Annotated in this window: 49 protein-coding genes and 1 tRNA gene (1 of these 50 only partly in view); 25 read left to right on the top strand and 25 right to left on the bottom strand. The window is 60.7% G+C overall.

Features of this window, described 5'->3' with window-relative positions; genetic code table 11:
- Positions 1–452, bottom strand: the 5' portion of a protein-coding gene (locus ASG47_RS02305) for a LacI family DNA-binding transcriptional regulator (protein ID WP_061907104.1). 571 nt of this gene lie to the left of the window's left edge; the window shows 452 of its 1023 coding nt (coding positions 1–452); its start codon is at positions 450–452; its stop codon lies off the left edge, out of view.
- Between the two features lie 632 nt (positions 453–1084).
- Here ASG47_RS02305 and chvE point away from each other — a divergent pair.
- Positions 1085–2155, top strand: coding sequence for a multiple monosaccharide ABC transporter substrate-binding protein (chvE, locus tag ASG47_RS02315; protein WP_061907106.1), 1071 nt, complete (start codon positions 1085–1087; stop codon positions 2153–2155).
- 86 nt (positions 2156–2241) lie between these two features.
- On the opposite strand, the gene ASG47_RS02320 is transcribed toward chvE, so the two are convergent.
- Positions 2242–3273: a LacI family DNA-binding transcriptional regulator gene (locus tag ASG47_RS02320; RefSeq protein ID WP_061907107.1), complete on the bottom strand. Its 1032-nt coding sequence runs from the start codon at positions 3271–3273 to the stop codon at positions 2242–2244.
- A 234-nt stretch (positions 3274–3507) separates the two neighbouring features.
- Between ASG47_RS02320 and ASG47_RS02325 the strand changes: the two genes are divergently transcribed.
- The 10 genes from ASG47_RS02325 (at position 3508) to ASG47_RS02370 (ending at position 14116) form a co-directional block, all read left to right on the top strand.
- Complete coding sequence (locus ASG47_RS02325) at positions 3508–5823, top strand: alpha-L-rhamnosidase (protein ID WP_061907108.1); 2316 nt, start codon at positions 3508–3510, stop codon at positions 5821–5823.
- 58 nt (positions 5824–5881) lie between these two features.
- Entirely contained in the window at positions 5882–7171 is a 1290-nt protein-coding gene (locus tag ASG47_RS02330; protein WP_061907109.1) for an ABC transporter substrate-binding protein, read from the top strand.
- Between the two features lie 69 nt (positions 7172–7240).
- A complete protein-coding gene (locus ASG47_RS02335; protein WP_061907110.1) occupies positions 7241–8131 on the top strand; it encodes a carbohydrate ABC transporter permease in 891 nt (296 codons plus the stop codon).
- Positions 8128–8958: a carbohydrate ABC transporter permease gene (locus tag ASG47_RS02340; RefSeq protein ID WP_061907111.1), complete on the top strand. Its 831-nt coding sequence runs from the start codon at positions 8128–8130 to the stop codon at positions 8956–8958. Before ASG47_RS02335 ends, ASG47_RS02340 begins: the two co-directional genes overlap by 4 nt.
- A 44-nt stretch (positions 8959–9002) precedes the next feature.
- Positions 9003–10082 (top strand): ABC transporter ATP-binding protein, encoded by a 1080-nt coding sequence (locus ASG47_RS02345; RefSeq protein WP_061907112.1) that lies wholly within the window; start codon positions 9003–9005, stop codon positions 10080–10082.
- An 83-nt stretch (positions 10083–10165) separates the two neighbouring features.
- Positions 10166–10453: a PRC-barrel domain-containing protein gene (locus ASG47_RS02350; protein WP_061907282.1), complete on the top strand. Its 288-nt coding sequence runs from the start codon at positions 10166–10168 to the stop codon at positions 10451–10453.
- A 227-nt stretch (positions 10454–10680) separates the two neighbouring features.
- Positions 10681–11448, top strand: coding sequence for an amino acid ABC transporter substrate-binding protein (locus ASG47_RS02355; RefSeq protein WP_061907283.1), 768 nt, complete (start codon positions 10681–10683; stop codon positions 11446–11448).
- 73 nt (positions 11449–11521) lie between these two features.
- Positions 11522–12202, top strand: coding sequence for an amino acid ABC transporter permease (locus ASG47_RS02360; RefSeq protein WP_061907113.1), 681 nt, complete (start codon positions 11522–11524; stop codon positions 12200–12202).
- Positions 12199–12957, top strand: a complete 759-nt coding sequence (locus tag ASG47_RS02365) for an amino acid ABC transporter ATP-binding protein (RefSeq protein WP_061907114.1) — start codon at positions 12199–12201, stop codon at positions 12955–12957. Before ASG47_RS02360 ends, ASG47_RS02365 begins: the two co-directional genes overlap by 4 nt.
- Complete coding sequence (locus ASG47_RS02370) at positions 12935–14116, top strand: M20 aminoacylase family protein (protein WP_061907115.1); 1182 nt, start codon at positions 12935–12937, stop codon at positions 14114–14116. The genes ASG47_RS02365 and ASG47_RS02370 overlap by 23 nt, the downstream gene beginning before the upstream one ends.
- A 1-nt stretch (position 14117) precedes the next feature.
- On the opposite strand, the gene ASG47_RS02375 is transcribed toward ASG47_RS02370, so the two are convergent.
- The 10 genes from ASG47_RS02375 to ASG47_RS02420 all read right to left on the bottom strand — a co-directional run bounded on the left by ASG47_RS02375 (position 14118) and on the right by ASG47_RS02420 (position 25425).
- Positions 14118–14873 carry an amino acid ABC transporter ATP-binding protein gene (locus ASG47_RS02375; RefSeq protein ID WP_061907116.1) on the bottom strand — a complete coding sequence of 252 codons (756 nt, stop codon included), beginning with the start codon at positions 14871–14873 and terminating at the stop codon, positions 14118–14120.
- Between the two features lie 66 nt (positions 14874–14939).
- Positions 14940–15776: an amino acid ABC transporter permease gene (locus ASG47_RS02380; RefSeq protein ID WP_061907117.1), complete on the bottom strand. Its 837-nt coding sequence runs from the start codon at positions 15774–15776 to the stop codon at positions 14940–14942.
- Complete coding sequence (locus tag ASG47_RS02385; RefSeq protein ID WP_061907118.1) at positions 15773–16597, bottom strand: ABC transporter substrate-binding protein; 825 nt, start codon at positions 16595–16597, stop codon at positions 15773–15775. Before ASG47_RS02385 ends, ASG47_RS02380 begins: the two co-directional genes overlap by 4 nt.
- Before the next feature lie 219 nt (positions 16598–16816).
- Positions 16817–18616, bottom strand: coding sequence for an adenine deaminase (locus ASG47_RS02390; RefSeq protein ID WP_061907119.1), 1800 nt, complete (start codon positions 18614–18616; stop codon positions 16817–16819).
- Positions 18617–18619: 3 nt separating this feature from the next.
- Positions 18620–20005 (bottom strand): M20/M25/M40 family metallo-hydrolase, encoded by a 1386-nt coding sequence (locus ASG47_RS02395; protein WP_061907120.1) that lies wholly within the window; start codon positions 20003–20005, stop codon positions 18620–18622.
- 96 nt (positions 20006–20101) lie between these two features.
- Positions 20102–20482, bottom strand: a complete 381-nt coding sequence (locus ASG47_RS02400; protein ID WP_061907121.1) for a response regulator — start codon at positions 20480–20482, stop codon at positions 20102–20104.
- Between the two features lie 180 nt (positions 20483–20662).
- Positions 20663–23350, bottom strand: coding sequence for a DUF4344 domain-containing metallopeptidase (locus tag ASG47_RS02405; RefSeq protein ID WP_061907122.1), 2688 nt, complete (start codon positions 23348–23350; stop codon positions 20663–20665).
- Between the two features lie 233 nt (positions 23351–23583).
- Positions 23584–23949 (bottom strand): YciI family protein, encoded by a 366-nt coding sequence (locus tag ASG47_RS02410; protein ID WP_061907123.1) that lies wholly within the window; start codon positions 23947–23949, stop codon positions 23584–23586.
- A 135-nt stretch (positions 23950–24084) separates the two neighbouring features.
- Positions 24085–25065: an SDR family oxidoreductase gene (locus ASG47_RS02415; RefSeq protein WP_061907124.1), complete on the bottom strand. Its 981-nt coding sequence runs from the start codon at positions 25063–25065 to the stop codon at positions 24085–24087.
- Between the two features lie 99 nt (positions 25066–25164).
- Positions 25165–25425: a DUF6894 family protein gene (locus tag ASG47_RS02420; protein WP_061907125.1), complete on the bottom strand. Its 261-nt coding sequence runs from the start codon at positions 25423–25425 to the stop codon at positions 25165–25167.
- Positions 25426–25661: 236 nt separating this feature from the next.
- On the opposite strand from ASG47_RS02420, the gene ASG47_RS02425 reads away from it, so the two are divergent.
- Positions 25662–27986 carry a glucose/quinate/shikimate family membrane-bound PQQ-dependent dehydrogenase gene (locus ASG47_RS02425; RefSeq protein ID WP_061907284.1) on the top strand — a complete coding sequence of 775 codons (2325 nt, stop codon included), beginning with the start codon at positions 25662–25664 and terminating at the stop codon, positions 27984–27986.
- A gap of 73 nt (positions 27987–28059) precedes the next feature.
- Here ASG47_RS02425 and ASG47_RS02430 read toward each other — a convergent pair whose 3' ends face one another.
- The 3 genes from ASG47_RS02430 to ASG47_RS02440 all read right to left on the bottom strand — a co-directional run bounded on the left by ASG47_RS02430 (position 28060) and on the right by ASG47_RS02440 (position 31755).
- A complete protein-coding gene (locus ASG47_RS02430) occupies positions 28060–30354 on the bottom strand; it encodes an EAL domain-containing protein (RefSeq protein ID WP_061907126.1) in 2295 nt (764 codons plus the stop codon).
- Positions 30355–30386: 32 nt separating this feature from the next.
- Positions 30387–31502: a FecR family protein gene (locus tag ASG47_RS02435; RefSeq protein WP_061907127.1), complete on the bottom strand. Its 1116-nt coding sequence runs from the start codon at positions 31500–31502 to the stop codon at positions 30387–30389.
- A 163-nt stretch (positions 31503–31665) separates the two neighbouring features.
- Positions 31666–31755, bottom strand: a tRNA-Ser gene (locus ASG47_RS02440).
- Positions 31756–32011: 256 nt separating this feature from the next.
- Between ASG47_RS02440 and ASG47_RS02445 the strand changes: the two genes are divergently transcribed.
- Positions 32012–32452, top strand: a complete 441-nt coding sequence (locus tag ASG47_RS02445; RefSeq protein ID WP_162243201.1) for a DUF2147 domain-containing protein — start codon at positions 32012–32014, stop codon at positions 32450–32452.
- Positions 32453–32504: 52 nt separating this feature from the next.
- Here ASG47_RS02445 and ASG47_RS02450 read toward each other — a convergent pair whose 3' ends face one another.
- Both ASG47_RS02450 and ASG47_RS02455 read right to left on the bottom strand, forming a co-directional pair.
- Entirely contained in the window at positions 32505–33209 is a 705-nt protein-coding gene (locus ASG47_RS02450; protein WP_061907129.1) for a glutathione S-transferase family protein, read from the bottom strand.
- Between the two features lie 107 nt (positions 33210–33316).
- The gene (locus tag ASG47_RS02455; RefSeq protein ID WP_061907130.1) at positions 33317–33757 is read right to left on the bottom strand and encodes a glyoxalase superfamily protein; all 441 of its coding nucleotides are present in this window, start codon (positions 33755–33757) and stop codon (positions 33317–33319) included.
- A 281-nt stretch (positions 33758–34038) separates the two neighbouring features.
- Here ASG47_RS02455 and ASG47_RS02460 point away from each other — a divergent pair, with 281 nt between their 5' ends.
- Positions 34039–34809 carry a sulfite exporter TauE/SafE family protein gene (locus ASG47_RS02460; protein WP_061907131.1) on the top strand — a complete coding sequence of 257 codons (771 nt, stop codon included), beginning with the start codon at positions 34039–34041 and terminating at the stop codon, positions 34807–34809.
- A gap of 469 nt (positions 34810–35278) precedes the next feature.
- Here the strand turns inward: ASG47_RS02460 and ASG47_RS02465 are convergent, their stop codons facing one another.
- The 3 genes from ASG47_RS02465 to ASG47_RS02475 all read right to left on the bottom strand — a co-directional run bounded on the left by ASG47_RS02465 (position 35279) and on the right by ASG47_RS02475 (position 40019).
- Positions 35279–37372 (bottom strand): molybdopterin-dependent oxidoreductase, encoded by a 2094-nt coding sequence (locus ASG47_RS02465; RefSeq protein ID WP_061907132.1) that lies wholly within the window; start codon positions 37370–37372, stop codon positions 35279–35281.
- Positions 37373–37555: 183 nt separating this feature from the next.
- On the bottom strand, positions 37556–38173 hold the full coding sequence (locus tag ASG47_RS02470) for a hypothetical protein (protein ID WP_061907133.1): 618 nt from the start codon (positions 38171–38173) through the stop codon (positions 37556–37558).
- 271 nt (positions 38174–38444) lie between these two features.
- Positions 38445–40019 (bottom strand): MDR family MFS transporter, encoded by a 1575-nt coding sequence (locus ASG47_RS02475; RefSeq protein WP_061907134.1) that lies wholly within the window; start codon positions 40017–40019, stop codon positions 38445–38447.
- A 139-nt stretch (positions 40020–40158) separates the two neighbouring features.
- On the opposite strand from ASG47_RS02475, the gene ASG47_RS02480 reads away from it, so the two are divergent.
- Both ASG47_RS02480 and ASG47_RS02485 read left to right on the top strand, forming a co-directional pair.
- The gene (locus tag ASG47_RS02480) at positions 40159–40773 is read left to right on the top strand and encodes a MarR family winged helix-turn-helix transcriptional regulator (protein ID WP_162243202.1); all 615 of its coding nucleotides are present in this window, start codon (positions 40159–40161) and stop codon (positions 40771–40773) included.
- 76 nt (positions 40774–40849) lie between these two features.
- Entirely contained in the window at positions 40850–42064 is a 1215-nt protein-coding gene (locus tag ASG47_RS02485; RefSeq protein ID WP_061907136.1) for an MFS transporter, read from the top strand.
- A 67-nt stretch (positions 42065–42131) separates the two neighbouring features.
- Here ASG47_RS02485 and ASG47_RS02490 read toward each other — a convergent pair whose 3' ends face one another.
- From ASG47_RS02490 to ASG47_RS02500, 3 genes are all read right to left on the bottom strand, one after another.
- Positions 42132–44036 carry a DEAD/DEAH box helicase gene (locus tag ASG47_RS02490; protein ID WP_061907137.1) on the bottom strand — a complete coding sequence of 635 codons (1905 nt, stop codon included), beginning with the start codon at positions 44034–44036 and terminating at the stop codon, positions 42132–42134.
- Positions 44037–44368: 332 nt separating this feature from the next.
- Entirely contained in the window at positions 44369–44791 is a 423-nt protein-coding gene (ndk, locus tag ASG47_RS02495; RefSeq protein ID WP_061907138.1) for a nucleoside-diphosphate kinase, read from the bottom strand.
- 208 nt (positions 44792–44999) lie between these two features.
- Entirely contained in the window at positions 45000–45380 is a 381-nt protein-coding gene (locus tag ASG47_RS02500) for a hypothetical protein (protein WP_061907139.1), read from the bottom strand.
- Between the two features lie 214 nt (positions 45381–45594).
- Between ASG47_RS02500 and ASG47_RS02505 the strand changes: the two genes are divergently transcribed.
- The 3 genes from ASG47_RS02505 (at position 45595) to ASG47_RS02515 (ending at position 48823) form a co-directional block, all read left to right on the top strand.
- Positions 45595–47466, top strand: a complete 1872-nt coding sequence (locus ASG47_RS02505) for an ABC-F family ATP-binding cassette domain-containing protein (protein ID WP_061907140.1) — start codon at positions 45595–45597, stop codon at positions 47464–47466.
- Positions 47463–47891 carry a cupin domain-containing protein gene (locus ASG47_RS02510; RefSeq protein ID WP_061907141.1) on the top strand — a complete coding sequence of 143 codons (429 nt, stop codon included), beginning with the start codon at positions 47463–47465 and terminating at the stop codon, positions 47889–47891. The genes ASG47_RS02505 and ASG47_RS02510 overlap by 4 nt, the downstream gene beginning before the upstream one ends.
- Positions 47892–47971: 80 nt before the next feature.
- Positions 47972–48823, top strand: coding sequence for a DUF4344 domain-containing metallopeptidase (locus ASG47_RS02515; RefSeq protein WP_061907142.1), 852 nt, complete (start codon positions 47972–47974; stop codon positions 48821–48823).
- Positions 48824–48957: 134 nt separating this feature from the next.
- Here the strand turns inward: ASG47_RS02515 and ASG47_RS02520 are convergent, their stop codons facing one another.
- Together ASG47_RS02520 and ASG47_RS02525 are read right to left on the bottom strand one after the other, a co-directional pair.
- On the bottom strand, positions 48958–49575 hold the full coding sequence (locus ASG47_RS02520) for a YitT family protein (protein WP_061907143.1): 618 nt from the start codon (positions 49573–49575) through the stop codon (positions 48958–48960).
- Positions 49572–50021 (bottom strand): DNA polymerase III subunit chi, encoded by a 450-nt coding sequence (locus ASG47_RS02525; protein WP_061907144.1) that lies wholly within the window; start codon positions 50019–50021, stop codon positions 49572–49574. Before ASG47_RS02525 ends, ASG47_RS02520 begins: the two co-directional genes overlap by 4 nt.
- Positions 50022–50258: 237 nt before the next feature.
- On the opposite strand from ASG47_RS02525, the gene ASG47_RS02530 reads away from it, so the two are divergent.
- The 6 genes from ASG47_RS02530 to rsmA all read left to right on the top strand — a co-directional run bounded on the left by ASG47_RS02530 (position 50259) and on the right by rsmA (position 57604).
- A complete protein-coding gene (locus ASG47_RS02530; RefSeq protein ID WP_061907145.1) occupies positions 50259–51329 on the top strand; it encodes an LptF/LptG family permease in 1071 nt (356 codons plus the stop codon).
- Positions 51326–52393, top strand: coding sequence for an LptF/LptG family permease (locus tag ASG47_RS02535; protein WP_061907146.1), 1068 nt, complete (start codon positions 51326–51328; stop codon positions 52391–52393). Before ASG47_RS02530 ends, ASG47_RS02535 begins: the two co-directional genes overlap by 4 nt.
- A 29-nt stretch (positions 52394–52422) precedes the next feature.
- A complete protein-coding gene (locus ASG47_RS02540) occupies positions 52423–54681 on the top strand; it encodes an LPS-assembly protein LptD (protein WP_061907147.1) in 2259 nt (752 codons plus the stop codon).
- 96 nt (positions 54682–54777) lie between these two features.
- The gene (locus ASG47_RS02545; RefSeq protein WP_162243203.1) at positions 54778–55674 is read left to right on the top strand and encodes a SurA N-terminal domain-containing protein; all 897 of its coding nucleotides are present in this window, start codon (positions 54778–54780) and stop codon (positions 55672–55674) included.
- An 89-nt stretch (positions 55675–55763) separates the two neighbouring features.
- Complete coding sequence (pdxA, locus tag ASG47_RS02550) at positions 55764–56762, top strand: 4-hydroxythreonine-4-phosphate dehydrogenase PdxA (RefSeq protein WP_061907285.1); 999 nt, start codon at positions 55764–55766, stop codon at positions 56760–56762.
- The gene (gene rsmA, locus ASG47_RS02555) at positions 56759–57604 is read left to right on the top strand and encodes a 16S rRNA (adenine(1518)-N(6)/adenine(1519)-N(6))-dimethyltransferase RsmA (protein WP_061907149.1); all 846 of its coding nucleotides are present in this window, start codon (positions 56759–56761) and stop codon (positions 57602–57604) included. Before pdxA ends, rsmA begins: the two co-directional genes overlap by 4 nt.
- Positions 57605–57671 lie beyond the last annotated feature (67 nt).

A 57671-nucleotide genomic window follows, 5' to 3' on the forward strand; every position in this document is an offset into this window, starting at 1 on the left:
GGACAATGATCCTTGCCGATGGAGACGACGGGGATGCGCGCCGCGCGCAGGATCTCGACCACATCGGGACGCATGGGATGCTCGAGATAGAGCACGATGCCATCGCAGGAGCGATCGATGAGTTCGAGGATGGCACGAGATTCCTGGTCCTCGTCGGCATATCCCGACGACACCATGAGCGACTTGCCGGAAGGACGGACGGCGCGCTGCACGCCAAAAATGATGCTCGCGAAATAGGGCGTGCCGATATCGACGACAACGGCGCCGATGACATTGGATCGATTGGAACGCAGCGCGCGGGCATGGGTATTGGGCCGATAGCCCAGATCGGCGATGGCCTGCTCGATGGCCTTGCGCTTGGATTCGGAAACGTAGCCATTGCCGGCGACGACGCGCGACACGGTGGAACGGGAGACACCGGCGCGTCTCGAAACGTCGTCAATCGTCGCCATGCACTCCCTCCCTTCCGCTGCCGATCCTCTGTGGGACCGATCCCACCTATGGGATATCGATTTAAATTTCCTGTCAAGGCAGAGAGATAGAGGTGTGAACAAGGTCGATGACTTTGGGGAAATACCGATGGCTTCGGCTTCATCGCCGTGTTTAGTCTCACTTCACACTGGTGTTTTGTTTTTTTATTCCGCGACCAAGGTCGGACCGGCCCTGAAGGTGATGGCTCCTAGGGCCACGCCACCGGGAGTGCACCGGAAGGCGCATCTCGATTAATTTCGATGATTAGAAAAAACTGCTGTTTCTCAACACGGCGTCTTCATTCGCGAAGTCGTCGCCCTCTTATTTTGACCCATCAACTACCTGGAAAATCTGCATAAATTTTCTCTTTTGAAATTCTGCCATACCATTAATTATTCGGGACGTACGTACCTCATGCCCTCTTGCAGTCGAGGCATTCTGCTCGTAGTCTTCCTCTCGCTGGCTTGGGAGGGCCGGAGCGCAACGTCGCCGCGTTGAGATGACCAATCATCATCGTTCAAGTCGTCACCCGTAGGGCCCCGCGCCTCATGGGTCCGACTCGTCAGCAGCTTGGCCGCGACCTCCACCAGCATTGAAAACAGGGAGTGAAGACATGAACTTTTTGAAGTCTCTCGCAGCGACCGTCATGGTCAGCGCGCTTGCGCTGGGTGTGACCGCCGCCTCTGCGCAGGACAAGGGCACGATCGGTATCGCCATGCCGGAGCAGACGACGCTCCGCTGGAACTCGGACGGCGCCGAACTGAAGGCCGCGCTCGAAGCCAAGGGCTATACCGTCGACCTGCAATATGCCGGTGACGATATCCCCAACCAGCTCGCCCAGATCGAAAACATGATCACCAAGGGCTCCAAGGCCCTGATCATCGCGGCGCTCGACGGCACGACGCTCAGCGCTGCGCTCGAACAGGCTGGCGCTGCCGGCATCAAGGTCATCGCCTATGACCGCCTGATCCGCGACACGCCAAATGTCGACTACTACACCACTTTCGACAATTTCCAGGTCGGCGTGCTCCAGGCCAATTCGATCCTCAAGGGTCTCGGCTATCCGGAAAAGAAGGGTCCGTTCAATATCGAACTGTTCGGCGGTTCGCCGGACGATAACAACGCCTTCTTCTTCTACGATGGCGCCATGAGCGTGCTGCAGCCCCTGGTCGACAAGGGTGACCTGGTCATCAAGTCGGGCCAGAAGGGCATGGATCAGGTTGGTACGCTCCGTTGGGACGGTGCCACCGCACAGGCTCGCATGGATAACCTTCTTTCGGCCTACTATTCGGACGGCAGCCATGTCGACGCCGTTCTCGCACCGAACGACGGCGTTGCTCGCGGCATTCTCTCCTCGCTCAAGGGCATCGGCTATGGTTCTGCCGACCTCCCCTACCCGATCATTTCGGGCCAGGACGCCGAAGTCCCCTCGATCAAGGCGATCATTGCCGGCGAACAGTATTCGACCGTCTACAAGGACACCCGTGAACTGGCTCGCGTGACTGCCGACCTCGTCGACAACGTGCTCAATGGCCAGGAACCGGCTGATCTCGACACCACGACCTACAACAACGGCGTCAAGGTTGTCCCCTCGCTGCTGCTGACCCCGTATGAAGTCGACAAGACCAATTACAAGGAACTGGTCGTCGACTCGGGCTACATCAAGGAATCCGATCTCCAGTAATTTCTGGAATTCGAAATGGGGCTCCGCGTGCGCGCGGAGCCTTTTTTGTTTTTGGAGATCGGGTCGTTTTGGCTGGAGCAGCCGGATTAGCGGCTCAAGCGCATCGAGCTTCGGCGCGACACCAGCCGCGGCGTGACGACGAAATGTTCCGCCTCTTGCCGTCCCTTGATCCGCTCGATCAGCAAGCGCGCGGACTGCAAGCCCAAGAGCTCACCGGACTGATCGATACTCGACAGACCATTCTGTGCGAGATCGCAATACATGGTGTTGTCATAGCCAACGATGCCGACATCGCCCGGAATGGAGAGACCCATTTCGGTCGCGACGCTGATCACTTCGAGCGCAATGAAATCGGTCCAGCAAAAGATGGCGTCTGGCCGGTTTGGCCCTTCCAGCAAATGGCGCGCAGCGAGCTGCACGTCGCGCAGCGATTGGGATGATTGGATGATGTTGATGTTCTTGGCAATTCCAGCCTCGAGCATGGCGCGGCGATAGCCAAGTTCGCGCTCGGCCAGAATGGTCGAAGTGCCGCTGAAAAGGCTGAGCATGGCGATATTCTTGTAGCCGTTGGCCGCCAAGTGTCGAACCGCCAGCATGGCGCCCTGCTGATCGTTGTTATTGACCGTGTCGAAATGATCCGCCTGCGGGTCATGGTGTCCGATTGTCACCAAAGGCTTGAGGGCGGCGATCTTATCGTGATTGGCGCGATCCTCGGTCGAGCCAATGAGGATGATGCCATCCATCTGGCGATCGAGCATGGACTCGACGAGCGCCATTTCGGTGCGCACCGAGTTTTCGCTAATGCCCATCAGCGCACGATATTGCGTGCGCTCAAGGGCCTGGTTCACGCCCACCATGATATCGGCAAAGAACGGGTTGCGCAGATCGGGGATGATGAGCCCTAGCGTATAGGTCTGGCCGCGCATGCCTCGTGCGGCTGCGAGCGGCCGATAGCCCAGCCGATCCATCGAGACGCGCACCTTGGCGCGGAGAGTATCGGACACACCATAAGCATCGCGGAGCACCTTAGAGACGGCAGCTACGGAAACGCCGGCATCCTCAGCCACTTCGCGAATGGTGACGCGGCCCGTTTTTCGATCGCCATCGCTCGTTTTCATCGTGCTGTGACCCTTGGTTTTCGCCGCAACAGGATGATCTTCAGGCGCGGAAATCGTCCGCTTACACTATCTGAAAAAAGTGGATTGCCAAAAGATGAAATCTGTAGAACGATACACGTAGAACATTCTACAAGACCGCAGAGGCGGCAGATATATGGGAGGACAGGCGTGAACCACGCATCGGCACTTCGTACCCAGGATTCCGCACCGTTTAGCCGGGTGTGGACCGCTGACATGATCCGCCCCCTCGCCGATCAGGGACAAGGAACGCCTGCCAGTTTTGTAGCCAAGACTTTCTCGATCGATCAGGTTGGTGGCGGCGAGGTTTTGCATATCAGCGCTCTTGGCCTCTATCGTGCATTCATCAATGGGCAGCGCGTGGGCGACGATCTGCTGACGCCAGGTTGGACCGTCTATGACAAGCGGCTGTCATTCCAGAGTTACGAGGTCAGCGACCTCTTGAAGTCAGGTGAAAACCGGATCGAGATCTGGCTCGCGGACGGCTGGCTGCGCTCGCAGATGATGTGGGGCGAAGCGCCGCTGTTCGATACCTGGGGCAAGCATATCGCTGCGATTGCCGAGCTGGTGGCGACGCCCGGCGATGACGCGCCTCTGCTTGTTACCGACAGCACCTGGGAAAGCGGTGAGCTACCGATCCGCAAGTCCGGCATTTATTTCGGCGAAATCTTTGATGCGCGCGTCACCCCGAAGGTGACGGCAGGAACCGAAGTGTTGGCGTTCGATACGGCGGTATTGATCCCGCATGAGACGACGCCCGTGCGGATGCTTGAGCCGCTCAAAGTGCAGACATCGTGGACCGATGCCGAAGGGCGGACGGTTTTTGATTTTGGCCAGAATGCGGGCGGTAACGTCGCCTTGACCGTTAAGGGTGAGGCAGGCGCCAAGGTCAGTGTAGAGCATGGCGAAGTGCTGGATAAGGACAAGCAGTTTTATAACGGCAATTACCGCACGGCGGCGGCGCGGCTCGAATACATCCTCGCAGGTACGGGCGAAGAACATTACCGTCCGGTCTTTACCTTCCAGGGCTATCGCTATGTCAGGGTGACAATCGATGGCGCAGCTAAAGTGCTCGACATCGTCTCCGAGCCGATCAGCTCGGTGACCGAGATAAGGGCCAGTTTTTCATCGGCCAATCCGCTGGTCGACCGGTTGTTCCTCAACACGGTCTGGTCGCAGCGCGCCAACTTTATAGAAGTGCCGACGGACTGTCCGCAGCGCGACGAGCGGCTCGGCTGGACAGGCGATGCGCAGGTTTTTGCGGGGACCGCGGCCTATCTTGGCGACGTGCACAGCTTCTTCCAAAAATGGACGCGCGATCTGATGGCGGATCAGCGCGAGGATGGGGCAGTGCCGCACGTCTGCCCTGATCCGACGCGCATGCAGCCGGAGCATTATCCGGGCTTTTATGGCTCCACCGGCTGGGGTGACGCGATCTACCAGATCCCTTGGCAGATGTATCTCCACTATGGCGATACGGCGCTGTTGCGCGAAGCCTTGCCCAATATGGTCAAGTGGGTCGACTTTGTCTGGTCGATCAGCGACGGTCCGATCGTTTCGCCGCCGCGCGAATGGGGCGCGCGGGGTTTCTCGTTTGGCGATTGGCTTCAGCCCAAGGGGCCGAGCGCCAAGCCGCTGCCGACCATTGGCGACGATGCTGCGGCGACGATTTATCTTCATATCGCGGCCAGACGCGTTGCAGAAATCGCCAGGATTGTTGGCGACACCGAAATCGCAACGCGTCTCGACGCCATGGCCGAGGCGGTCAAGACGGCTTTTGCCGGCGAGTTCATCACGGCTTCTGGCCGTCTCGCCTATGACGACCAGACATCTTATGCCCTCGCGATCGTCCATGACCTGATCCCGGCGGACAAGTTTGAGGCAGCCAAAGGCTATTTCAAAAACACGATCGATCGCGCGGCGCGGCGGATCGGCACGGGCTTTATCGGCACACCAGCTCTGTTGCCGGCCCTGATCAAAATCGGCGAATGGGGTTTGGCCAGCGAAGTCTTCCTGCAGGAAGAGGTGCCGGGCTGGCTCTATCAGGTCAAGATGGGCGCAACGACGATCTGGGAGCGCTGGGACGCGATCCAGCCCGATGGCTCGATCTACAATCCGCAGATGAATTCCTACAATCACTATGCCTATGGCGCCGTGTGCCAATGGCTGCTCGAGGGCGTTGCAGGCTTCCGTCCCGACGAGAAGGATCCGGCCTTCAAGACGATCATCTTCGAACCGATCATCCTGCCCCAGCTCTCGCCGGTGAAGGCTGATCACGATAGCCCTGCGGGCAAGATTACGGCCGCGTGGACGATCGAAGGCGAGGCCGTGCGCTACGACATCGAGGTGCCGGCACAAAGCCGCGGCGTGCTGCGTCTGGCCTCGGTCTATCGCGATGCGACGCTCGATGGCCAAGCCGTCGGCCACGCGGACATCGCGCTGAACCCCGGCAAACATACAATCACGTTCAATTACACCGCACCCAAAGCCGCCAAGCTCGAAAAGTCGCGGGTAAACGCCAACACGCCCTAAGGCTGTTTCGGCACATTCAACCGGGCCTCAAAAACAGGCCTATCAGGGAGGTAGACGCATGACCAAGACCAAATTATTCGCGCTGATGGGCGCCAGCACGATCGGCCTGCTGATGACGGCCAATGCCGTCAACGCGCAGCAATCGGGCAATCTGTCATTTTTGATCGACAATGGCCCGCAATCGGTTGCCGTCGCCGAAGCCTGGGTGGCTGCCTATACGGAGAAGAATCCTGATGCCACCATCGACATCGAAGTGCGCCCCGGCGGCGGCGAAGGCGACAATATCGTCAAGACGCGCCTTGCGACCGGCGCAATGTCCGATGTGTTCTTCTACAACTCGGGCTCGCTGTTCCAGGCGATCAATCCGGTGCAGAACCTCCTGCCGCTGACCAATGAGCCATTCCAGGCCAATGTGCAGGACAGTTTCAAATCGGTGGTTTCGGCCGGCGGCGAAGTCTATGGCGCGCCATTTGCGCCAGCAATGGGCGGCGGCATTTTCTACAACAAGCCGATCTATGAAGAACTGGGCCTTGAAATTCCCAAGACCTGGGACGAGTTCATGGCCAATAACGAAAAGATCAAGGCGGCGGGCAAGACGGCCGTGATCCAGACCTATGGGGACACCTGGAGCAGCCAGCTTTTCGTTCTCGCCGATTTCTACAATGTGCTGACCGAAGTGCCAGATTTCGCCGAGAAGTACACCGCGGGCGAAGCCAAATTCGCAACGACTCCGGCCGCTCTCCGTGGCTTCGAGAAACTGCAGGAAACGCACGACGCCGGCTTCTTCAATGCCGATTTCGGCGCGGCGACCTATCCCGATGGCCTGCGTATGGTCGCAACGGGTGAAGGCGCGCACTATCCCATGCTGACATTCGGGATCGGCGCCATTGCCGAGACCGTTCCTGACCATATCCAGGACGTCGGCTTCTTCGCCCAGCCCGGCGACAGCGCCGAGACCAATGGTCTCACGACCTGGATGCCTGACTCGATCTATGTCGCCAAAAGCACGGCCAACCCTGACCTTGCCAAGGACTTCGTCGCTTTCGTCGCTTCGCCCGAAGGCTGCGATGTTCGCAACGAAGCAGTCGGCGCCACCGGTCCCTATATGATCGCCGGCTGTGAGCTTCCTGCCGACGTGCCGCCCGCCGTTGCCGACATGCTGCCCTACTTCCAAGAGGGCGGCCACAATGGCCCGGCGCTCGAATTCCTCTCGCCGATCAAGGGCCCTGCTCTCGAGCAGATCACCGTCGAAGTCGGCTCGGGCATTCGTCCGGCAGCGGAAGGCGCCGCACTTTACGACGAAGACGTGCGCAAGCAGGCCCAGCAGCTTGGTCTTGCCGGCTGGTAATCGTTTCTGACTTGCCGCGGCTCCGGAAGGCGAAAACCTTTCGGAGCCGCGAGGCATTGCGAGGTTTCCATGACAGCATCGGCTGTTGCCACGCTCAAGACGCAGCGTCGGCCTCTTTATCCCGGCTGGTTCTACGCGCCGGCGGCAGTGGTCTATTCCGTGCTGTTCCTGGCGCCGACCTTTGCGTCGCTCTATTTCAGCCTGACGCGCTGGACGCTTTTTGACGCGACCTTTATCGGTTTCGACAATTTCGCGCAGTTCTTCCGCGAGCCATTTCTTATCCAGGGGCTCGTCAACACTGTCATCTATGCCGTGATCACCTCGGGCCTCAAAGTAGTGATCGGCATGCTGCTCGCGGTGATGCTGACCAGCCAGATCATGGCGCGGGGCTATCTGCGTTCGGTGATCTTCTTTCCGGTGCTGGTCTCGACCATTGGCGTCGGCATGACCTTTACGGTCTTGATGCACCCGACCATGGGCATGATCAACCAGACCCTTGCCATGATCGGCATCAAGGGACCGGGCTGGCTCGTCGATCCAAAGCTCGCGCTGTTCTCCGTCGCGCTTGTCGATGTGTGGAAGGGTGTTGGCCTAGCGACAGTCATCTATATCGCCGGCCTCGTTGCCATTCCGAAGGACTATTACGAGGCGGCGCGGATCGATGGCGCGACCAAATTACAGAACTTTTTCTATGTGACGCTGCCGCTCAGCCGTCCGGCAACCGCGACAGTCATTACGCTCTCCTTCATCGGCGGGCTGCGCACCTTCGATCTCATCTGGGCCATGACCAAGGGCGGTCCCGGCTTTGCCTCGGACACGGTAGCCTCCGTGATCTACAAGCAATATCAGGCCGGGTTTTACGGGCTTTCGACCGCGGGCAATGTGGTGCTTTTCATCCTTATCGCGGTGCTGGTCGTGCCGCTGACCATGGTCCTCAATCGCAAGCAGGGTCACGAATGAAGACGTCGCGCGCTTCTCTTTTTGGCGGTTTTGCCGCCATCGCGGCCACGTTCGTGGTCTTCGTCATCCCGTTCCTGTTCATCATCCTGATGGCCTTCAAGGACAAACAGCAGTCTGCCCTGCGCGACTTCTCCTGGCCCAACGGCTTTCACCTCTTTGAAAACGTCTATGAGGTGGTCAAGACCCGCAACTGGATGATGATCACGGCCTTCATCAACTCGACGCTGATCACCGTCATCAGCGTCACTCTGCTGATTGTTCTTGCAGCCATGGTCGGGTTCGTCCTCGCGCGCCGCAAGACGCGCTGGAATGGGTTGATCGAATTTCTAATCCTAGCGGGCCTCATGATCCCGCCGGCCGTGGTTCCAACGATCTGGTTGCTGCAAGGCCTAAAACTGTTCGGCACGCTCCATGGCATGATCCTGATCCAGGTGGCCTATAACCTGCCCTTCTCGATCATTCTCTATCGCGCCTTTATCGCCACCATTCCGCGCGAACTCGACGAAGCAGCGGTGATCGATGGCGCGCGTCCGCTCGATGTGTTCTTCCGCATCATCCTGCCTTTGCTCTGGCCGGTGACGGTGACCAATATCGTCGTGCAGTCGGTTGGTATTTTCAACGATTTCACCAACCCGCTCTATTATCTGCCGGGCAATCAGAATGCGACGGTGCAGCTGACGCTCTATAATTTCCAGAGCCAGTTCAGCACCGCCTACAACCTCCTTTTCACCAATATCCTGCTCATCACCATCCCGCCGCTCATCGTCTTCATGTTCTTCAACCGGCAGATCGTTGCCGGCATGACGGCCGGCGCGGTCAAGGGCTGACCCATGCGCATCTCAACGACATTTTTACGCGAGGAACTCTGACCATGGCCGGTTTGGAACTCAAAAATATCCAGAAGACCTATGGCCAGGTCGAGGTCATCAAGGGCGTCAATCTCAAGGTTGAGGACGGGGAATTCGTCGTCTTCGTTGGCCCCTCGGGCTGTGGCAAGTCCACGCTTCTCCGCATGATTGCGGGGCTCGAGGACATTACCGGGGGTGAACTCTACATAGGGGACAAGCTCTGCAATGATGTCGAGCCGCGCGACCGATCCATCGCCATGGTGTTCCAGTCTTATGCGCTCTATCCGCACATGACGGTCTACGACAATGTCGGCTTTGGTCTCAAACTGGCGAAGACGCCGAAGGATGTGCGCGACCAGAAGATCCGCGAAGCGGCACGCATTCTCAAGATGGAGCACCTGCTCGATCGCAAGCCTGGCCAGCTTTCGGGCGGTCAACGCCAGCGCGTCGCTATCGGCCGCGCCATCGTGCGTCAGCCTGAAGTTTTTCTCTTCGACGAGCCGTTGTCTAATCTCGACGCCGCGCTGCGCGTCGATACGCGAATGGAAATTGCCAAGCTCCATGCCGATCTTGGCGCTACGATGATCTACGTGACCCACGACCAAGTCGAGGCCATGACGCTGGCCGACAAGATCGTCGTGCTCGATGCCGGCGTCGTCCAACAAGTGGGCTCTCCGATCGAGCTCTACCAGCGGCCGGCCAACCTCTTTGTCGCTGGCTTCATCGGTTCGCCGAAGATGAATTTTGCGCCGGTCAAAGTCGATGCCATAGATGCCGATGGCGTAACGGTATCAGGCCAGGATGTGATCAATCTGCGGCTGCCGATCCGAACCAGCGGCGTCAATGTGGGCGATGCGCTCACCCTTGGTGTGCGGCCGCATGATCTTGCGATCGCCGCATCCGGGACGATCATCGGACGCGTGACGCTAACCGAGCGGCTCGGCAATGAGACCATCGTCAATGTCGAACTGCCCTCGGGCGCGTCATGGCTGGCGGTGCTCGCGGGCGACCATATTCTCAACCGCGGCGAGAGCCTGAGTTTTCATGCGGAGACGTCGAAGGCGGTCGTCTTCGACAAGAACGGTCAGTCGCTCGTTTCTTGAGACGAGATGGAAGGTGGCAGCGGACCAATGGAACCGATCGGCCAACCGGCGGGTTGGAGTGGCTCAAACAAGGAGCCTTGATCATGGACCATACCAATCACGTCCGTCTGTCCACCGCCGAACTGACGCCATCGAACCTCGAGGGCGCCACGATTTATGGTGCTGACGACCACAAGGTCGGCAAGGTCGACCACGTTCATGGCCTCGATACCGTGATCATCGATGTCGGCGGTTTTCTCGGTCTTGGCGCCAAGCCGGTTGCCGTGCCGGTGAGCGATCTTGAATTCATGCGCGACGAAGACGGCGACATTCACGCCGTGACCTCGTGGACCAAGGATCAGCTCAAGCAGATGCCTGAGCACCACCACTAAGAAAAGAGCCCGGCCTAGCGCCGGGCTTCTTTCTTGCTCCGATAGAGTCCAATCGCGGTCTCTTTTCAGCAATAGGCGGCTCAGGAAATCGGCAAAAGAAGAACATGCCGACGGCCAAAGCCTCCAAACGAAAAACATCCATCCAAGCAATTGAAAGCCGCCTGGAAGATGGGCAAATTCCGCTGCAATTGCGGCCCGGACTGCGGGCTTGCGGACAGGAGAAATCGATGAAGTTTTCCAAAGTGCTCGTCGCCGTTGGTCTGTTGGCGCTTTCCACCCCGGCCTTCGCACAGACGGCGCTGGACCAGGTGAAGGAAGCCGGTGTGCTCAAGATTGGCACCGAAGGCACCTATGCTCCGTTCACCTTCCACGACGCTTCGGGCGCGCTGGTGGGCTTTGACGTCGAGATCGGCAAGGCTGTTGCCGAGCATCTGGGCGTGAAGGCCGAATTCGTCGAAGGTCCGTGGGATGGCCTGATCGCGGGTATCGACGCCAATCGCTATGACGTCGTGATCAACCAGGTCGGCATCAATGCGGACCGCCAGGCAAAGTACGATTTCTCCGAGCCTTATATCGCTTCGAAGGCTGCTCTCGTCGTCAAGGACGACAACACCGACATCACGAGCTTTGAAACGCTCAAGGGCAAGAAGTCGGCCCAGAGCCTGACCAGCAACTTCGGCAAGCTGGCCGAAAGTTTTGGTGCTGAACTCGTCGGCACCGAAGGCTTTGATCAATCGATCGCCCTCGTTGTTCAGGGCCGTGCAGACGCGACGATCAATGACAGCTTGTCGTTCTTCGATTTCAAGAAGCAGCAGCCAGATGCACCAGTGAAGGTTGTCGCCACTGCCGCTGACGCCGATTTCTCCGGCATCATCCTTGCCAAGGGCAAGCCCGAACTGCTGGCCGCGATCAATGAAGCGCTCGACGCCATCAAGGCCGACGGGACTTATGCGGAAATCTCGCAGAAGTACTTTGGCGAGGACGTCTCCCAGTAGTCTCAGACGCTTCGAATGTTTAGAAGGGATCGGTCGAGGGTCGACCGGTCCCTTTTCATTGGCAGGATGATGCATGCCCCATTGGCTGAACCTGATGATCGAGTCCCTGCCCTCTTTGCTGTGGGCCTGTATCTCGTTCACCGTCCCCCTGACGCTGCTTTCCTTCGTGCTTGGGCTCAGTCTTGGTTTGCTCGCGGCCATCACGCGGCTCTTCGGGCCAAAGCCACTTGGGCTTGTGGTGCGGTTTTATGTCTGGATCATTCGCGGCACGCCGCTTCTGGTGCAGCTCTTCCTGATCTTTTATGGCTTGCCGAGCGTCGGGATCGTGCTGGATGCTTTTCCAGCCGCGCTCATTGGTTTCACGCTCAATATCGGCGCCTATACCTCGGAAATCATCCGCGCTGTGCTTTTGGCCGTGCCCAAGGGACAGTGGGAGGCGGCCTATTCCGTGGGCATGACATGGACGCAGGCGATGCGTCGGACCATCCTGCCGCAAGCGACGCGTATTGCCGTGCCGCCACTTTCGAACACGTTTATTTCGCTCGTGAAGGACACTTCGCTTGCCGCCGCCATCACGGTACCCGAGCTATTCCGAGCCGGGCAGCGGATCGTCGCAACGAGTTATGAGCCGCTTATTCTTTATGTCGAAGTGGCGCTGATTTATCTCGTCGTCAGCTCGGCCCTTTCCAGTTTGCAGGGGTGGCTGGAAAAGCGCCTCTCACGCTATGGCGGTTCTATCGAGGCTGCATCATGATCGCGCTGGACAGGATCGAAAAGAGCTTTGGTGACAACCACGTTCTCAAGGGCGTCAGCGTGGATGTGCCGGAGGGTCATGTGACCGCGCTGATCGGCGCTTCGGGGAGCGGAAAGAGCACGCTGCTTCGTTGCGTCAATCTGCTCGAAGTGCCGCAATCGGGCGAAGTGCGGATCGACGATACCTCCATCCGATTCGCACCCAACGGCAAGCCCGACCGCGCCACCATCCTTGCGTTGCGGCGCAAGACGGGAATGGTGTTCCAGAATTTCCAGCTTTTCCCGCACCAAAGCGTGGTGGAAAACGTGATGGAGGCGCTGGTTACGGTGCTGAAGTGGCCAAAAGACCGCGCTCGAGCTCGCGCCATGGAGCTGCTCGAAAAGGTCGGCATGATCTTCAAGGCCGATGCTTGGCCATCGAGCCTGTCGGGCGGCCAGCAACAGCGTGTGGCGATTGCCCGGGCGCTTGCGCCGGCGCCCCGCGTGCTCCTTTGCGACGAACCGACATCGGCGCTTGACCCGCAGCTTGCCATCGAAGTGGTGGAGGTGCTGGCGCAATTGGCGCGGGAGGGCACGACCATGCTGATCGCTACGCATGACCTGCGGCTGGCCGCCAGTATTGCCAGCAATGTCGTCTATCTCGATGCCGGGCAGGTGGTTGAAGCGGGGTCGTCCGCGGACGTTTTCGGCTCTCCCAAGGACGAGCGGACGAAGCGCTTCATTTCGACCCTCAATGGGCAGGCGACGATTGATTAAGCCTGCGCGAGCCCTGCCAAGCACGATTGAAGATTTTGTGGCGCTGCGCCGTCGGCTTCATGCCGCTCCGGAGTTGGGACACGCGGAGGTCGCGACAAGCAAACTCGTGGCTGAACTCCTCGAAAGCTGGGGCTATGAGGTAGCGACGGGGCTTGGCGTGACCGGGGTCGTCGGGACGCTGCGGAACGGCGTTGGTGAGCGGATAATCGGGCTGCGTGCCGACATGGACGCCCTGCCGATTACCGAGGCGACCGGTGCGGATTATGCCAGCCAGACTCCGGGGGTGATGCATGCCTGTGGTCATGACGGGCACACGACCATTCTGCTTGCGGCGGCGAAGGAGTTGGCGGAGCGGCGCAATTTTTCCGGGACCGTCAGGTTGATCTTCCAGCCGGCGGAAGAGACGGGCGGTGCTGTGCAGATGATCGAGGATGGGCTCTTCGACCGGTTTCCGGTCGATGCCATTTTCGGGCTGCACAATTGGCCGGGCGTGCCGGCGGGCGAATTCCGCTTCATCGATGGTCCAGCCATGGCATCGGTCGATCTCGTTATCATCACCATCAGAGGAAAGGGTGGGCACGGCGCCCTGCCCCATGAGACTGTCGATCCGATCGTTGCGGCATCGTCCCTGGTGATGGCGCTCCAGTCGATCGTGTCGCGCAATGTCGACCCGTTTGAAACGGCCGTGATTACGGTTGGCATGATGCATGGTGGCTCCATGCCCAATGTCATCCCGGACAGTGTCGAGCTGCAGATTACCGTACGCTCCTTCAGCGACGCGGTGCGCGACCGCATCCGCGAGCGGATCAAGACATTGGCGGAGGCGCAAGCTGCGAGCTATGGGGCGGTCGCGGAGGTTTTCCATCCGCCCGGTTTTCCGGCTCTTCACAACGATGCCGAGGAAACCGCGTTCGCTCGGCAGGTAGCCATTCGCCATTTCGGCGACGCACAGGTCGGCACGCTCGCCCCGCTCCTGGTCAGCGAGGATTTTGCCTTCATGCTCGAAAAGCAGCGAGGCAGCTATCTCTTTATCGGCAATGGACCAAGCGCGGACCTCCATAGCCCTCGCTATGATTTCAATGACGCCATCATCGCGCCGGCAGCGCGCTATTGGGTGGCACTGGTCGAGGATTTCCTCGCCGCCAACCGGCCGGCTTAGGTCAGGCCGAAGCGCCGAGACGACCCGACGCAATAATCCGCTCGAGGAATTTCTGCGTGCGCGGGTTTTCCGGGCTGGAGAACAGGCGCTGGGGGTGGGCCTCTTCGATGATGCGGCCGGCGTCGAGGAAGCAGACGCGATCGGCGACATCGCGGGCGAAGGCCATTTCGTGCGTGACGATGACCATGGTCATGCCTTGGGTCTTGAGATCGCGGATGATCTTCAAAACTTCGCCGATCAGTTCGGGATCGAGCGCTGCGGTCACTTCATCGAGCAGCAAAACTTCGGGATCGGTGGCGAGTGAGCGGATGACCGCGACGCGCTGCTGTTGCCCGCCGGAAAGCTGCTCGGGATAGGACTTGGCGTACTGGCCGAGACCAAAGAGATCGAGCAGCTTTCGTGCCGCATCCTCCGCTTCGGCGCGCTGGCGGCCATGAACTCGCACCGGGGCAAGGGTGATGTTGTCGAGAACCGTCAGGTGCGGGAAGAGATTGTAGGCCTGGAAGACAATGCCGATGCGCTTGTAAAGGCCGGTGCGGCCGAAGCTTTCGTCATAAATATCCATGCCATCGAGCCGGACATTTCCTTCATCGAACTCGGTCAGGCCGTTAATGCAGCGGAGGAGGGTCGACTTGCCGGAGCCTGAGGCGCCGATGAGGCAGACGACCTCGTGGTGCGCAACAGAGAGGTCTATCCCATCCAGCACCAGACGCTCGCCATAAAACTTGGTGAGCTTGTCGATCTCGATACGGTTCATACAAGAGCGCTTTCAGAAAAAGTGCGAAGCGGTTTTTCGGTTCGAAAGCGCGACAAAACGAACATACTACAAGGCACTCTGGAGACGGCGTTGCCGATCGCGGCGGGCGACATAGTCGGTCAGCCGAGCCATCGGAATGGTGGCAAGGAGGAAGAGGATCGCGGCAACCACGAGGGAAGAATAATTGAAAGTGCGCGCCGTGTAGATCTGCGCTTCGCGGACCGCATCGCGGACGCCGAGGACCGACAGTAGCGCCACGTCCTTTTGCAAAGCGACGACGAGATTGAGCATGGCGGGGACGACGTTGCGCAGTGCTTGCGGCAGGATGGCATAGCGCAGCGTCTGCCACTGGGTGAGGCCCAAGGCCTTGGCAGCCATGCCCTGCCCTTCGTGGACGGCTTCGATGCCGGAGCGATAAACCTCGGTGGCGTAAGCCGAATAGCTCAGCACCAGCGCGACGCCGCCCCAGAAGAGACCATTATTGGGCAGGCCCGGCAGGTTGAGCGCCGGAATGCCGAAGCCGAACAGCAGCACGAGAAGCAAGGCGGGCAGACCGCGAAAGAGGTCGACATAGAGAATTGCGAAGATGCGCAGCGGGGCGAAATAGGGTCCGCCCATGGCGCGGAAAATCGCGAGGATCAGGGCCCAGATGGCAATGCAGACGAGACTGATGATCCAGATCTGGAGGCTGACCAAAAACCCGCGTCCAACGCTTGGCGCGGCTTCGAGCATTGCTTCGATGCTGAAAAACTGGCTCTGGATGCGCGGCCATTGTTCGGCTGAGCCGACGAAATAGACGATGGCGCCGAAGACGATGATGACGCTGACCAAACTAATAAGGACCGGCGTGAGCCGATCCTTGAGAGCGATCGTCCGGCGTCCCTTGCCGGGTCGTCGTGTCATTCGCTGATCACCGGAATATTGGGATCGGCGACGAGATATTTCTGGACGAGTTCGTCGATCTTGCCGCTATCGCGGATGGCAGCAAGGCCTTCGTTGATCCAGGGAACAATCGGATTGCCTGAGGCGAAGAGGAGCGCCAGACCTTCATCCTTCGGGTCCTTGGGCAGGAGCGCCGTGATCTTGGCTTCCGGCACCTGGACGGCCGTGGCGTAGAGCGCAGTCGGCAAAGCGGCGATGGTCGCGTCGATCTGACCACCCTGCAGGGCCTGGAAGACACCGGCCTGATCGTCATAGACGGCAGCATTGTCGATGCCGAGGACGTTGGTCACGTAGTCGAAATCGGTGGTGCCGACGGCAACGCCCCAGCGCGCCTGCTTAAGATCGGCGAAGGATTTTGCGCCGGCGACGGTTGAATCCGGCAGCGCGATGACGGCCTTGTCCGACTGATAATAGACGTCGGAGAAGGTCGCGACCTTGGCGCGATCGGGGGTGACCGAAATCTGCTGGATCGAGAAATCGTAGTTCTTGGGACCGGGCGCAATGGCGCCGTCGAAGGTCACATCGACCCAGACGACATCGTCGCGCTTGAAGCCAAGCTGCTCGGCGAGGGCATAGACGAGCGCCGCTTCAAAGCCTTCACCGGCTTCCGGATTGTTATCGAGCACCCAAGGCGGATAGCTCGGCTCGGAGGTGCTGACGGTCAGCTTGCCTGGCGTGAAAAGGCGCGGATCGTTGGGCGTATTTTCCTGCGCCACGGCAGGCATCACCAGCGCGATCGCTGCCAGGAGGCCGGCCACGATCACATTATGCTTCTGAGCCATTCTGTACTCTCATCGAGTGGTGTTTTGCCCGGCAGTACGGACTTTCGCCCATTTTCGCCACCAAGCCCCGCGTTGAAATTTAACGACAAACGCCGATTGCGCCAGCCACATAATTGCAAATTTGTGAACCCACGAGGTTGTTCATTGCACTTAGTGGCTTTCGCGTAAAAAAGCGATGGTTTTGCAAGACGATGGCGACTGTCGCATGTCCGGCCTCGACTAGTCGAATAGCGGCTGCAAAACCATCTCCGGCACTTTGACCAGACCCTTGTCGGTGATGCGGATTTCAGGGATCACCGAGAGAGGGATCAGGTTAAAGCCCATATAGGGAATGGTGCAGCCGACCTGCGCCCAGGCAGATTTGAGAAGCTGGTTTTCTGCGGCAACCTCGTGCACGCGCTTGTCGGACATAAGACCGGCGACTGGCAGGGCGACGAAGGCGAGCACTTTGCCCTCCTGCACCACAACCACGCCGCCGTTTGATGCTTCGATGGTGTCGAGGGCAAGTTGCATGTCGGCTTCATTGGTGCCGGCGAGAATGATGTTGTGGCTGTCGTGGCCGACGCTCGAGCCGACCGCGCCATTCTTGATGCCGAAATCGTGGAGGAGACCGTGGGCAATGCCGCCATTAGATTTGCCGTGGCGCTCGATGACGGTGACGAAGCTGAGATTGTCACGCTCGAGGATTGTCGCCCAATCGTTGGCCGGGGCGATTTCGACCTTGCGGTGCGGCAGGACGATGCCCGGCATTTCAATGCCGATGGCATTGGCGGTGACGCCGGCCGAGGGCAGCTCTGGCGTGAGCTTCAGGTTTTTGGGCAGGTGGACGGTGTTGTAGGCCGCCTCGGGATAGCGGTAGCGCTGGTTGAGGGTTTCTTCGAGCAAAGGCGTGATCTTGCGGTCCTCGACCATGAGTTCGCCGCCATACCAGGTATTGACCGGCTTTAGCTCATCGTCGAGCAAGACGAGATCAGCGCGGCGACCGCCGCCGAGGCCGCCGATGTCGTCGCCTAGGCCGAAGCGGGTGGCGCCGTGGAGCGAGCCCATGGACCAGGCTTGTTCGGGGCTGACGCCGCAACGGATGGCTTCGCGGACGACCCAATCGAGGCCGAAGCTCAGGAGATCGTCGGCGTCGCGATCGTCGGTGCAGACGCAGAAGCGCTTGTGGCTTGCGCCGAGTTGGGTGATCGGCTTGATGGCTTCGACGATGGAATTCCAGGGCGTTGCGGGATTGCCGCCGCGAAGGAAAACCCAGATGCCGGCTTCGACGAAATCTTCGGCGATGTCGCGATCGATGGCTTCGTGTGTGTCAGTGACGCCGGAGGCCGCATAGGGGGCGACGAAGTCGCGGCCGTAGATGTGGCCAGAGACCGGGCGGCCACGCTTGAGGGCTTCGGCGATGATGGCGTGGCTGCGCGGATCGCCCATGGCGACGGGCACGAAGTCCATCTTTTCGCCAAGCGCGACGGCTTCGGGCCACTTGTCGAAGAGTGCGCCGATCTTTTCGGGCGTCAGGTCGCCGCCGGCCGTTTCGAGCTCCGGCGAGGTTGCGGGGACGGTCGAAGGAACGGTGAGAAAGATCGAGAGCGGGGCGAGGCGCGCGTCTTCCAACATGGCTTCGACACCGGCAACGTCCATGACATTGCCGATCTCGTGGCTGTCGCAGAAGATCGTGGTGGTGCCATTGAGGAGCGCCGCTTCGGCATAGGCGCAGGCGGTGACCATCGAGCTTTCGATGTGAATGTGCGGATCGACGAGGCCGGGGGCGATGATGCCGCCCTTGGCGTCATAAGACTTTTTGGGGGCGGGGCCGGCTTTATGAGCGCCTGCCGGTTTGACGGCGGCGATGCGGCCGCCGGAGAGCCAGATTTCCTTATCGGCCAGAATGCGTTCGGAATAGGTCGAGAGCACGCGGGCGCCGGTGATGACGAGATCGGCTGGGGCGCGGCCACCGGCGACGGCGGCGAGCGTCGTGATTTGGCTATGGAGCGGGCTTACTGAAAAGCGGGTGATCGCCATGGGTCAGGCCTCGGAGAATGCGTGAAGGATGCGCACCCAGGAGCGGATGCCTTTGTGAAAGCTCGACAGGTCGTATTTTTCGTTGGGGCTATGGATGCGATTGTCGAAGCGGGCAAAGCCGATGAGGAGGCTGTCCATGCCCAGCCGCTCCTTGAATTCGCCGAGGATCGGGATGGAGCCGCCGGTGCCGGCAAGCGCGGTTTCGCGCTGCCATTCCTCGGTGAGGGCGTCCTTGGCCTTTGTGAGCAATTTGCCATCGAGCGGCATGGATTGGGCGGCGGCGGTGCCATAGGCCTTGAAGGTGACGCTGCAATCGGCCGGGATCATGGCGCAGACAAAATCGCGAAAAAGTTCGCGGATGCGGTGGGGGTCCTGCCCGGCGACGAGGCGGAAGGAGATTTTGGCGCCAGCCTTGGCGGGGATGACGGTTTTGAAACCGTCGCCGGAATAACCGCCCCAGACGCCGTGGACTTCGGCGGTCGGGCGGGCCCAGACCTGTTCGAGGACCGAGCGATCGGCTTCGCCGGCTGTGATGGAGAGGCCGATATCGCCAAGGAATTTTTCGGCGTCGAACGGTAAACGTTCCCACTCGGCTTTGTTGGCGGCGGGCAATTCCATGGCGCCATCATAAAAACCTGGGATGGCGACGCTGCCGTCTTCGTTGCGGAGGGCGCCGATGATGGTGCCGAGGAGCTGGACGGCGTTTCGGGCGGCGCTGCCGAACATGCCGGAATGAAGATCGCGATCGGCGGTCGTGACCTCGAACTCTTCGGAGACGAAGCCGCGCCACATGGTGGTGATGGCGGGGGTTTCGCGGTCCCACATATCGGTGTCGCAAACGAGGATCGTGTCAGCCTTGAGGTCTTCTGCATTGGCTTCGAGGAACGGACCGAGGGAGGGCGAACCGGCCTCTTCCTCGCCTTCGAAGAGCATCGAAACCTGGATCGGCAGACTGCCGGTGACGGTCTTCCAAGCGCGACAGGCTTCGATGAAGGTCAGCAACTGGCCTTTGTCGTCCGAGGCGCCGCGGCCGGTGATGAAGGTTTCGCCATCGGGCTGGGGGACGAGGGTGGGCTCGAATGGCGGTGTGTTCCAGAGGACCAGCGGATCGACCGGCTGGACGTCGTAGTGGCCATAAAAGAGCACGTGGGGACCGGCGACCTTGGGGCCGTGGCCGACGACCATGGGGTGGCCTGCCGTGTCGCGGACGCTGGCGTCGAAATCGAGGCTTGCCAGCTCATCGCGGAGCCATTCTGCAGCGCGGCGGCAATCGCCGGCATATTGGGGCTCGGTCGAAACCGATGGAATGCGGATGAACTCAAAGAGCCGTTCGAGGCTTTGGTCGAACTGGCTTTCGGCTTTGGCGAGTACGGTATCGAGATCGGTCATAGAAAAGGGAATCAACCTTGGAGCACCCACCGACACTGCGGCATCTTGGTGCAAAAGGTAAGGTTGATGACCTTCGCCAGTGCTGATAGCGGATTGCTAGGTCACGCTCTCCGCATGCTTTTCGAGAAGCGTTGCGAGAGCCCGTTCGACATCCTCGTACTGATAGGGCTTGCTCAGAAATAGACCGCCGGCCGGTAGATCGGCTTGTTGCAGCGGCTGTTTGCCGGAGGTGATGAGTATCCCGATATCAGGCAGGCGATCGCGGACGTCTTTGGCGAAGGCCAGACCGTCGGTGTCTCCCGGCATATGAATGTCGGTGAAAATGAGCGCGATATCCGGTCGCGCTTCGAGCGCCGCCCAGGCGTCGACGGCAGTCGCTGCTTCAAGCACCTCGTATCCAGCCTCTTCCAATTGATCGATGAGCGCCATGCGGACGAGAAACTCGTCTTCGACAAGAAGGATTGGCAAGCGAGACATCGGTCATCTCCGTATTCGTCTTGGCTGGCGAAGTGACGTTCGCCGGCTGGCATGACATTTGAACGCGGGTATGCCGCAAACGATCCTCAGGGACGCCGTGAAGTCAACAGACCTGGGGCAGACCCTGAGGCTTGGTGCAGACTAATTTTGGGGGTTCAAGCAAACCAGAGTGTTGGCGCCCTACTCCGTCTGTTCTGCCATTGGGAGATCATTGGCCTTCCAGGCTTCGATGCCACCGCGATACCAATAGGCTTTCCAGCCGAGATTGCCGGCACGCAGGGCGGCGTTATAAGCTGAGCGATCCTGCATGCCCGACCCAAAGAAAATCACCGGCACGGATTTGTCGCCGCTGGTTTCTTCGGTCAGCCAGTCCTCGACGAGCTTTTGGAAACTGTCGGTCAGACTGCCATCGCGCCCCGCATCGGCGACGGCGAAGGCGCCGGGCAAGGTTTCGGCGCCACCGCTCGTATCGACCAGAAGCCAATTGTCATTGGCGGTCACGAGGTCGACAACAGCCTTGGTGGTCAGCGTTTCAGCCCGAGTATGGGCGGCAGGCGTGGGACCCCGATAAGGCGCGGGAAAAAGAACATTGGTGGCCGGGACACCATAATCGGCCAGTTCGTTCAGCGTGCCGGGCGCGACGGCCATGTCCGCATCGTCCATTGCCGCACTCGATGCCTGCGGCGTTTCCGCGGGTGGCTCGGCGCCTGTGTCGCCGAGTTCGACATCGGCGATCATCACCACGAGGTGCTCGATCAGTTCGTAGCACATGGTGATAGTGCCTTCGTCGGGGCTGTACCATGCGTTCAGCTCGTCGCAGTTGCGATAATTGACCGCAATGTCGCGCGGCAGGGCATAGGTCTTGCCCATATCGACGGCGAAACCGCGCAGGGTATCGCCAAAGGTCTCGACGAGAAACTTGCTGATCGGCGTGGTCGGCTCTTCGAAGTTGACGGTGATCGCCGCCCCCGGCGCATCGGCGGCGAGCTGGCCATCTGGATGCCATTCACCGAGGCGGGTGTGAGGCGCAAGGATGGTGCGCCAAGCGCGGTTCTGGCGGTTGAACTCCTCTTCGCAGCGATAAAGCGTGCGCTCTTCGAGCCCGACCTGCTCGGCGATATCGCCATAGAGACCGGGATTGCCGCCATAGATGACGCAGAACGTATTGCGGAAGCGGCGGAGATCGCCGGTGTGCTCATCCTGCCAGGGAAGATCCTGACCGCTCTCGGCGTTGATCATGCCACCGTAATACCAAGGCAAGACGGAATAGAGCGCGACCTCACGGCCGATGAGATCGATGCCTTCATCGCCCGACGGATACATGGTCGGCTCGACGACGCGCAGCGCCGAGAAAATATCGACGGCGTCTTCCTCGGGGCCGGTCGAGGGGACCTGCAACTCGCCGATCAGCGCATGGCCGAACTCGTGCATGAAGATGCCGTTGGTGACCCCAAGATAGGCGCCGATGAGGCGAGATTCATGGCTGTTGATGAAGGGGATTTCTTCGCTCGCAGCACCATTGCCAGCGGCAGCGTCGTCGGCTGCTGCCGGAGTCGAGCCCTTGCTTTTCCCGCCGGCGGGAGCACCAGCAGGTGCGCCGGTTACCGAGACGGCGAAATCGCGGAAATAGAAATCGCCGCGCTCATAGGCGAGCACGCCGACATCACCGCCGAGCACAGGATGATCTTCAAGCGTCGCGATGGCTTCGCCATTGAGAAAAAATGCGGCGATGCCGGGCTGCTCAACCCATTCGAGGAGATCGCTGCCATCGAGCTTGGCAGCACCGGTCAGGCGACCCATTTCCTGCGATTTGCCATCGGCACCAAAGCAGAGGACGAGGCCATCTCCGCCGAGCGTAATCTCGCCCAAGCAGGAGTCATCGCCATTTTCGACGACAAGACCTGCAGCGGACAGCTTGAAATCTTGCGCTGTTTGGCCTTCCGGTGGCCTTACGCCGACATTGACGCGGGTGATGCGTTCGCCCGACTGCACCGGTCCGCCCATGGGCATGGTGAAGAAGTTTTCAGTGGAGGCGGCGGTCTGATTGACGAGGACGATCCAGTCATCCTCGAAAAACAGATCCCAGCCTTCGAGCTTGTCCGCGTCCATGATGGAATCGGTAAGCGGGCCCATGATCGCCGCCATGCGGGTGGCAACGTCGGACGTCTCGGCGCCGGGGGCTTCTGCAGAGGTATCAACTTCGGTGTTTGTGGTCGCGCCACCGCGCGGCGGCAGACCGGAGCCCTGCTGCTGGGGCGCAGCATCGGTATTGGTCGCGGGCAAGTCACTGATGGTAAAATCGGCCAGCCCAAACGTGCCGCGTTCGTAGGCCATAACGCCGAGATCGGCCCCGAGCGCTTCCGTCGCAGAAATTTCGCCGAGCACTTCGCCATTGACGAGGAATGTCGCGCGCCCCGGCACTTCGATCATCTCGATGACGTCGCTGCCATCCAGCTTGGCCGCCTTGGGGAGCGTGGCGATGGATTCAAATTTCTCGTCGATCACGCAGAACAAATTAGCGTCGGCAGCAGCGGTGACCTCGGCAATGCAGGTGCCGTTCTGGGCGCTGTTGTTGGCAACAATACCGATTGCCGCCTTTGGCTGATCGGACTTAAGCGTAACGTTCACCGATACGTGGCGTCCGTCTTGGCTTGGGGGTCCGGCCGGGATGGTCAGCGTCTGTTCGGCGCCCTCAAGGCTGTCATTGCGCAGCACAAACCAGCCGTCCTGCTCGCCGCCCTGCCAACCCTGCAGTAATTGCTGATCCACCACACCATCGAGCGCACCAAGCACCGACTGGCCCAAGGCGGGCTGTAAAAGGGCTATGGTGGAGACGCCAAGCGAAACGACAAAACCAGATTTTTTCATGAACTGTCTGAACCTTACGATGGCAATGGCAGGCCCCCATGCCCACCGCCGCTCCTTCTAGGACGCCCTTCCCCATCAAATCCTTGGGTCGATCGCAAGATTTTTTGTGCGCGGCGCAAAAATAAGGTCAACCTAAGTTGATATCGTTGCACAAAATCCACGCTAAAAAGGCGCCACCCCTCGCGGAGTGGCGCCTGAATGTAGGGAGGTTCCGGTAAAGCGGAGCCGCAGATTTAGTAGTTCACGCCGCCGGCGATTTGGCGCAGCTCAAGGACGATTTTCGGCACGCCATTGTCGATGTGAAGTTGCAGGAACTCACCAGCAAGAACCGAAGCGGCTTTCAAGTCGGCCGCTTCGAGAACGGCATAACCACCAAGGACTTCCTTTGCTTCAGCATAGGGACCGTCGGTCGGTGTGCCCGTGCCGTTCTCGCCCGACAGTCGGATGCCTTCAGCCTGTGGCTTTAGGCCAGCAGTCGAAACCAGGGAGCCATCGGCGAGGCACTTTTCCATCCAAGGGCCCATGGCGTCCATGAGCTGCTGCGGCACGTCCTCCGGCTTGAGGTCGGCAGGGGGAATGATGCTCATGAAATAGCGCATGTGATGTCTCCGAGTAACGCGGCTCGAACCGAACCTTACAGCGACACGACGAGCGGGCAGCGGCAGATTCGACAAGGCGGCGTCACTTTTCTGGAGAATTTTGCCGGGGCGCTTGGTCTGCCCCGGCTTTTTCGATCAGCCGAGCGCCGATTGTTCACGGCAGATGCGGTCGACCAGTGCATCGAAATCACCACGCTCTGGGCGTTTGGTCGCGAGACGCTGCTTGAGGTGGCGGATTGGTTCTTCGAGAATAGTCTCGAGATCGGGAGCGCAGGTGAAGTCACCGGCGACTTTCTTGACCTTGGAATTGTCGAAAATCGCGCTCCAAGCCTTATCGCCGGTCAGCGGACCAACCCAATCAGGAATGTAGCGGACGAGCGTATCGGTCGGCACATGGACGATTTTGGCCTCTACCCCAAGGGCTCGGCCGATAGCCATCTGGATATCGTCCCAGATGTGAGCACGATCATTGGTGATGTGAAAAATCTCCCCGAGGCTCTCCGCCTTGCCAAAGAGGCCGACGAACGGGACGGCGAAGTCGGACGAGCGGGTCAATGTCCACGGCGTATGCCCGTCGCCGGCGACGATCGTCGGCTCTCCATCAAGCATACGCCGCGCCATCACGTCGGCGTCGCCGATCATGATGGGCAAGCCGGTGCGAACGGTGTGGCTCGGACGGACGATGGTCCAGTTTAAGCCCTCGGCGCCTTTGAGCAGATTTTCGCAGGCGATCTTGTCCTGGCTGTAGCGCCAGTATGGGTTGATGGCGGGTGTCTCCTCGGTGATGACGTAGTGCCGAGCGGGCTTTTCGTAGACCGAGGCCGAAGAGATGAAGATATATTGGCCGCAATGGCCGCGGAAGGTGTCGATATCGCGCTGGACCTGATCGGGCGTGAAAGCGATGAACTGGGCGACGACGTCGAAGTTTTGCTCGGCGAGGTCCGCATATTCCGGGCCGTTGAAATCGCCTTGGACGGAGGTCACGCCGGCGGGCAAGGTGTCGCCGCGTTTGCCGCGATTGAACACCGTTACCTGATGGCCCTGGGCCACGGCACGTTCTACACAAGGGTAGGAAATCTGGCCGGTCCCACCGACGAACAACACGCGCAAAGACATTTCAACTCCTCAATTGTCCTCCAAGCCATTGGACGCGCTTGAGAGCGCGAGCGCAAGGCGTTGGAGGCAGATGTCGGAAAGCGATGCCTTGTCGTTCAGTTATTTGACGTCAGAAGCTGCCTTGGCTTCATCGGCAACTGGCTCGCCTTCTGCCGCGTAGGGGACGCGCGCGAGGAGAACACGGCCTTCGTCTTCAATGACGAATTCGCCGCGAACCGGTTCATCGGCGAGAGCGACAGCGCCCTTGGCTGCAAAGGCAGCTTCTTCAATAGCTTCATTCAGAGAGTTAAGTTTAAGCCCCTCGATATCAATCTCGTTCTTGTCGTCGGTCGTGCGATGATTGAAGAAAAACCGTGGCATTTTGGCGCTCCATGTATTTGCGTGGCATATCTTGGCCAGCAAACGGCGCTTGCTGCGACGGGGTTCCCCACCCGCATGCTCAACTTTGCCATGCGCTGAGCGGGGGAATTGGCAGATAGGTCAGAGGTCTGATGCCGCGCGCAACCTTGACCATTGCCGCACGTTGCGGGAAGGTTCTGCCCGAGATCAAGGCGAAGTCATTCGCTGGCGCGCGGATGTATTCCGGAGACACCACTATGCTCATCTTCCTCACAGCCCTCCTTCTTGCCCTCATGGGGTTAGCGTTGGGAGGACTGGGCGGATGGCTCGTCGTCCTTGGCGGCAGTTGGTATTATCTGATCACCGGCTTCGGCTTTCTGATCACCGCATATCTCCTCTCCCGCCGCAAGGCCGAGGCGCTTTGGGTCTATTCGGCCATCCTCGTGGGGTCGATCATCTGGGCAATCTGGGAAGTCGGGTTCGACTGGTGGCAGTTGGGCGCGCGAGGCGGCATCATCGTGGTGCTCGGCATCTGGCTGTGGATGCCCTGGATACGGAAGCGGCTCGAGGGCGGACGGCGCGGCGCGTCACTGATCCTAGCGGTGAGCAATGTGCTCGCCGTTGTCGTCGCTGTTTATTCGATGACGCAGGATCCGCAGGATATCTCGGGCACACTCAACACCGAACAGGTGGCCGCCAACCCCAATCTCGGCGGCGATTTCGAAGACGGCGATTGGCAGCAATATGGGCGCACCAATTATGGTCAGCGCTATTCGCCGCTCGACCAGATCACGACCCAAAATGTCGCGAGTCTCGTGCCTGCATGGACCTATCAGACGGGCGACGTTAAGCTGCCGCAGGATGTGGGCGAGACCACATATCAGGTCACCCCAATCAAAATCGGCGACACGCTCTATATTTGTACGCCGCATAATCTTGCGATCGCGCTTGATGCTCAGACCGGCATGGAGAAGTGGCGGTTCGATGCGAATTCCGGGCTTAATCCGGACCGGCAGCACCAAACCTGCCGCGGGGTGACCTATTGGGCTGACCCTGCTGCGGCGCCCGATGCTGCCTGTGCGGCACGCGTCTATCTGCCGACTGCCGATGCGCGGCTTATTGCGCTCGATGCGGCAAATGGGCAGGTGTGTACGACATTTGCAGATGGCGGCACGCTGCGGCTCGAAGCCGGCATGAAGTATTCGCCGGCTGGATATTACTATTCCACGTCCCCGCCGGTTGCTGTCGACGGGAAGCTAATCATCGGCGGCGCCGTCAACGACAACTACTCGACCCAGTCGCAATCGGGCGTCATCCGTGCCTTCGATGCGCTTACAGGCGCGCTGGTCTGGAATTGGGACTCGGGTAACCCAACGCAGACGGCGCCGATCGATATTGCCGATGGCGAGACCTATACGACGAACTCGCCCAATAGCTGGTCGGTGTTTTCGGTCGATCCTGCCCTAGGTCTCGTCTATGTGCCGCTTGGCAACCAGGTGCCCGATCAGATTGGCATCGGGCGCAGCGAAAGCGTCGAGAAATACTCGTCGTCGATCGTGGCTCTCGATGTCGGGACGGGCCAAGACCGTTGGGTTCAGCAGTTTGTGCACCACGATCTCTGGGACATGGACGTGCCGGCGCAGCCGGTACTGCTCGACCTGACAGGAGCCGATGGCCAGACCGTGCCGGCGCTCGTGGGACCAACGAAGCAGGGCGATATTTATGTGCTGAACCGGCAGACCGGCACGCCGATCCTGCCGATCACCGAGGAGCCAGCGCCGCAGGGAACGATCGAGGGCGATTTCGCCTCGCCGACCCAACCCACATCTGCCCTCAGCTTCAAGCCTGCATCGCTGCAGGAGAAGGACATGTGGGGCATCACCATGTTCGATCAGCTGATGTGCCGCATCTCGCTGCATCAGCATCGCTACGAGGGCCGTTACACGCCGCCATCGCTCGAGGGCACGATCGTCTATCCGGGCAATTTCGGGACGTTCAATTGGGGTTCGGTTGCGGTCGATCCGGAACGGCAAGTGATGTTCGGGATGCCGACCTATCTGGCCTTCACCTCGCGCCTCGTGCCCGCTGACGAAATCCCGCCCAAGGGCGAGGACGAAAAGGCGAGCGAGCAAGGCCTGAACCGCAATGAGGGCGCGCCCTATGGTGTCTTCATGGGCCCGTTCCTCAGCCCACTTGGCGTTCCATGCCAGGCTCCAGGCTGGGGCTTTGTGGCCGGTGCCGATCTGCGGACCGGCGAAATCGCCTATAAGCATCGCAACGGAACAGTGCGCGACATGACGCCCCTGCCCTTGCCATTCAAGGTGGGCGTCCCCGGGATCGGCGGTCCGATCATCACCAAAGGCGGCGTTGCGTTCCTCGGAGCAGCGGTCGACGACTTCTTCCGCGCTTATGATCTGACGACCGGTCAGCAACTTTGGGAAGCCCGCTTGCCCGCCGGCGGCCAATCGACCCCGATGACTTATACCGTCGATGGGAAGCAGTATGTTGTGATCGTGGCCGGCGGGCACGGGTCGATCGGCACGAAAGCGGGCGACTATGTTCTGGCCTATACGCTGCCCTAGGGGCGGCTCAAAAGGGGACGTCTGCGTTGCCCGCCAATGCAGACGTCAGTGATGGCGAGTACCCGCCGTAGGGTCAGGCGGCTTGCGAGCCGCACTCAAGGTCTGTGGGTAAATCGCCGGGCTTGCCGAACAGAAAGCCTTGCACGATGTCGCAGTCGATTGCTGCGAGGAGGGCCAGTTCCTCCTCGGTTTCCACGCCCTCAACGATCGTTTGGAGGCCAAGCGAAGCGCCCAGGGCCGCGATCGATTTGATCACCTGGCTACCCTTGCGTGTTTCCATTTGACGGACGAAGGATTGGTCGATCTTGAGCTTGTCCACCGGCAGCGTCGCGAGATAACTGAGCGACGAGTGACCGGTGCCGAAATCGTCGATCGCGATGGACACGCCCAATTCGCGAAGATGCCGCAGTGTCTCGACGATGGACAAATGGCCATCGGCGACGAGGCTTTCCGTGATCTCGACATCCAGGCGATCTGCAGGAAATCCACTTTTCTGCAGCGCCGATTGAACCATGGCGAAAACATCGGCCCCAGCAAACTGCACGGGCGCTACGTTAATCGATAGCCGTCCCATCCAGCCGCTCTCGACGGCGCGTCGGCACGCTTCGTGAGCCACCCAGTTGCCGAGCTGGATGATGGTACCGTTTTCCTCAGCGAGAGGAATGAATTCGGCTGGCGAAACTGGGCCCAGCGCCGCCGAGTGCCAGCGCAGGAGCGCCTCGACACCAAGGGTCTGCCTCGTTCTGCCATCGACCTGCCGCTGGAAAACTAAACTCAGTTCGCCCTTCTCCACCGCGGTGCGCAGCGCAATATCGATTTGACGGCGTCGTTCGAACTGCGCTTCGAAATCGGGCGCGTAGACACATCCGGCGAGACGCGTTCGACGCGCCATGGCGAGAGCCGTCCGAGCTTCCTGCAACAGGACCTCAGAGGATTTTCCGGCGCCCGGAGCGCTCCGTCCCCAAAGCAATTTCAGCTCGATCCGATGCCCTTCGACATCGTAGGGCAGTTCCAGTTTTTCGATCAGCCTCTGGAGGGCAGTGTCGCTCAAGCCAGCGTCTAGACCAATGGCGAAGACCTGACTTTCGATGCGGGCGACCGGACCTCCGACAGACAAAGAGAGGCGGTCATGAAACTGCCGGATCACTTGATCGGCAACATGAAAACCAAGGCTGGCGCCGGCGCTCTCGGCCTGTTCAACGCGGAGGAGAAGAGCACCGGCGGTCTCAGATTCGTTACTCGCATCAAGTGCATCGCACCAGGCGCGCTCCGATAAGGCTCCGGTGTCATCATCATGTGTTGCGAGGAAGACCAGCCTCTTATGCTGTTCGCGCAATTGGCGGCGGCGGAGGATGCGGTCCTCGACAAGTTGAACCACGAGTGCTCCGGCAGCCAGCGCATGGAAACCAACGGTGTCGAATTGGAGCGCTGCTAGCGCATAAGCAACGAAGGCGGCGGCTTCAAAGACCATTATCGCGGTCAAAGCGACAGCGACCGCGAGGCCCAGGCGGCGCCTTGGAAGAAGAGCGCTTCCGAGGAGAAAAAGAGCGCCCCATAGCAAAGCCGGCCATGTACCGACCTCAGTGAGAGCGCGGTTGAACTTGAGTGTTTCGGCCGCAGCAATCTGGACAGTCGCGCCCGGGACAACGCCAAAACGCGGCACCATGATCAGGTCATGCAGCTCTATGGCACTGGTCCCGATAACGACCTGCTTGTTTTCGAGAAGTGCGGGATCAACTGTTCCATCGAGCACCGCGGCGGCGGGCACGCGCACGATCTGACCAAGATCGATGGCGTAATCCATGCGCAGGGTCGGCGGGATCGGTTGGCCAGGGCTGAACTGGACAGGGATGGATTTAATGCCGGTATCGGCATCCTTGCCCGGTAGCGACCAGATCAGGCCCGCTTTAAGCCCGTCGATATTGACGAGGGCTTCTTCCGCGTGGGCTGCGAACTCCGGAAGGGGGCGGCTCCAAATTTCATCGCCGGATGCGGCCCGTTGGCGAAATGCGGCGAGATAAGCGTATCCGCCGGCCGCTTCGAGGCTTTTCGCGAAGACCGCGTCTTCCGACGGGTTGGAGCGGGTGCTGAAGTCGATATCGAACGCTATCTCATAGGCACCCATGGCCAGCAAGCGATCGAGCAACCCAGCGTGCAGCGACCGCGGCCACGGCCAGGTGCCGATTTCAGCAAGACTTGCGGCATCGATATCGACGAAGACAATGTCTCCGCTCGGTGCACGATCGGCGGCAGCAAATCGGATATCCCACAATTTGGCGTCGGCGGGCGCCCAAATGCCAAGGGTTGCCGTCGCTGCAAGAAACGACAACAGGCAGATCGTAACGACGATACGCACCGCCTTCGGCATGGCCGCTCCTTTAGTCGGCTGAACGCAGCGGACTAATTGTTCTTGCCATTGCCATTGCCGTTTCCGTTGCCGTTCCCGTTTCCGTTGCCATTGTTACCGTTATTGCCATTGCCGCCCCCCTCGCCGCTTTTGCCGTTGTTGTCGCCCTTGCCGCTATTTTCCTGGCTTCCGTTGCCGTTATTTCCGTTGTTGCCGTTTCCGTTGCCGTTATTTCCGTTGTTCCCGTTGCTGGTACCGTTGTTTACGCCGTCGTCGCTGCCTTTGTTGCCGTTGCCATTCCCGTTTCCATTGTTCCCGTTGTTGCCATTTCCGTTGCCGTTATTGCCGCCCTCGCCATTTCCGTTGCCGTTGTTGCCATTGCCATTACCGCCGCCATTGCCTTTCCCCGAGTTACCCGACCCGTCGCCGCCGTTATTTCCCTTACCATTGCCGTTACCGTTGCCGTTATTGCCGGTTCCAGGCCCATTGCCGCGGCCGTTATTGCCGCTTTCGCCGGATTGCTTGATGACAGGAGGCTGGCCGCTTCCATCCGCCGAGGCATCAGTGGTCGGCTTTGTATCCCTGTTTCCGCTGCTGCTGACGAGGACGCCGTTTGAGGTGTAGACCGCGGCCGCACCCATGCCTTCGACCTGAAGCGGAGCTTCGGTAGTGACCGCAGCTTCCTGTCCCGGCCTGACGTCGGCCACGAGATCATTTGAGCTGTCCTGCACCTGAACGACCCCTCGATCGACATCGACAAGAGATCCGCTACCATCGGAGGTGACGGTGAATTTGGTGCCTTTGACGACGGCGGCGAGAAAGGGCGTTTGCACCGAAAAGTGCTGCACGTTGCGCCGCTCGACATCGACGGAGACGACGCCTGCGGCCTGTATCACTGAGGTCATCAGATCAGGGCCGGCATCGCGGATTTGGACGACCGTGTTAGACCCAAGCGAAAAATGATCGTTGCCCCGGCTGAAGTCCACACGCGCATTGGCGCCGGTCTTGAGACTTGAGCCATCACCGATCTCGAGGCCCCTCGTGACCGGCTGCCAACTGCCATCTGCCTCGACCAAAACCTCACCTCTTACCCGGTCGGCGGTCCAGGCAGCTGCCATGGCGGCAGACGAAAGCGAAAACAGCAGAGCTGCAACAAGCATGCGAAACATTAGAGGCCTCCAGATCAGGCACTCTCTCACATGCTGAACATCGTGGAGTTACTTAGGTTAAACCCACAGATCACAGCTATCGAACTGGTGAACCAAAGCTTTCGCCAAACAGGGCGTCGACGAGCTGCGAACGCTGCTAGGCAATTTGGCAAATGAGGGAAAGTGGCGGAGAGGAAGGGATTCGAACCCTCGAGACCGTTCCCGATCTGCACCCTTAGCAGGGGTGTGCCTTCGACCACTCGGCCACCTCTCCGGCGGGGTTGGGTCTAGCGAGCGGCGGGGGGGATGGCAAGCGGTTTTTGGACCGGTGCCGGCGAAAGGCTGGGATGGCAGGGTTTCTGTCCATGGCGATTGGCGAGAAGCGCGGCGGGGTCTAGCTTTGCCTTCATAGTCGAATCGAAAAGGTGGGACGGGGCATGATGATGCATGGACGGGTCACGGCCATTCTTCGGCTGAGTGCGATTCTCACCGGGCTGTCGGTCGGAGCGGCCGCGTCGCAGGAAATACCCTTGTCGCCGATAGAGGGTGTTTGGCGCGCTCAACTGCAGTCAGAGATCACCATTGCGCCCTGTGAGCTTGGATTTTGCGGCTATCTTACCAAGATCGTGGTGCCCGAGGATATCTTGAGTGCCGAGGAAGCGGAGGCCGCGGCCGCAATGAGCCCTGAGCAGTTTTTTGACGAGCGCAATGAGGACCCTGCCCTGCGCAATCGGCCGATGCTGGGACTACACATGCTGACGCTGTGGTCGGGCGAGCGGCCGACAGTGTTCGATGGCGAGGTCTATAATCCGCAGGATGGAAAGACCTATTCGGGTTATGTCGAACTGCTCGGGCCCGATGCGCTGCGCCTCAATGGCTGCGTGCTTTATAACGTGATCTGCCGGGGCGAGGATTGGGTGCGGGTGCCGCAGGGGGAGCTCGATGCGCGGGCGGCGGCGGAAGCGCAGTAAGGCGCCTCATCACAACTGGGGAGTTGGGAAGGCCGATGGCCTTCCCGAGTGTTCAGCGGGCGCGCTGGTTGAAGAGGATCTTTTGCGCTTCCTTGTCGTCGGCGAGGCTTTTGCCCTGGACGTCCTTGCCCCAGTTGAGGCCGCTCTGGACAGCAGGACGACCACCGACGCGGTCGATCCAGGCGAGCGCATTGGGGAATTCGTCGCGCGTAATTCCATAGCGCTCCCACGACTGGGCCCAGCCGATGGAAGCGATATCGGCGATGGAATAATCACCGGCGATATAATCCTGGCCTTCGAGCTGCTTGTTGAGGACGCCGAAGAGACGGTGGGTCTCGTCGCTATAGCGCTTGATGGCGTAGGGGATTTTTTCGGGGGCATAGACCGAGAAGTGATTGTTCTGGCCGAGCATCGGGCCAAAGCCTCCGACCTGCCAAAAGAGCCACTCGTCGACCTTGACCTGAGCGCGAGTGTCGGTCGGGTAGAACTGGCCGAATTTCAGGCCGAGATATTTCAGGATCGCGCCGGATTCAAAGATCGAGATCGGTTCGCCGCCCGGGCCTTCGGGATCGATGATGGCGGGGATCTTATTATTGGGCGAAATGGCGAGGAATTCGGGCGTGAACTGCTCACCCTTGCCGATATCGATGCGATGATAGTTCCACGGCACGCCCAGCTCTTCGAGCATGATGTGGACCTTCTGCCCGTTCGGCGTGGGCAGGGAGAATGCTTCGATCGGATTGGTCTGGGTGGTCATAAGGCACCGTCCTGTTGCTGGATGCGATAGGTATATCGGTGTTTTACGATGGTGAGCAATGGGCGGCGAGGAGAGGATCACCCGCCGCACCGGGCCGCCACAGAATACTATTCCCGCATCAGGCGCATTTGGGGCGCACCATTACCGCGAAGGGCTGGCGAGATGCCGTGGATATCGACCGTGGCGGTGACGCGCTGCCGGGTGGCGGCGAACATGAAGTGCGGCGTGACATTGACCGGCTCATCGAACTGGATGGTCACCTTATGATGCTGCATGTCGCTCGAGAGTTGGAGGCCGATGAGAAGGCCGCGGAACGGCTGCTCGAGATAGTAGCCTTTGACGCGCATGCCGACCTGGAAGGGGACGGCGACGCGATCGGGCAGGCTGGCGCGGGCGGTGTTCCAATCGCGAAAGCCATGGGCGCGGGCAATCTCTTCGAGGGCTGCGCCATGGGTGATCGGCTGATTGGCCCGAGCACGCCCTTCACGCAGGTTCTTGGCCTCGGATTTCAGAGTTTGGGCGGATGGGGTATCGAGTGAAAAAGCCATCGGGTCATCTCCTTGAGGAGGCGACTGGTCCATGGGGGCTCGCTTTGCCATGATGCGCCTCGGAGGAACCGAAGGGTCGTCAGGTCTTCTCAGGCTGGGCTTCACCATGGACAAATGTCCGCGAGCGGCGGGCGCCAGCAACCGGAGGCGTCAATGCGCCTTGGCGATGCGGAAGTCAAGACGCGCGGATCACTAGCCGTGATAGAGCGGATCAGACAATTGCGTTGGGCGAATGTCGGCGTTCGGTCTAGGAACAGGTGTTTCCCCTTCGCGGAATTGTCATGACCGAACTTCTGCTTTTCATCGCCGGCCTTTTGGGTGGCGCCGTCAATTCGCTGGCTGGCGGGGGCTCGTTCATCGTTTTTCCGGCTCTGCTGGTTGCAGGCGTGCCGCCAGTTCTCGCCAATGCGTCGAACACATATGCCGCCCTGCCCGGCTATGTCAGCGGCGCGGCAGGCTATTGGAAGTCGGTGGCGCCCTATAAGGACCGGTTGCTGATCTATGGGATCATCGCGGCCGTGTTTGGCTTTGTCGGCGCGGAACTGCTGCTGGTGGTTTCGGACGCGCAGTTTTCGCTGGTCGTGCCCTGGCTGATGGCTTTTGCGGTCGCGCTGTTCATTTTCGGCAATCGGATCAACGGGGCGCTACGCTCGCGCGGTGGCAGACGGTCGGGGATGAAGGCGCTGGGGGCGGTGCTGATCCTCGTGCTGCTCGCCGGGGTGTCGGTCTATGGCGGGTTCTTCAATGCTGGGCTCGGCATTCTGCTCCTGGCATTCCTGGCGCTGGCAGGGATGAGCGACATGCATGCGATGAACGGGCTGAAGCTCTTCATCTCCTCGACCATCGCGCTGGTGGCAGTGGTGCGGTTTGTCTTCAACGGCACGATCGACTGGTATCACGGCTCGATCGCGCTTGTTGGGGTAACGATCGGCGGCTATGTCGCGGCGCGACTGGCGCAGCATATTCCGACGCAGTGGATCCGTGTTGGGGTCATCGTTTATGGGATCGCGATGACAGGGTATTTTTTCTGGCGGGCTTATGGGCAGGGGTGAGCGCCGGACGGCGGTGAGCCTCCGGATATGCGTGGACGGGCTCCCGAGGCTCTCACGCCCCTAGAGTGTGTGAAAAAAGTGAGGCGTGTAAGCCTCGGGAGCGCCTTTTTTCGGACAGGTCTCACAGCGCCTCTTTGATCGCTCGTCGCGAGGCGGCCAGTCCCGAACGCGTCTGGGAGACGAAACCCGACGAAGGCCCTCCCCGCTCCTGTCGTCTGCAGACCGTCCGTGCGGGGATGGATGGGCAGAGGATAGCGGAGGTTTTGGGGCCGGGGATAAGGGGCATAAGATTGGTGCTGGTACTGCCAGACGCGCGATGTAACCCCGGCGGAGGCCGGGGGCCATCCTGAGTTGGCTGGGCTCTATCAATTTATCTGGGCTCACCCATGTCCGGCGATGGGCCCCGGCATTCGCCGGGGTGACAGCAGGTGGCTCAGTAAGATGGTACCAAACATCTGGCCCAATGGCGCTAGTCGGACTTCCTAATCCACACCGCTGCGTCGTGGAACGGTACGCCGCCAAATGGAGGGGCGGGTTGGGCGGAGGTGAGCATGTTGATACCCTGCCCGCCGCGATGGGCCTTATTGCGGTGGAGGCCTTCGGCGATGAGGGTGCCGGTGGGGAGGCGCGGGAAGATGCGGGCTGTCAGGTGAACTTCGCCGCGGTGATTGCCGAGGGTGACGGCGTCTTCATCGGATATCGTCAGGCGGGCGGCGTCTTCAGGATGGATGAAGACGGAGGGTTCACCCTCGCGCTTGAGGCTGCCGGCGGTCTGGTTGAAGGACGAATTGAGGAAGGCACGGGCCGGGCTAGTCGCGAGCTTGAACGGATGCTCGGCATCGGTCTTTTCGGTAATGTCCCAATGATCGGCGAAGCGGGGCATGATCGATGGATCGCAGACCCAGCGATAACCTTTCCGGCGCGCGACTTCATCCCAATCGGGCTTGAACCGATAGCGGCCATCGGCCCAGCCAAAGCCCTTGGCAAAGCGAGCGACGTCGTCGGGGCGCTCCTTGTCGATGAAACCGGTTTTTTCGACTTCTTCGAGCGTCGGCAGACCTGAGCGGGCAAAGGTATCCGCGACGACTTCGCGATCGGTGGTTGTGAAGGTCGGGTCGGTATTGCCGAGGCGGAGAGCCAGGGCGTTGATGACCTCGTGGTTGGAGCGCGCCTCGCCGGGCGCCTCGACGACTGCGGGGCCGTAGAGAATGCGAGTGTGGCCGCCGCGGGTGTAATAATCGTTGTGTTCGAGGAACATGGTGGCGGGCAGGACGATATCGGCCAGTTCCGCCGTTTCGGTCATGAACTGCTCGTGGACGACGAGGAAGAGATCGTCGCGCATCAGACCCTGGCGCACCAAAGCCTGATCGGGAGCGACGCAGGCGGGATTGGTGTTTTGGACGATAATGGCATGGACCGGCGCACCATTCTGGAGCGCGGCGGCATTGCCCGTGAGGATCGGGCCAATCTCGGACATGTCGAGGACGCGGGGCGTGCCCTTTTGCAGGTGCGTGCCTTCAAGGCGCGATTTGTCGAGATTCCAGGTGCCGGAATTGGAATGGAACGCGCCGCCGCCGCGATGCTGCCAAGAGCCGAGCATGGCGGGGAGCGACAGCGCCGCGTGCATGGCCGTGGCGCCATTGGTCTGGCGGGAGAAGCCATAGCCAAGTCGGAAGAAGGTTTTTGGCGTTTTGCCGATGAGGTGGGCAAATTCCTCGATTTCGGCGACGGTGAGGCCGGTGATCTCGGCGGCCCATTCGGGCGTGCGGGTCGCGAGATGGGCTTCGAATTCGGGCGAGAAATCGGTGAACTCGGCCATATAGGCGCGGTCGGCGAGGCCATCGCGCAAGAGGACGTGCATCGTCGCGACAGCGAGGGCGCCATCGGTGCCGGGGCGAAGGACGATGCCGAGATCGGCCTGTTCCATGGTGGCATTGCGATAGATATCGACGACCACGATTTTTGCCGCGCGGGTTTTGCGGGCGCGCATGGCGTGGGTCATGACGTTGACCTGGGTATGCACCGCATTTGTGCCCCAGATGACGACGCAGTCGCTCTCAGCCATCTGCTCGGGATTTACCCCGCCAAGAAGGCCGGTGCCAGCGATATAACCGGGCCAGGCGAGGCCGGTGCAGATGGTGTCGTATTGGTGCGAATAGCCGCGCACGGCGCGGAGGCGCTCGATGCCGCCGCGATGCACGTGGCCCATGGTGCCGGCATAAAAATAGGGCCAGATGGCTTCGGGGCCATGCTGCGCTTCGATCTCGAGGAAGCGGGCGGCGATTTCGTCGAGGGCTTCATCCCAGGAAATGCGCTGCCACTGCCCTGCCCCCTTGGGGCCGATGCGGCGCATGGGATGGGTCAGACGCTCGGGGTGATGGATGCGCTCGGCATAGCGGGCAACTTTTTCGCAGATGACGCCTGCGGTATAGGGATCGTCCTTGGCGCCACGGACGCGGCCGACCGTGCCATCGGCGAGGATATCGACATCGAGGGCGCAGACCGACGGACAGTCATGCGGGCAAACTGAGCGGATGGTGCGCGGGGGGATCTGGGCGTTCATGACGGCAAGGTATTAGAGGCCGCGCGCCGGGACAATCGCATTGTGGTTATGGGTGGGATTTGTGAGCGTGATGGCAACCCCCACCTAGCCCCCCCTGAGATGGGGAGGGACTGGCTGGCGGCTCACGAACAGCGAAGCAAACTCGATGCCCCCTCCCCCTAGCAGGGGGAGGTTGGGTGGGGGTCAGGCAGCGAAAGCCTTGGTGGCGGTTTCGGCGTTGCGCATGGCCCGGGTAGCGGCGTGCTTGGCGAGCTGGGATGCGCCGCCATGGAATTGGGAGAAGGTGATGCGGCCGGTGGTGCCGGTGATGGTGATGCCGCGCCAATTGGGGCGGACCGAACGGACCTCGGACCAGTCGAGGCTGGTTTCGCGACCCATGGCGGTACGATGGGTGACCTGACGGTTGTCCCAGCGGGTGTTTGTAAAGAGGCCCACCATGCCGATGCCAGCAGCGCCGGCACCGAGAAGAAGGACGGCGATATAGGTGGCGATGAGCTGGGTCGTGTCGGCAGCGCTGCTCATGAAGATCACGGCGAAAAGCAGAACGGCGGCGAGCGCGGCGGCGCCGTAGCAGGCAAAGTACTCGACGAGCGAGGGACGGAGTTCGGCCCAGCCGCCATCAATGGCAATGCCATCTTCGGGCTGCACCAGACGGAGCGCAAGAAACGCAGCATAACCAAAAGCCACAACACCGGCGGCGCGCGACAGCGGCAGATGCGCTGTGAGCGGCAGGTATTTTAGGGCAATGAGCACGGTAATCACGAACAGTGGCAAAGCCACTTCCTGCCAACGCAAGGGCACGCTTGTTTCTCCAGATGTCCGGGGCCGGCGACGCTATTTCGGCGAGTGATATCGTGAAGAGTACAGGGATAAAGTGATTTGACCATTCACAAATCCGCAAGGAGCGGCTGCGCCGCAATGGCCGGCAGTGAGTGTTGCTAAAGCGCCACCTCGTCTATTTGAAGAAGCGGCTCCAGCACTGATTCAACGGCATGCAGAGTTGAATCCGCATGCCGTCCTAAGCCTTTCAGATATCTGCACTTATTGGCCTCGCGGACCAATTTTCCGCCGTTTAGCGGGCAGCCAGAGCCGGGGCGCCCACCATGGCGGCGGTTGCGGCTTCCTCCGCTTCGATTTCGGCGGCGGGCGCCTGACGAAGTGTGTTGGCGAGAGGCCGTTCTTCGAGGAGCCAAGCGAGCGCGAAGGCGAGGATGGCGGCACCCGCAGCGGTGTAGAACACCGGATGCAGCGCGCTGGCGAAGGCTTCGAGCACAAGCTCGCGGACCTGCGGCGGGAGGGCCGCAACGGCATTGGCGCTGAAGCTCGTGCCGCTACCTTCGGGCATGACATCGCCGAGGCGTGCGGCAAGGCCGCTCGAGAAGATGGCGCCGAAGACCGACACACCGATCGAACCGCCTATCTGGCGGAAAAGCGTGACGCCGGCTGTGGCGGCACCGACGATGTCGCGGGAGACCGCGTTCTGGGTTGCCGTAACGCTGACGCTGTTGACGGGGCCAATGCCGGCGCCGACGAGGAACATATAGGCCGCGATCTGCACCGAGGGCGTATCGAGCCGCATATTGGCGAGGGCAAGGAGGCCGATCACCAGAACGAAGGTCGACGCCAGCGGCAGCATCTTATAGCGGCCCGTGCGGGTCATGATGAAGCCCGAGGCCGTCGAGGCGCCGACGAGGCCGATCATCATTGGCACGAGCTGCAGCGCGGAATCGGTCGGCGAGACGCCCTTGGCGAGCTGGAGATACATGGGCAGGAAGGTGATCGACCCAAACATGGCCATGCCGACGAGGAAGCCGACGGCGCTCGTCACCGCGAAGGTATTGTTACGGAAAAGATCGAGCGGCAGGACCGGTTCGGCGGCCCGGCTTTCAACCCAGACAAAGGCGCCGAGGAAGACCAGAGCGCCGATAACGAGGCCGATGATCTGGAGCGAGAACCAGCCGAAGGTGTTACCGCCGAGTGAGGTGGCAAGCACGAATGCAGTCAGGCCGCCCGAGAGCAGGACGAAGCCGGCATAGTCGATCGAATGCTTGACGCGTTCGGCGCGGGGCTTGAGAGCCACGGCGATGACGGCGAGCGCGAGAATGCCAACCGGCAAGTTGATGAGGAAAATCCACTGCCAGGAGAGGTGTTCGACGATAAAGCCGCCGAGCAGCGGGCCGACGACCGTGGCGACGCCGAATACGGCACCGAAGAGGCCCTGGACCTTGCCGCGCTGACGCGGGGGAATAATGTCCGCCACGACAGTCATGGCGACGACCATGAGGCCACCGCCGCCGAGACCCTGAATGGCGCGGGCAGCAATCAGGAAGGTCATGGAGGTCGCCATGGCCGAGAGCACGGCGCCGCCGAGGAAGATGACGATGGCGGCTTGCAGCACGATCTTGCGGCCGAAGAGATCGCCCAGCTTGCCATAGATGGGGGCAACCACGGTCGAGCTCAGGAGATAGGCGATGACCACCCAGGTGAGGTGATCGAGGCCACCGAGCTGGCCGACGATGGAGGGCAAAGCTGTCGAGACGATGGTCTGGCCAAGCGAGGCGAGGAGAAGAGTGACGGCGACTGCCCCGATGACCAGCTTGGTCGATGGGTCCTGCATCGCATCGTCCGGTTGAATGGGGTCCGGCATTGAGGCAATCCTTAAAACAAGCGGGGTCGGGATTGAGCCGACCCTTGCGAAACGATATCTGAGAGCACACATGTGCCTCAAGCAATTACATGTCAATAGCATGTAATTGTCTTAAGCATGCGATTTTATGGAAGCTGCCATGCCTCTGAGCGCCAAGACCGAATTGAACGCCCTGCTGCTAAAGGCCGGCATTGCCCATGACACCGCGGAGGCGGTTATGGATATCGACGCATTGATGCAGAAATGGCGGCGGCGCGCGATGAAGCGGGAGCTTGGCAATCGGGCACTCGCGGATCTGAGGATCGGGATCGACCTGGCGCAGCTCGATGTGCTGTTTGCCATCGACGGCCCCTCCTCCGAGTTCGATGGCGAGGCTTCGGGCGAGACGATGGTCGCGACCGTGGCCGAACGGCTCAATATCGATCCGTCGCGGGCGAGCCGGCTGGTCGGCGATATGGTGGACGAGGGTTTTGCGCGTCGGGCCGTGAGCCAGGCAGATGCACGGCGGACGATTATCGAACTGACGCCGAAGGGCAAGGCGGTGGTCGATGCGGTGCGGGCCTATAAGTATCTGATTATGGGCGATTTTCTTGGGAGCTGGGAGAAAGCGGAGGTGGACGCCTTCGTGCCGCTGCTGAAGCGGTTCGGTAGCTGGATGGACAGTATCGAGCCGGCTACCGAAAAGCATAGTGCGGAGATCGCGGCGATTGCCGAGACGATCGCAGAGGATGTCACGCAACCCGTAAATGTGTGATGGGCCTCATGAAAACGATTTAATGGACGTTTTCGGCTAGCCACGTTACGTCTTTCCCTTCTCGGGGGAGGATGAGATGGCGGGGACTTCGCATGTGCCAGTGACGGCATTGCTTGGATTGAACATGTTCTTTTCAGGCGTGACCTATGCCGCGACCATGCCCTATGCGTCACTGGTTGGCGTCGACACGCTGGGGCTGACGCCGGGCTGGTTCGCCTCAATCATGAGCCTCGGCGCGGTACTCGGGACGTTTGTTTCGCTCGGGCTCGGCTTTCTCTCGGACAAATTGCGCGATCGGCGGCTGCTGGTTTTGCTGACCGCGGCGGCAGGCGTTTTGGCGCATGGGCTAATTTATGCGTTTCTGGCGCAATGGAGCTTTGCCGTTGCCATGGGCCTGATCATGCCTCTGGCCGGCGCCTGTTATGGGCAGTGTTTTGGCTACATCCGCGTGTTCTATGTCACACGTGATCCGAAGCGGGCGGACTTTATGGTCACGGCGCTGCGGACGGTGTTCACGCTGGCCTGGATCGTGGTGCCGCCAGTGGCCGGTTGGGTCGCCGGCCAGTTCAGCATTTTCTACGTCTATCTCGCCTCGTCACTGAGCTACGGGGCGATTGCGCTGATCTTTGCGGCGCTGATGACCAATGAGGCGACAGCGGTTCAGATCAATGCGCCGAAACGCGCCGAGGGAGCGTCACTGCTCTCGACCTTTGCTCTGCCGTTTGGAACGCTTGCCGGCATTGTCGGGCTGATCGTGATGACGGCGGCCATGCGGATTCTGACGTTTACGATTGCGCTTTTCATCGTCAGCGATCTCGGCGGATCGGTGGGCGATGTCGGGTTTTATGCTGGGATAACCGCGGCGGTCGAGGCGCCGTGCATGTTGCTGCTGGCCTATCTCACGACCAAGCTGACCAAGGAAACGCTGCTCGCCTTGGCGGGCGTGGTGATGGCGGTGTTTATCGGCATGGTCAGTATTTTGACCGAGATTGCAGCGCTCTATTGGCTGCTGATCCTCAATGGTCTCGGCACAGCGGCGCTGATGAGCGTCAATATCGCCTATGTCCAAGACGCGATCAAAGGCCGGGTCGGGCTATCGACGTCGCTGATGGATGTCGTGGCCATCGCAGCCAATCTGCTCGGCGCCACGGCATTTGGCCTTCTCACAACCGGCGGGGACTATCGCTTCGCGCTTATGGTGGGGGCAATCGTATCGCTGCTGGGTGCCGCGATCATGGCTTTCGGCAATTTGTCCCGGCTTGGGGCACCAAGACCGGTTGAAGCAGCATAGGCTGTTTTTGACTGAAAGAATAAATCCCCGCCCGGAGGCGGGGATAGATAGGCGATGGGCTTGAGGGTTAGTCCTGAGCGCGGACCTTTTTGTGGTCCTTGACCTTGGGGCGCTTGGGCGGCTGGGCGTCGCCTTCGAGCGTGGGCTTGGACCACTTTGGCTTGCCCTTGTTCTTGTCGAAGGGCTTGGCTTCCTTGGGCTTGCGCGGCTTTGGGGCGCTTTCCGTGGCCGGGGCAAAATCGTCGGCGCGGAGGTTGGACGAGCCGTAACGCTGCTTGCGGTCGGCTTTTTCCGGGCGGGGAGCGGCGGGATCGTAGGCAACCGGTGGGCCGGGCGGGCGGCGCTTGGATTGCGGGCGTTCCGAACGTTCGCCGGGGCCATCGACCGCCGAGATATAGACACCCTTTTCGCCGGTGCCGTTCTTGCCGACGCTCTTGATGAAGCTATCGACCTTATCGGCGGCGACTTCGAAAATGGTTTCGGTATCGAAGATACGGATCGAGCCCACGGCCGACTTGGTGACGCCACCGGCCTTGCAGATCATGGGCAGGAGCCAACGTGGCTCGGCGCGCTGCTTGCGGCCGACCGTGACCTTGAACCAGCTACCGCCGGCGAAAGATTCGCGCGTGCGCGGCTCGCGCTTGTCGAAATCGGTGACGGGGATAGATGAGACGTCTTCGGGGATCGGACGGGCGGCCAACTGCATGCGAAGATAGGCTGCAGCCAGGGCTTCCGGCGCCCATTTCGTTAACAATCCGGTAACGCTGACCTGCTCGTCTTCGGTGATCGGGTCACTGAGGAGCGTGTTGGTCAGGATCGACTCGCGATAGCGCGCATCGATGGACTCGGCGGTCGGGGGCGCGGTGAGTTCGGCCTCGATTTTCGCGGTGCGGAGGATCGACTGCGCGACCCGCTTGCGATGGGCTGGCGAGATGACGACGCAGGTGCCCTGGCGCCCTGCCCGGCCGGTGCGGCCCGAACGGTGCAACAGGGTTTCGGCATTCATCGGCAGTTCGGCATGGATGACGAGATCGAGATTAGGGAGATCGATGCCGCGGGCGGCGACGTCGGTCGCGACGCAAATGCGGGCGCGGCCATCGCGCATGGCCTGGAGAGCATTGGTGCGCTCGGCCTGGGTCAGTTCGCCCGAGAGCGTCACGACATCGAAGCCGCGATTGTGGAGGCGGGCCGAGAGGTGCTTCACTGCTTCGCGGGTCGAAGCGAAGACGATCGTGTTGGTGCTTTCGTACCAAAGGAGCGTGTTGATGACGGCGTTTTCGCGCTCGTCGGCCGGTACGACCATGAGCTTGTAGTCGATATCGGCATGCTGCTCGCCGGACGAGGTGGCGGTGATCCGCAGAGCATTGCGCTGGAAGGTTTCGGCCAGCTTGGCGATGGGCTTGGCGACCGTCGCCGAGAACAGCAGCGTGCGGCGTTCTTCGGGGGCGGCGGCGAGAATGAATTCGAGGTCTTCGCGGAAGCCGAGGTCGAGCATTTCGTCGGCTTCGTCGAGAACGACGGCGCGGAGCGAGGACATGTCGAGCGCGCCGCGGGTGATGTGATCGCGGAGGCGGCCGGGCGTGCCGACGACGATATGGGCGCCATGCTGAAGCGCGCGGCGCTCGGTGCGAGCATCCATGCCGCCGACGCAGGAGACGATGCGGGCGCCCATCTGGGCATAGAGCCATTCGAGCTCGCGCTGCACCTGCATGGCCAGTTCGCGCGTCGGCGCGATGACAAGGCCAAGGGGCAGTTCGGCGCGCGGGAGGACTTCGGCACCATCGAGAAGGGTCGGCGCGATCGCCATGCCGAAGGCGACGGTCTTGCCCGAGCCGGTCTGGGCGGATACGAGAAGATCGCGACCTTCGGCCTCGTCTTCGATGACGGCGGACTGGACGGGGGTGAGGTTCTCATAGCCCTTGGCCGCAAGGGTTGCGGCGATCGGGGCGAAAATCGTTTCAGGCAGGGCCATCTTTGGCTTTCAAGACAAGCAGCCAAAGAGCGGTCGTTCCTCAAGTGCAAGTGGAACATTCCCGTTCGAAACGGCTGACAATTTTTGGGTTCCCGCTTTGGCGGGAGCGGAACCGTGGCGCGAGGTGGATCGCATCACGGAATAGGAAAAGGCCGCCTCGCGAGACGGCCTCGATAATGGGCTTTTAGAGATTGGGCCTCGGAAGCGCAAGGCTAGCCGGTGCATGAGGGGCACCGGCCGATCGCATGGCTTGGGGCGAGATACCCCTCACCGACCCGGCTGCGCCGGGCCACCTCTCCCCGAGAGGGACAGGAATAGAAAGGCGCGCGGCTTTAGCCTACGAGCTCTTCGTCCTTGAAGAAGTACTTGATTTCTTCGGCAGCGGTTTCCGGAGCGTCGGAGCCGTGGACCGAGTTTTCGCCGACGGAGAGGGCGAATTCCTTGCGGATGGTGCCTTCAGCAGCGTTGGCTGGGTTGGTTGCGCCCATGATTTCGCGGTTCTTGAGAATGGCGCCTTCGCCTTCGAGGACCTGGACGACGACTGGCGAAGCGATCATCTGCTCGACGAGTTCGCCGAAGAAGGGGCGTTCCTTGTGGACAGCGTAGAAGCCTTCGGCCTGAGCGCGCGTCATGTGAATCTTCTTGAACGCGATCGGGCGGAGACCGGCTTCTTCGAACTTGGTCACGATCTTGCCGATGAGGTTACGACGGACGGCATCGGGCTTGATGATGGAGAAGGTGCGTTCAATCGCCATGGCGGAGAAGATCCTGCATTTGCGTGGGAAAGGTCGCGCCTTTTAGCGGGAGAGTTTGACGGAGGCAAGACGGGGTATTTTTCGCCTTGCTATAGTGCCGCGATGATTGCCGATGTCACCCCGGCGGAGGCCGGGGCCCATCCTGAGATCTCAAGACGGATCCCGTCTCAAGGCCGGGATGACAGCCGGTGGTCGGCGCGAAAAGAGGTCAGTCGTGGTCGACGTCTGTCGTGCCGGTGGCGATGACGGAGCCATCGGGGGCGGTCAGGGTGACGTCGATGCGCGAGATGATGTTTTCGGCCTGGATGGTCTGTTCGACTTCGATTTCCTGGATCTGCTGGGTGCAGACTTCGGCGGTCGAGATCGTCGGGAAGGTCACGGCGAGCGTGCCATCGACGAGGTCGCCGATTTCGGCGGGGCCGACCTGTTCGCAGGCGCTGCCATCATAGTCGAAATCAATGGTGATCTGGTTTGGGTTGATGCGCGTGGCATCAAGATCGTCGAGGGTCTTGCCGGTCTGTTGCGCGAAAGCTGGGGCGGCAAGGCCGATGGATGCAACAAGGGCGAGGGCGATACGGGCGTCTAACATGGGGCGTCCTTTCTGGCTCGATGTGATGCAGGAATGTCCTAAAGCGCGATAAGATGCATGAAATGTGCCGACAGAATGTCGCGGCGGGACGCAAGCCGGTTGCGTTGGCCGGATCGGGACTTTATCCAGCAGCCAGATACTTTGCTGCCGTCCCCTGCCCTATCCTGGGGTCTGGCCTGCGCCTTTTCCAATTTCGGATCGATATCTCCCCGCCATGCTGAACATCACCAATATTACCTATCGCATCGAGGGCCGGGAGCTGTTCGAGGACGCATCGGTGGTTATTCCGACGGGATCGAAGACCGGCTTTGTCGGCAAGAATGGTACTGGCAAGACGACGCTATTTCACCTGATCCAGGGCCACATCAATCTTGATGCCGGCAGTATCGAACTGAACAAGAAGGCGCGGATCGGCGGGGTGGCGCAGGAAGCGCCGGCTGGGGATGAAAGCGTGCTCGACGTGGTGCTGGCGGCCGACAAGGAGCGCACGGCGCTGCTCGCGGAAGCGGAAACCGCGACCGACCCGGACCGGATCTCGGAAGTTTATACGCGGCTGGCCGATATCGATGCCTATTCGGCGGATGCGCGGGCATCGTCGATTTTGAAGGGGCTCGGGTTCGAGCAGGATCGGCAGAACGGGCCGACGCGGGAGCTGTCGGGCGGTTGGCGCATGCGCGTGGCGCTGGCGGCGGTGTTGTTTTCGCAGCCGGACCTGTTGCTGCTCGACGAGCCGACCAACTATCTCGATCTCGAAGGCACATTGTGGCTCGAAAAGTATCTGGCCACCTATCCCTACACCGTTTTCATGATCAGCCACGACCGTGACCTTCTCAACAAGTCGGTCAACTCGATCGTGCATCTCGAGCATCGGAAATTGACCTTCTACAAGGGCAATTACGACACGTTCGAGAGCACGCGCCGGATGCAGATGGAGCTCCATAACAAGAGCCGCGACAAGGCGCTCGACCAGGTGGCGCATCTGCAGAAGTTCGTCGATCGCTTCAAGGCCAAGGCAACCAAGGCCAAGCAGGCCCAATCGCGCATGAAGATGATCGAGAAGCTCAAGCCACCAGCGGCTTTGTTCGATGAATTCTCTGCGCCGTTCAAATTCCAGCAGCCCAAGGCAGAGGCGGCGACGCCGATGTTGACGCTCGATGGCGTTTCGGCCGGTTATGGCGACAAGACCATTTTGCGCAATATCAATATGCGCATCGATCCCGATGACCGGATCGCGCTGATCGGCGTCAATGGCAACGGCAAATCGACTTTTGCCAAACTTTTGGCCGGCGATATCGAGCCGATGGCTGGACAATTGCGGAAGGGCAAGAAGCTCGAAATCGCGCACTTTGCGCAGCACCAGATGGATAAGCTCAGGCCCGAATGGACGCCCTTCGAGCATGTGGTCGACATGATGCCGACCGACACCGAAGCCAAGCGCCGTAGCCGGTTGAGCCAGATGGGGCTGACCAAATCGCGCATGGACACCAAGGCGAAGAACCTTTCGGGTGGTGAGCGCGCGCGTCTCCTCATGGGGCTGATTACCTTTGGCGGGCCGGGGATGATGATCCTCGACGAGCCGACCAACCACCTCGATATCGATAGCCGCGATGCGCTAGTGCATGCGCTCAATGATTACGAGGGCGCCGTGCTGATCATCAGCCACGATCGCCACCTGATCGAGGCGACCTGCGACACGCTGTGGATTGCCGAAGGCGGTACGATCAAGGAGCTGGACGAGGATCTCGACAGCTACCAGCGCAGCATTACTTCGGGCAAGGAGGGCAAATCCTCCGGCCCGGGCGGCACGGGGGCGCGAAAGCTGTCCAAACAGGAGGCAGCGGCACGTCGCGCGGAACTGGCGCCGCTCAAATCCTCGATTAAGGATGCGGAAACCAAGATTTCCCGTTTGAAGGTGGAAATTGCCAAAATCGAGAGCCAACTCGCCGATCCCAAAGTTTACAACGGGGCGGCCGATCGCGTGATTGCGCTGGGCAAGGACAAGGCGCGGTTTGGCGCTGATCTCGAAACCACCGAAGAGCAATGGCTGGCGCTGAGCGCCGAGCTGGAGGACGCGGAGCGCGCATGAGCAAGCTGACGGCGCAGGATGTCATCTTTACGCTCAAGATGGAGCGGCACCCCGAAGGCGGCTGGTATGCCGAGACTTTTGTCGATGTGGGTGGTGAAAGCGGCCGGGCGCAATCGACGGCGATCTATTATCTGCTCGAAGCGGGTGATCGCTCGCATTGGCACAAGGTCGACGCCGTCGAGGTGTGGCATTATTACGCCGGAGCGGCACTCGAATTGCAGCTTTCCGACGGGGTGACGACCGATCCGCATGTGTTGGGATCGGACCTTGCAGCGGGGCAAAGGCCTCAGGTCGTGGTGCCGCGCGATGTGTGGCAAGCGGCCAAAACGCTCGGGGATTGGACACTGGTGGGCTGCACCGTGGCGCCTGGCTTTGAGTTTTCCGGGTTTGAACTGGCACCGCCCGATTGGCATCCGGGTCGTTAACCTGGGGCAACCCAATGCGTTGACAGGCCTGCCCGATTGGCATCTGCTGGCGCCGATTTCACTGGATCTGCAGGAAGTTCATGCGGCGTTTTGCGGTTGCTGTTTCCCTCGTCATGTCCCTTCTGGCGCCGCCTGCCATGGCGCAGGATATGGCGGGGATTACCAAGCAGCAGCGCAACGATATGATTGGCTTTGCCGCCAATAACAGCCTTTTCGTGCTCTATCATGAGGTGGGGCATCTGCTGATCGACCAGCTCAGCCTGCCGGTGCTGGGGCGCGAGGAAGACGCAGCCGACAATATGGCGACGTGGACGCTGCTCAACGAGCACACCCCTGAGGCCAACAAAGCGCTGGAGGACGCGGCCGAGGGATGGCTGCTGACGGGCGCGGCTTACAATAGCGGCAAATATGAAGAGGATTTTGCGGCGGCGCATAGCCTTGATAAGCAGCGCGCCTATCAAATCGTCTGCATGATGGTGGGGAGTGACGATACCTCGTTCCGGCCCATTGCCAATCAATATGCCATCGGCCGCGACCGGCAGGACAGTTGCTTTTGGGATTTCGACCTTGTTGATCGGAGCCTGAGGAGCGTGCTCTCCGAGCATGTGGCGGAAAATGACGAGGGCACCACGGTCAACGTGACCTATCACGATGCCGGGGGGAAGCTGCGGCTGGCGGCCGACGCGTTCCGCTCGAGTGGGGTGTTCGATAAGGTCGCGGCCAACCTGCGCAAGAGCTACAATATTCGCAGGCCCGTGCGCTTCAACGCCAAGCGCTGTGGCGAGGCCAATGCGTTTTATGACCCGGACACGACTGAAATCATCTTCTGCTATGAGCTGATGAAGGATTTCATGGAGCTTTATGCAGCGGAACTGCCCGAGCCGGATGGGCCGCCGAAATCGGGCGCAGGGAAGGTCAAGAGCGGGGATTGAAGAGCGTAGTATCGCGCTTTCGACTGAGTTGACCTCGCGCGTCATCCCCGCGCAGGCGGGGATCCATCTTGGGATCTCAGGATGGGCCCCGGCCTTCGCCGGGGTGACATTCGGTGGCGATGATGTCCTTCAGTCTAACTAAAACCCACATAGCGACCGGGCTTGTGGTTGAGGGCAATGATGAGGTTGAGGACCAGCGCGCCCAAGACGGAATAGAGGACGCTGTCCAAAGGCAGGATGAAGAAGGCGGCGAGGAGGATGCAGGCGTCGACGCCGAGTTGAAAATAGCCGGCGCGGATGCCGAAATTATCCTGCAGATAGAGGGCGAGAATATTGATGCCGCCCACGCTCGCCTTATGTCGGAAGAGCGAGAGGATGCCGAGGCCGATAAGGCCACCGCCGACGAGCGCGGCAAAGAGCGGATGGATCTGGTCGATGCCGATCCAGCCCGGAATTTGGCTCGTGAACAGCGACACCAGCGCCACGCAAAGGATCGTCTTAACGGCGAAGGGCCAGCCCATGCGCAGGAACGCGAGGACATAGAACGGCAGGTTGATGCAGAAGAACAGCACGCCGAAGGGGATTCCGGTGACGTATTGGAGGAGCAGCGCGAGGCCGGCGCTGCTGCCGGTGGTCAGTTGGACTTCGGAATAAAAGGCGATGCCGAGCGAGACCAGCATGGTGCCGATGAGCATGGCGAAGAGGTCTTCGGGCAGCGTGTGGCGGCTGGGGGTCGTGAGGTCGGGCGTCATGCCTTTTTCACCCAGCGGCCGTCGGCTTCCTGTTGCCAATAGGTGACCTCGTTGCCGTTCCGGAGCGTGCGCCAGGCGTTGCGGGCTTCGGCGACGGCGTCGGGATCGTGACCAGAGAACATATAGACGATGCGTTTGTAGCCATCGGCGGATTGCGGCACGGCGCGATCGACGAAGAAGCGGACTACGGCCTCATTGGGATTGGCGGCGGGATCGTCGGTCAGAAGGATGGGTTGATGGGCGTCGGTTTCTTCGCCGCCAAGGCCATGGGGCAGGAAAGAATCGTCGCGATAGATCCAGAGCATGGCATCGAGCGCTTCGGCGCGGTCGCGGCTGCCGGTTTCGACCACGGCGCGCCAGCCGCGCTCGAGCGTCTTTTCGAGAAGCTGCGGCAGCACGGATTCGAGGGGGCGGACTTCGAGATGATAGAAGAGGACTTCGGCCATGTTTTCACCCTAGCTGGCCGATGGCCGAAGCGCTAGGAGCGGCAAGCGGGCAACAGGTTTGCAAGAACAAGGCTTTGCGCGCGCAGAGCAATTGCGACGAATCCAGCTTTGCACCATGGTGCGAAAAGCTCTTTGTTTTAGCGCATGTCTTTGTCCCGAAACCGGTACTCACTTTCGGGAGACATGCTTTGGGTCGCCGGCCATGGTTGCGACGTAGAAGGATGACAGCCTGACGGCATGAGACGCCTGACGACCTATCTCGCCCGCCTCTTTGCGACGGACGCGCTGATTCTGACGGGAATCGTGTGCCTCTTGCTCTGGCTGGTCAATTGCCTCAGGCAGTTCGAACTGGTTTCCATCAAGGGCCAGGGCTTTGGCACGCTTGCCGTGCAGGCGCTTTATACGATGCCGCCGCTGCTGCTGGCCTTCTTCTATATCTGCGTCGGGATCGGGATGATCCGGGCGCTCAATGCCATCGGGCTCAGCCGGGAACTCCACATTATCCACGCAACGCGCGGTACCAGCGGGATCTGGCGCGCGGCGGTGTTGGTAATGGGCGGTGCGGTGGCGGTGGTACTGCTACTGGCCCATGTTATCGAGCCGATGGCGAACCGGAAATTTGCCGATTTGACGGCGGAAGTCGCGGCCGATCTGGTGAGTTCGACGCTGCGGCCGGGACGATTTACGCAGGTGACGCCGGGCGTGATCCTGCTTATTGGCGGGCGGCAGCCGGGCGGGGAAATCGTCGATTTCTTTGCTGACGATCGCCGGACGCCAGAATCGCGCCGGACCTATATCGCCGAGAGCGCGCGGGTTTCGAGCGATGGGCAGAACTACGTGCTCGAACTGCGTAATGGCGTGCTGCAATATCTCGAGGATGACGGGCGCTATTCCGAAGTGCGGTTCAGCCGCTATGACGTGAGCGTCGATAGTCTCGCCCAACCGATCGCGGGCGGTGACAATCTCGGTGAGCGCGACAGTTTTGATCTTTTGAACCAGGCGATGGGGAATGGGTTTGCCGAGCCCGAGGTCGTGCAGCGATTGCTGGATCGCTCGGCCGAAGCCCTGCGGGTGATTGCGCTGGGGCTGTTCACGCTGGGGCTGGGTGCATTTCCGAGCGGCAAGCGCGCGCGTATTCCGATGCCGCTCGAGGCCATTGTGTTGCTGGTCGGCTTTGCGGAGCGCGGGGTTGGGACCTATAGCCCGCTCGGCATCGGTACGGGATCGGTACTGCTTATTCTCCTCTCCGCCGCCGTGCTGACAGCCCGGCTCTGGCCGCGCCGACCGATTCCCATGGTGAGCGCATGACGCGGATCGACTGGCTGGTGCTCAAGCGGCTCGGGAGCCGCATCGGCGCGACGGTTTTCATTTTCTATGGGCTGATCGCGCTCGTCGAATCGCTCGATGCGTGGCGGTTCACCGTGGTTTCCGAGCAGGCCGGAACATTCATGGCCATCGTCATGGTGGCGATGAGTGCTGTGCGCTGGACCATCAAGACCCTGCCCGTGACGGTCTTGATGGGCGCGATCCTCGGGCTCGCCGATCTCAAGGCGCGGCATGAGCTGACCGTAATCAAGGCGAGCGGCATTTCGATCTGGCGCGCGGTGCGGGCGCCGACGATTGCCATGGTGCTGATCAGCTTTGTCATTGCGCTTGGGGCAGAAACGGCGAGCACGCAGATCAATCGTGGCCTCTACCCGACCCCGCCGGGACAGGCCGCGCTGCTGACGCCGCCGGGGGAAATCTGGATCGAACAGGAAGGCGATGGGCAGCGCTATGTGCTTTTGGCGCGATCGATGTCGCCGGGCGGCACGGAACTGACCGATGTGACACTGTTCCGTTCGGGCGATGGCATTCCACGGCTCGAAGCGCCGACAGCGATTCTCGAGAGCGGGCATTGGCGCATGCCGCAGGCGACGGCCAGAACGCCGGAAGCGAAGCCGCGCGTGCTCTATGATTATCAGGTGCCGACCGATTCCACGCCGCAGGAAATAAGCCTCAAGCTGGCATCAACGGAAGACATGACTTTTTTCGATCTGGCCGAGCTTTTGCAGACCGGTGTGGCCGATCCGCTGGTGCGGGCGGCGGCGACAATGCGGCTCTTCAAGCTGCTTTCACTGCCACTTGTGCTTTGCGGTTCGCTGTTCATTGCCTTTGCGTTTACCGCAGGTTATCGAAGGGACACTAGTCTAGGTCCAGCGGTCCTTTATGGCATCGTGCTCGGATTTGTTGTGTTCGTGATTACCGAGATGGCCGACCGCGCTGGTTCGACAGGCGTTCTCGACCCCACGTTCGCAGCAGTCGGCCCGGCTCTGGTCGCCATCGTGATTGGTGTAACAGTGCTGCTGCACAAGGAAGACGGACGAACGTGAAGCAGAACGGGGGACAGAGCGCGGGTTTGATGCGTGCCCTTTTGCTGGGCGCGTCGCTTTGCGTTTTCACCCTGCCCGCGCTGGCGCAGAATCTCGTGCCGACCGACTTTTTCAACGCTCCGGTCGATCCGGCGGCACCGACGGGCGTCGAGGCCGCGACGCTGACATTTGATATCGCCAAAAACACCGTCACCGCTTCGGGCAATGTGATCCTGAAATCGAGCGGCTATATCGTCACCGGCGACACCCTTACCTATGACCGCGGCACCAACAAGGTGATCATGCTGGGCGCAGTGACGGTGACCGATCCATCCGGAAACGTGATGGAGACGACCGATCTCGACATAACGGGCGGGCTGCGCGCGGAATTTTTGAATGCGCTGACAATCACCTCCTATGACGGATCGCGCATTACGGCTGACAGCGCCGACTATAATTCGGCCGTCGAAACGATCCTGACCAATGCCGCTTATGCACCCTGCGGGGAGTGTATCGACGACAAGGGCCGCCGGATCGGCTGGTCGGTCAAGGCGACGCGGATCGTCCAGAATGCCGAAGACAATTCGGTGACGCTGGAGCAGCCAAGTCTGGCACTGCTCGGCGTTCCGGTCTTGTGGCTGCCGTACCTCTGGCTGCCGGATCTGAGCGGCACAGTTCTCGACAATGCACCGAAGCCGGTTTTCAGTTTTGATGACCAGACAGGGTTTGGGATCGGCGTCGATGTGACGGCCTATTCCAGCAAGTGGACCGATGTAATCCTCAGCCCGCGCTACTTTTCGCGGCAGGGCCTGTTGCTGGGCGCCGAATGGGTGCAGCGGTTCGATAATGGCTCGTTCCAGATCAAGGCCACAGGTCTGCGTCAGGGTGATCCGGGGGCCTATGCCGGCGAAGTCGGCAATGTGGAATGGCGCGGTGCCGTGCAGACGTCGGGGGTTTTTACCCCGATCGAGGAATGGGAAGCGGGCTGGTCCTATACGGCCTTTACTGATGCCAATTATCTCAGCGACTATGCGCTGACTGCGGCCAAGTCTTCGGTGAACCAGGTCTATGCGACGCATGTGAACCGGGACACCTATTTCGATATTCGCGCGCAGCAGTTCAACCAGCTCGGCAATGTGACCCAAGCGAGCCAGGATCAGCAGGGCGCGAACCTGCCGGTGGCGCGGTTTGAAAAGACAATCGACCTGGCCGACGATATGGGTCGCGTCACCGTCGAAGGGCATTTGCGCAATGTCACGCGGCAGGCGGATTCGCCGCTCGCGGCGGCCGGTGCACGATATGGCTATCAGGGCGCAAAGACCCATGCCATGGTGCAGGCGAGCTGGCAGAAGCAGTTTATCGGTGCCGGCGGGCTGGTGTTCACGCCCTATTTCGGCGGGCGAACGGACTTTTCCTATTACGACGGACGCAGCCCGCTCTTGCCGGGCGAGACGAGCCTTTTTAGCGCGACGCCGATCGCCGCCATGGATGTGCGCTATCCGCTGATCGCGCGGCAGGCGGAAGTGACGCATATCGTTGAGCCAATCGCGCAATTGGTCTATCGCGGCTCGGACACGACGCGGGTGGGCATCACCAATGACGATGCGCAGAGCTTCGTTTTCGACGATACCAATCTCTTTAGCTACAATCGCTTCTCGGGCTATGACCGGCAGGAAACGGGGCTGCGGCTTAATGTCGGCGGGCGATATCAGGCCAATTTCGATGGCGGCAGCTATCTCGAACTCGTCGGTGGACAGTCTTTCCATCTGGCCGGGGTTAACGCGTTTACCTCGCCTGATCAGGCGAACACTGCGGTCGGCAGCGGGCTTGATACGGCGGCCTCTTATGGCGTGCTCGGCGCCTATGGCTCGTTCATGCCGGGTCTGGTCGTGGGCGGCAAGGCGCAAGTCGATACCAGCGCCTGGACCCTGGCGCGGGCGAGTCTTGGCGCGAGCTATAGCAATGAAGGCTATGGCGCCACGCTCGACTATCGTTTCATCGAAGCCAATCTGGGCCTTGGGCAGATGCGCGACCAGCACGAAGTGGTCGGCTCTCTGACGGTGCCGGTGGCCGATTACTGGAGCATCCGGAGCGGCGCCGCTTGGGATATCGGCGCCAATAGCTGGCTGCAGGTGAGCGGCGGTGTCGTCTATGACGACGGTTACCTGACCTTTGGGGCCAATGCGGCGCGCAACGGGCCGACCCATACATCGCCCAATTCGACCAGTGTGCTTGCGACCTTTGCCATCAAGGCGCCGGCCGGGCTAAACCTTGGCTATAGCGGCGCGGTGCCCGTCCCGTCGTTCTGATCTCTTCCGCCCGGATTTTGGCCGCAATTTTTGGTCAATTGACAGGGCAAGTTTAGGGTCGCATTGATGCGGCTCAATTTAAACGCGGACCTGACGATGACCTTTGCATTTCTGCGACGCGCCACCGGCGCCCTGTTTCTTGGCCTCGCGGTGACCGCGGCATCGGTCATGCCCAGCTTTGCGGCGACCGTCGTGACCGTCAATGGCATAACGATTACCGACGTGCAGGTCGACCAGCGTTCTCGGCTTTTCCGCATGGAAGGCAATCAGGGCGGGCGCAAGGGCGCAACCGATCAGCTCATTACCGAAGCCATCCAGATGAGCGAAGCGAAAAAGCTCGGCATCGACGTGTCGAATGCGCAGATCGACGAGGCTTTTCTTCAGATTGCCCGCAATCTCAAGATGAGCCAGGACAAGCTGAACCAGGTGCTGGCGCAGGGTGGCGTCAGCCAGGAAACGCTGCGCGATCGTCTGCGCGCTTCGATCGCCTGGAACGCTGTGGGTCAGCAGGCCGTGGTGCCGAATGTACAGATTTCGGATCTGGAGCTCGACCAACGCGCGGCATCGCAGGTCGCGGACTACCAGAAGTTCGACTATATCCTCAAAGAGATCATCTTTGTCGGTCAGGGCGCCAGCGGGCGCACGGCGCAGGCGAACAAGTTCCGTTCGAGTTTTGCCGGCTGCGATAGCGCCGTTCAGCTTTCGCTCGGCTATACCGATGCAGCCGTGGTCGATATCGGCCGCCGCCATGCGACGCAAATGCCCGAAGCCATGGCCAAGGAACTGGCTGGCATGAATGTCGGCGGGATCACCAAGCCACGCGTGGTCGAGACCGGTGTTTCGATGCTGGCAATCTGTGAAAAAACCCAGGCGGAAGATCTGACCTTCGTCAAGGACGACCTGCGCAACGAGGTTGGCGGCGAAACCATGCAGAAGGAAGCCGACGCCTATCTCGCGCGCCTCCGTCAGGAAGCCAAGATCATCTATAACTGAGTTTTCATGCGCGGCATTTGCCGCACTGACAATCACTTTGCGGAGCCGCATCGTCACCGATGCGCCTCCGTTTTGCTTTGGGGGCAAGCATGGCACCGCTGGCAATCAGCATGGGTGAACCCGCCGGGATCGGGCCCGATATCATCTTGACGCTTTATGCGCAGCGGGAGGCGCTGGGACTGAAGCCGTTTGTGGTTTTCGGGCATACGGAGTTTCTCAGGGCGCGGGCGCGGCGGCTGGGGCTTGAGGTCGAGGTTGTTGCTGCGACGCCAGTTGACGCAGAGGATGTGTTTGCGACTGCGCTCCCTGTGACGGATATCCTCGGCGATGTGCCGGACCAGCCGGGCAAGCCGCATGGCGCCGCGGCGCCTGTGGTGATTGCAGCGATCGAGCAGGCGGTGGCGGCGGTCAAAGTGGCAGCCTGCAGCGGGATTGTGACGGCGCCAATTCACAAAGGCGCGCTTTATGAGGCGGGGTTCCGGCATCCGGGGCATACCGAATTCTTGGCGGCGCTTTGTGCGGAAAATGGCGTCGAGCCGCTGCCGGTGATGATGCTGGCGCATCAGGATTTGCGGACGGTGCCGCTGACCATTCACGTGCCGATCAAGGATGTGCCGGGGCTGATCTCGGTCGAGTTGATCCTTGAGACGCTGCGCGTGATGGATCGTGACCTGCGGGCGCGGTTCGGGATTGCGCGGCCACGGATTGCGGTGTCGGGGCTCAATCCGCATGCGGGCGAAGGCGGGGCGATCGGGCGCGAAGAGATCGAGACGATCATTCCGGCGCTGGAAGCGGCGCGGGAGGAAGGGCTTGAGGTCGTGGGGCCCCTGCCCGGCGATACGCTGTTTTTTCCAAGGCATTGGCGGCAATATGATGCCGTGCTCGCCATGTATCACGATCAGGCGCTGATCCCGATCAAGACCGTGGCGTTCGATGCCGGGGTCAACGTTACGCTCGGCCTGCCGATCGTGCGGACATCACCGGACCATGGGACGGCGTTCGACCTCGCCGGGACCGGAAAGGCCTCGACATCGAGCTTTTTGGCGGCCATAGCCATGGCGGAACACATGACGACCAGGACCCGATGAGCCAGATCGACAATCTTCCGCCGCTGCGCGACGTCATTGCCACCCATGGCCTCCGCGCCAAGAAAGAATTAGGGCAGAACTTTCTGTTCGACCTCAACCTGACGGCGCGCATTGCCCGCGTGGGTGGCTCGCTCGACGGCGTGCGCGTGATCGAGGTTGGACCGGGGCCAGGCGGACTAACGCGGGCGCTGCTGGCGGAAGGTGCGCGCGAGGTGATCGCCATCGAGCGGGATGCCCGCGCGCTGCCGGCGTTGGCGGAAATTTCAGAGGCTTATCCGGGCCAGCTGACGGTGATCGCGGGCGATGCGATGGAGATCGACTATCGCACGCTGGCCGACGGGCCGACGCGGATCATTGCCAACCTGCCCTATAATATCGGCACGCAGCTTCTTACTGGCTGGCTGACCATGGAGCCGTGGCCACCATTTTTCGAGAGCCTGACGCTGATGTTTCAGCGTGAAGTCGCCGAGCGTATTTGCGCCAAGCCGAGTGAAGATGCCTATGGCAGGCTCGGCGTTCTCGCCGGGTGGCGGAGCGAGGCGCGGATTGCTTTCAATGTCGGGAAGCAAGCATTCGTGCCGCCGCCGAATGTGACGTCAGCTGTGGTGCATCTGGTGCCAAAGCCCGTTGAGGAAGGCTTGCCGGTTCGCCACGTCGAGCAGGTGACCAAGGCGGCGTTCGGGCAGCGGCGAAAGATGGTGCGGCAATCGCTGAAGTCGCTGGGCGTGCCGGTCGAGGGTCTGCTGGCGGCCGCTGAGCTCAAAGGCGATGAGCGGGCTGAGGATTTGCCGATCAGTGCATTTTTGGCCATGGCGCGAGCTTTGCCGGGGCTGAGAAGCTAGGCTTCTAATCACGTTAGACCACCGCGTAAGACGGCATTAACCATGTTCGTTCAGATTTCCCTCACCA

The sequence above is a fragment of the Devosia sp. Leaf420 genome, from assembly GCF_001425445.1.
GTDB lineage: Bacteria > Pseudomonadota > Alphaproteobacteria > Rhizobiales > Devosiaceae > Devosia.

Excerpts from the sequence above, each read along its gene's own strand:
- chvE (WP_061907106.1), top strand. The coding sequence starts at position 1,085 with ATGAACTTTTTGAAGTCTCTCGCAGCGACCGTCATGGTCAGCGCGCTT.
- ASG47_RS02320 (WP_061907107.1), bottom strand. The coding sequence starts at position 3,273 with ATGAAAACGAGCGATGGCGATCGAAAAACGGGCCGCGTCACCATTCGC.
- ASG47_RS02325 (WP_061907108.1), top strand. The coding sequence starts at position 3,508 with ATGATCCGCCCCCTCGCCGATCAGGGACAAGGAACGCCTGCCAGTTTT.
- ASG47_RS02330 (WP_061907109.1), top strand. The coding sequence starts at position 5,882 with ATGACCAAGACCAAATTATTCGCGCTGATGGGCGCCAGCACGATCGGC.
- ASG47_RS02335 (WP_061907110.1), top strand. The coding sequence starts at position 7,241 with ATGACAGCATCGGCTGTTGCCACGCTCAAGACGCAGCGTCGGCCTCTT.
- ASG47_RS02340 (WP_061907111.1), top strand. The coding sequence starts at position 8,128 with ATGAAGACGTCGCGCGCTTCTCTTTTTGGCGGTTTTGCCGCCATCGCG.
- ASG47_RS02345 (WP_061907112.1), top strand. The coding sequence starts at position 9,003 with ATGGCCGGTTTGGAACTCAAAAATATCCAGAAGACCTATGGCCAGGTC.
- ASG47_RS02350 (WP_061907282.1), top strand. The coding sequence starts at position 10,166 with ATGGACCATACCAATCACGTCCGTCTGTCCACCGCCGAACTGACGCCA.
- ASG47_RS02355 (WP_061907283.1), top strand. The coding sequence starts at position 10,681 with ATGAAGTTTTCCAAAGTGCTCGTCGCCGTTGGTCTGTTGGCGCTTTCC.
- ASG47_RS02360 (WP_061907113.1), top strand. The coding sequence starts at position 11,522 with ATGCCCCATTGGCTGAACCTGATGATCGAGTCCCTGCCCTCTTTGCTG.
- ASG47_RS02365 (WP_061907114.1), top strand. The coding sequence starts at position 12,199 with ATGATCGCGCTGGACAGGATCGAAAAGAGCTTTGGTGACAACCACGTT.
- ASG47_RS02370 (WP_061907115.1), top strand. The coding sequence starts at position 12,935 with ATGGGCAGGCGACGATTGATTAAGCCTGCGCGAGCCCTGCCAAGCACG.
- ASG47_RS02375 (WP_061907116.1), bottom strand. The coding sequence starts at position 14,873 with ATGAACCGTATCGAGATCGACAAGCTCACCAAGTTTTATGGCGAGCGT.
- ASG47_RS02380 (WP_061907117.1), bottom strand. The coding sequence starts at position 15,776 with ATGACACGACGACCCGGCAAGGGACGCCGGACGATCGCTCTCAAGGAT.
- ASG47_RS02385 (WP_061907118.1), bottom strand. The coding sequence starts at position 16,597 with ATGGCTCAGAAGCATAATGTGATCGTGGCCGGCCTCCTGGCAGCGATC.
- ASG47_RS02390 (WP_061907119.1), bottom strand. The coding sequence starts at position 18,616 with ATGGCGATCACCCGCTTTTCAGTAAGCCCGCTCCATAGCCAAATCACG.
- ASG47_RS02395 (WP_061907120.1), bottom strand. The coding sequence starts at position 20,005 with ATGACCGATCTCGATACCGTACTCGCCAAAGCCGAAAGCCAGTTCGAC.
- ASG47_RS02400 (WP_061907121.1), bottom strand. The coding sequence starts at position 20,482 with ATGTCTCGCTTGCCAATCCTTCTTGTCGAAGACGAGTTTCTCGTCCGC.
- ASG47_RS02405 (WP_061907122.1), bottom strand. The coding sequence starts at position 23,350 with ATGAAAAAATCTGGTTTTGTCGTTTCGCTTGGCGTCTCCACCATAGCC.
- ASG47_RS02410 (WP_061907123.1), bottom strand. The coding sequence starts at position 23,949 with ATGCGCTATTTCATGAGCATCATTCCCCCTGCCGACCTCAAGCCGGAG.
- ASG47_RS02415 (WP_061907124.1), bottom strand. The coding sequence starts at position 25,065 with ATGTCTTTGCGCGTGTTGTTCGTCGGTGGGACCGGCCAGATTTCCTAC.
- ASG47_RS02420 (WP_061907125.1), bottom strand. The coding sequence starts at position 25,425 with ATGCCACGGTTTTTCTTCAATCATCGCACGACCGACGACAAGAACGAG.
- ASG47_RS02425 (WP_061907284.1), top strand. The coding sequence starts at position 25,662 with ATGCTCATCTTCCTCACAGCCCTCCTTCTTGCCCTCATGGGGTTAGCG.
- ASG47_RS02430 (WP_061907126.1), bottom strand. The coding sequence starts at position 30,354 with ATGCCGAAGGCGGTGCGTATCGTCGTTACGATCTGCCTGTTGTCGTTT.
- ASG47_RS02435 (WP_061907127.1), bottom strand. The coding sequence starts at position 31,502 with ATGTTTCGCATGCTTGTTGCAGCTCTGCTGTTTTCGCTTTCGTCTGCC.
- ASG47_RS02450 (WP_061907129.1), bottom strand. The coding sequence starts at position 33,209 with ATGACCACCCAGACCAATCCGATCGAAGCATTCTCCCTGCCCACGCCG.
- ASG47_RS02455 (WP_061907130.1), bottom strand. The coding sequence starts at position 33,757 with ATGGCTTTTTCACTCGATACCCCATCCGCCCAAACTCTGAAATCCGAG.
- ASG47_RS02460 (WP_061907131.1), top strand. The coding sequence starts at position 34,039 with ATGACCGAACTTCTGCTTTTCATCGCCGGCCTTTTGGGTGGCGCCGTC.
- ASG47_RS02465 (WP_061907132.1), bottom strand. The coding sequence starts at position 37,372 with ATGAACGCCCAGATCCCCCCGCGCACCATCCGCTCAGTTTGCCCGCAT.
- ASG47_RS02475 (WP_061907134.1), bottom strand. The coding sequence starts at position 40,019 with ATGCCGGACCCCATTCAACCGGACGATGCGATGCAGGACCCATCGACC.
- ASG47_RS02480 (WP_162243202.1), top strand. The coding sequence starts at position 40,159 with ATGCCTCTGAGCGCCAAGACCGAATTGAACGCCCTGCTGCTAAAGGCC.
- ASG47_RS02485 (WP_061907136.1), top strand. The coding sequence starts at position 40,850 with ATGGCGGGGACTTCGCATGTGCCAGTGACGGCATTGCTTGGATTGAAC.
- ASG47_RS02490 (WP_061907137.1), bottom strand. The coding sequence starts at position 44,036 with ATGGCCCTGCCTGAAACGATTTTCGCCCCGATCGCCGCAACCCTTGCG.
- ndk (WP_061907138.1), bottom strand. The coding sequence starts at position 44,791 with ATGGCGATTGAACGCACCTTCTCCATCATCAAGCCCGATGCCGTCCGT.
- ASG47_RS02500 (WP_061907139.1), bottom strand. The coding sequence starts at position 45,380 with ATGTTAGACGCCCGTATCGCCCTCGCCCTTGTTGCATCCATCGGCCTT.
- ASG47_RS02505 (WP_061907140.1), top strand. The coding sequence starts at position 45,595 with ATGCTGAACATCACCAATATTACCTATCGCATCGAGGGCCGGGAGCTG.
- ASG47_RS02510 (WP_061907141.1), top strand. The coding sequence starts at position 47,463 with ATGAGCAAGCTGACGGCGCAGGATGTCATCTTTACGCTCAAGATGGAG.
- ASG47_RS02515 (WP_061907142.1), top strand. The coding sequence starts at position 47,972 with ATGCGGCGTTTTGCGGTTGCTGTTTCCCTCGTCATGTCCCTTCTGGCG.
- ASG47_RS02520 (WP_061907143.1), bottom strand. The coding sequence starts at position 49,575 with ATGACGCCCGACCTCACGACCCCCAGCCGCCACACGCTGCCCGAAGAC.
- ASG47_RS02525 (WP_061907144.1), bottom strand. The coding sequence starts at position 50,021 with ATGGCCGAAGTCCTCTTCTATCATCTCGAAGTCCGCCCCCTCGAATCC.
- ASG47_RS02530 (WP_061907145.1), top strand. The coding sequence starts at position 50,259 with ATGAGACGCCTGACGACCTATCTCGCCCGCCTCTTTGCGACGGACGCG.
- ASG47_RS02535 (WP_061907146.1), top strand. The coding sequence starts at position 51,326 with ATGACGCGGATCGACTGGCTGGTGCTCAAGCGGCTCGGGAGCCGCATC.
- ASG47_RS02540 (WP_061907147.1), top strand. The coding sequence starts at position 52,423 with ATGCGTGCCCTTTTGCTGGGCGCGTCGCTTTGCGTTTTCACCCTGCCC.
- ASG47_RS02545 (WP_162243203.1), top strand. The coding sequence starts at position 54,778 with ATGACCTTTGCATTTCTGCGACGCGCCACCGGCGCCCTGTTTCTTGGC.
- pdxA (WP_061907285.1), top strand. The coding sequence starts at position 55,764 with ATGGCACCGCTGGCAATCAGCATGGGTGAACCCGCCGGGATCGGGCCC.
- rsmA (WP_061907149.1), top strand. The coding sequence starts at position 56,759 with ATGAGCCAGATCGACAATCTTCCGCCGCTGCGCGACGTCATTGCCACC.